The following is a 55,802-nucleotide window of genomic DNA, read 5'->3' on the forward strand; positions in this document are numbered from 1 at the left end:
GCCGTGGCCGGCCCGGTCGACGCTGTCGGACACGTGGGTGCCGGAGACGTGAGTGTCGCGGACGTGGGCGTCGGTGACGCGGGTGTCGGAACGCGGCAGTTCGTCGGGACCGCAGGCAGGACTCGACACGGGTGTCCCGGGACTGTCGGCCAGCGTGTGCCCCCTGCCGTGGGGGAGGAACACCACGTCTCCCGTGCCGAGTCGGACGGGCTCGGCGTCCCCGGCCAGCAGCCAGCAGGCCCCCCGCAGGATCACCTGGAAGCCCGCCGACCCGGGGACGGAGGCGAACTCCTGTCCCCAGGGGGCGTGCCACCGCACGTGCGCCGACCGGGGCCTGCCCGTTCGCGTCACCGCGACCACATCGCTGAGTACGTCCATGCGTGGAGCGTACGGGTACCTGGGAGACGTACGCGTATGAACGAGGCGCTCTCACACATGGATCGTCTTCATCCGTGGTCGTAGATTCGCGGCATGACGACGATGAAGACCGCACGTATCCATGAGTTCGGCGACGCGTCCGTGATCCGCCACGACGTTGTTCCACGCCCTGCGCCCGCCTTCGGCGAAGTGCTCGTCCGCGTCGCCGCGACCTCGTTCAACCCCACCGAGGCCGCGTTGCGCGCCGGAATGCTGCAGGCGTTCCTGCCTGTGGACCTGCCCTACACGCTCGGCTGGGACGCCGCCGGCACCGTGGCCGAGATCGGCGCGGGGGTGCGGGGCTTCGCCGTCGGCGACCGGGTGGTGGGTCGGCTCGACGGCGGAGGAGCCGCGCAGTACGTACGGGCCCCCGCCGCTCTGCTGGTCGCGGTGCCCGACACCGTCCCCCTCGCGCACGCCGCGGCTCTTCCCGTGGCCGGACTGACGGCGTGGCAGGCGGTGTTCGAGCACGGGAAGGCGGCCGCGGGAGAGCGGGTGCTGGTCAACGGCGCGGGCGGCGGCGTCGGAGGATTCGTGACGCAGCTCGCGAAGCACGCGGGAGCCGAGGTGATCGCCACGGCCGCCGCACGCAGCGCCGAGGCGGTCCGGCGCCAGGGGGCGGACCAGGTGATCGACTACACCGCGGGACCGCTGAGCGCCTCGCTCGACGACCCCGTGGACCTGCTGCTGAACCTGGTCGCGCTGAGCCCCGAGGACGCCGCGGCTCTGGTGCCGCTGGTGCGGCCGGGCGGGCGTGTCGTCTCGATCGCGACACCGGTCGAGCCGGACGCCGCTGCTGGGGTGACAGCGATGCACATGGTCGCCCGGAACGACGTGTCGCATCTGGAAGCACTGGTGGGCCTCGTCGAGGCGGGCTCGGTCACCATCGACATCAGCGCGTCACGCCCGCTGACCGAGCTCGCGGACGTCCACCGTCTCAGCGAGGCCGGCCGGATCCGGGGCAAGGTCATCCTGGTTCCTTGAGAGCCAAGGGGCTCAATGCGCCGCGGCGCCGCTCTCGGCGTGACGGGCGGCGATCTCGTACGGAGACTCGCCATCGCCATCGCCATCGCCATCGGAGTCGGATGCGGAGGCTGAGGCGGGAAAGACGCCCCTCGCAGCCTCTCGCCGCGCTTGTTCCATCAGCCCGCGGAACTCCTCCTCGGTCATCTCCTTCACCTCCCGGCCCTCCGCTCGCTGTTGTCCTCACTCTTGATTCGTTGCCGCCGCCGCGACGGATGGGAGGACGCGACACCTCTCCGAGATCGGCGGTTCGCGCCCCGACGGTCAGGACCCGGTCCACCCCTCACACCGAACACCGTTGCGCTCCTACGCCTTGGTGCTGATGGGGATGATGCCGAGGGGTTCGGTGGTCGGCTGGGCGGAGCCGCCCGCGGGTTCGACGGTGATGCCGACGGCGACCGCGTCTCCCAAGGGGCCGTCGAGGACGCGTGCGGCCCGGTTGCCGGTGTCGTCGAGGAGGCCCGCCGGACGCAGGTCGCCGGCCTCACCGGCGTACCAGAGTTCGTACACCCTGCTACTCGGCAGGGCCGGGAGGTCGCGGGCCGTGAACGCGGCCTTGGCCTGCGCGCGGGAGACGACGACCGCCGCCTCGGCTCCGTCGGAGAGCTCACCGGTGTGGACGGTGGCGTCGGGGGCGGTGAGGACGTCCGCGAAGGCTCCGCCCGTCGTCCGGGCCTGCTCCTGGGCCTGGGCCGCCTGGGCGCGTGCCTCGTCGGCCTCCTGGCGTTCCCGTACGGCGACGGCACCGAGCGCGGCCGCCGCCGCGATGCTCGCGGCGAGCGCGAGACGCAAGCCGTTCCGGCGGAGGGATCCGCCACGGGGGCGGGCGGTGTGATGCCGGCGGTCCTGCGGAGTCCGGGACACCTGTTCCATGACACGCGCACGCAGCTGCTCGGGTACCGGCGCGGTCTCGGCGGAGGCGAGCCGGGCGGCTGTCCTCTCGAACGCGGTGACGTCCCGGCGGCAGATCTCGCAGCCGGCGAGGTGATTCTCGAAGGCGGCTTCCTCCGCGGGTGACAGAGCGTGCAGAACGTATGCCGCGGCATTGAGATGGGGATCCTCCGGCGTCGTCATGATCCGGCCTCCAGACAGGCGCGCAGCTCTTCGAGGCCTTTGCGCATGCGGGACTTCACCGTTCCCTCCGGGGTGGACAGCGAGCGCGCCACCTCGAGACAGGTCATCCCCTGGTAGTAGGCGAGCACCAGCGGCACTCGCCGGAGCCGGGCCAGGGCCGCCAGGCAGCGGTGGACACGGCGCCGCTCGTCGAGGCCCTCGACGGTCTCGGCGACCTCGTCGAAGGCCCGGTCCGCCGACAGCATCCCGGCACGCACCTCGCGGTCCTTGCTCGCCTGGACGGAACGGACCCGGTCCACGGCGCGCCGATGGGCGAGGGTGAGCACCCATGTCTTCGCCGTGCCGAGGTCGGGCCGGAATCGGTCCGCCGTCCGCCACACCTCGATCATGACGTCCTGCGTCACCTCCTCGGCCTGGCCCACGTCCCGCAGGATCCGGCAGGCCAGCCCCATCACCGGCTGGGCCAGCGCGTCGTAGACGCCGGCGAACGCGTCCCGGTCACCGTTCGCCGCCCGGAGCAGGAGCGTGTCGAGGTGGGCGTTCGGCTCGCGTGAGTGAGGCAATGGTCTTCCCTTGTCGCGCCTCTGGTGGTCGGTCGCGCGGGTGTGCGGCGCCGGGTCGCCCTGCTCGGAGTGGCCCGTCCTGTCCGACTCTGCCGCCTGCGGCGGGGTCGTGCCGGGTGGCCGCGCCAGCCGGGTGAGTCCGGAACGGGGGCCGGGGGCCTTCACGGCGGCCCTCGGCGGTCGTGCGCCGGGGTCTGGACCCGCAGTGCGACATGCACGGTCTTGCCGCCGAGACGAGGGACCACCCTGACGGATTCGCCGAGGTGGCGCATGATCTCCAGGCCGAAGCCGCCTCGCTGGTCTCCGGCCGGGGGCCGGTGGACGTCGGGCATCTCCTCGCTGTGGTCGGTGACCGCGATGTCCAAGGACTCGCCGTCCCGGGCGAGCGTCAGGACGCAAGGGCCGCGGGTGTGGCGGACGGCATTGGTGACGAGCTCGGACACGACCAGGACGGCGTCGGCCGTTCGGGCGCAGTCGGCCGCTTCCAGCCAGCGGACCGCGATGCGACGGGCGACGGCCGGACTCCGCAGGCCCCAGGGCAGGTCCACGACAAGGCGTGTCGCGCTGGGCGCTGAGGGTGATGCGGTGATGGTCATGACCGCTCCCTGGAGACGGGGACTTCCTGTGTGAGGGATTCGTAGCCGTCCCGAGCACGGATGACGGATCGACGGCGAGAGCCTCCCGGGCTCCGTCGCACACGATTTACGGCGCTTCTTCATCCGCCGGCGGTCCGGCTCCGAATCCCTGGTGACCCCGCACGGCGAGTCGGCCGTTCGAACCGCACGGCACGGCTCGACGTGCTCACGGAAGTCGACCAATCGAGGGAGGTGTGTCTGATGACCGCGTCCATGCGCGCCCGTCGTCTGGTGGCAAGCGCCGCAGCGGCGGGACTGCTGGCCGGCGGCGCCGCGCTCGGCATGTCCGGCACGGCGACCGCGGCACCCGCGCCCGCATCCGTCGCGACCGTTGTGGCCGGTGACGGTCACGACCACCACGACCGTCACGACCGGTGCGAGTGGAAGAAGGGGCACTGGGAGAAGAAGTGGGTGAAGGGCCACTGGGAGAAGAAGTGGACCTACCACAAGACGTGGCACCCCGGCCATCATGACAAGCACGGTGACTGGCACAAGGGCTCCTGGAGCCACGACCGCCAGTACAAGTGGGTCTATGTCCCCGCCCACTGGGATCACCACTGGGTGAAGGGCCACTGGGACTGCCACCACCGGTGACCACAGGTGACCGGTTCATCCCGCATCCCTGCCGCTGAGGGCCAGGCCTCGTGCCTGGCCCTCGGTGGTGACGGACACGGTGGAGCGGTCTACGCGCGTCGTCATTCTTTTCGGACTATGAGAAAGCACCAGGCCCTCCTGGTGCAGTTGGAGAAGCTTCCACAATCTTCGAGCAGGGGGAGCCATGAGTCCCTTGCCGGGAGAGACTTCCGGACGCACTGTCCAAAGAAATCAAGAGGAACGATCCGTGCGACCAAGACTCTCCGGCGCGGCCGCCTCCGCGGCCGTACTCGGACTACTGGGCTCCTTCGTCACCGCCTGCGGCTCGTCCGGGAGCGGCGACGGGACGACATTGCGCTTGGTGGCGGCCGAGTACGGCAACAGCCCGGAGACCAGCTCCCAGGTGTACTGGGACCGACTGACCGCCGATTTCGTCGCCGCCCACCCGGGCAAGAAGGTCGAGGTCACGCTCTACCCGTGGGCCGACGTCGACCGTGAGGTCACCCGGCTCGTCAACGAAGGCAATGCCCCGGACGTGGCGCTGATGGGCGCGTACTCCGACTTCGCAGCGCAGGGCCGGCTTTACGCCGCCGACGAGTTGCTGCCGGTGAGGGTGGAGTCGAATTTCCTGCCACCGCTCGTGGAAGCGGGTTCGGTCGACAACACGCTCTACGGCTTGCCCTTTGTGGCGAGCAGTCGGCTTCTCTTCTACAACGAGGAGCTCTTCGAAAAGGCGGGAGCGAAGCCGCCGAAGACCTGGACCGATCTGGAAGAGGCGGCCCAGGCGCTGAAGAAGGAGAACGTGCTCTACCCGTACGCTCTGCCCTTCGGCCCCGAAGAGGCCCATGCCGAAGCCCTGATCTGGGAACTGAGCAACGGTGGCGGGTACGCCGGTGAAACCGGCGGATACGACATCGCGTCCGATCAGAACACGCAGACGTTCCGCTGGATCAAGAACAACCTTGTCGAGCCCGGTTTGACCGGTCCGGTCCCGCCGGCCAAGCTCGACCGCAAGGACGCCTTCGCCGCCTTCCTGCGAGGTGAGGTCGGCATGCTCAACGGCTACCCCTCGCTTCTCCACGAGGCAAGGGCGAAGGGCATGAAGGTCGGCACCTTGAGAATGCCGGTGTCGGACACGCTGAAAGACGGTCAACCCATGGCGTCGGCAGGTGTCGCCGACTGGATGATGGCGTTCAAGCGCGACGGCAACCGCGAACTGGTGGGGAACTTTCTGGAATTCGTCTACGAGGACAAGAACCTCAGCGCGTTCGCCAGCCGCTACCACCTGCTGCCCTCGACGGTGACCGCGAGCCTGGCGTCGAAGGACGCGGCGGACCCCAGCAACGAGCAGTTCCTGGACGCCCTGAGCGTGGCCGAGCTCTATCCGGTCAACGAACCGTCCTGGCTGCAGGTGAGCAACACCATCAAGCGGAACATCGGCCAGGCCGTCGCGCCGTCCGCCGATCCGAAGGCCGTCCTCGACGGCATCGCCGACGAGGTCCAGAAGATAGTGGACCAGCCGTAGCCGCGTGATCGACGTGACCGGACCGGCTACCGTCCGGACCGAGGCCTCGCGTCAGCTGCTCAGCGCGTCGCCGTAGCGTTCGGTGCTGCCCGCTGCCTGCCGGTGGTGGGCGGCTGGTGGCTGGGGATGGTCTGTCGGTGAGCCGTGTGGCGGGCATCAAGGGAATGCGGAGACTGATTCGTCTGGTGGCTCGTCCCGGGGGACGGGGCCGACCGGAGGGGGACGCGGGGGACCGATCGGTCTGGGCGCGGGGGCGGGTGTCCGCCGCCTTCGCCGTGCTGACGGCCGGGTTGGTGGTGTTCCACCGGGCGGTGCCCAACTCCGTGGGCCGGTTGGGCAGCCTGCTCGAAGTGTTCCTGCCTTGGCTCGGCCTGGCCGTCGTGGTCCTGCTCGGCGTGGCCCTGTCGCGCCGTTCGGTCACCGCGCTGGTGGCCCTGCTGCTGCCGGCGGCGGCCTGGACGTACCTCTTCGGCGGGCTGCTCCTGCCCGGTGGGAAGCCTGGCGCGTACGACCTGGTGGTGGTCCAGCACAACGTCAGCGACGAGAACCCCGACCCTGCGGGCACGGCCCGTGCCCTTCTCGACGCCGAGCCCGATCTGATCGCGCTGCAGGAGCTGGTGCCCCCGGCGCTGCCGGTCTACGAGAGGACTCTCGCCCCGGCTTACCCGTACCACGCGGTCCGGGGCACCGTCGGCCTGTGGTCGAAGCATCCGCTGACCGGCGTCCGGCTGCTCGATGTCAGACCGCGGGGAGTCACCGGGCCCTGGAGCCGCGGGCTGCGAGCCGTGGTCCACACCCCGCGTGGGGAGGCCGCGGCGTACGTCGCGCACCTGCCCTCGGTCCGGGTGCGGGCGAGCGGCCTCGCGTCTTCGTGGCGCGACGAGAGCGCCGGCCTGCTGGGCAAGGCCGTCGCGGCTGAGGAAGTCAGAGCGGTGATCCTGTTGGGTGACCTCAACGGCACGGTCGACGACCGCGGGCTGGCGCCGCTGACCTCACGGATGAACGTGGCCGAGCGGGGCTTCGCCTTCAGCTTTCCCGCCGCGTTCCCGCTGGCCCGGATCGACCAGGTCATGGCCCGCTCGGCGACCGTCGGCCACATCCGCACCCTGCCCGCCACCGGCAGCGACCATCTGCCGGTCGCCGCCGGGATCACGCTGCACTGAGGGGACGGTCCGGTCCCGGCACTCGTACGCCGGTCCCGGGTCGTTCGCGCACAGCGGGCAACCGCCGGGGGAGTGGGCCGCGGCCGTGACGGCGCGGGACCGGCCGGGCCTCGGCCGACATGCCGCCCGCTTCGGCCGGACGGCCCAACCATCGGGCCGGGTGAGCGGGGTCCGTCGCGTCGATGAATCGGCTGCCGACCGGCAGGGTCTATCTCTTGACGGAGACAACCGACGCATCGGGAGTAAGCCATGGGCCTCATCACCATCGAGCTGTTCGCGACCCTCGACCTCGTCGGGCAGGCGCCCGGCGGTCCCGACGAGGACCCGGTGGGATTCCCGTTCGGCGGCTGGCAGGCGCCCCTGATCGACGAGGTCGCCGGGGCGCAGATCGGTGCCGCGTACGAGGGCACGGACGCCCTCCTGCTCGGCCGGCGGACCTACGACATCTTCGCCGCCTACTGGCCCCACCAGAGCGGCGGCGAGGACGGCGAGATCGCCACGCTGTTCAACGCTGTCCCGAAGTACGTGGCGTCGCGCGGCAGGCCCGACCTCTCGTGGGCGGGCTCCACGCAGCTCGGTCCGAACCTCGTCGACGCGGTGCGTGAGCTCCGTGACCGGCATGAGGACGTGAAGGTCGTCGGGAGTCTGAACTTCGTGCAGACCCTGCTGCGCGAGAAGCTCTTCGACCGCATCGATCTCTGGCTGCACCCGGTCGTGCTCGGCGTCGGGAAGAAGGTGTTCGACGACGGCGCGGTGCCCACCAACGTCACGCTCCTCGCGCCGCCCGTCGCCGGCCCGACGGGGACCGTGTTCCTGCGCTACGGGATCGCCGACGGCACTCCCTCGACGGGGGACATGAGCCTGCCCGGCCGCGGTCTCGGAAGCGACGACTGAGGCTCCGCCCGGCCGGGGCCGCGGAGGCGACCGGCGGCGATCGTCAGCGGCCCTGCCCGGCTGCGGGGTGGGCGCCCGGCGGAGTCATCGCCCCGGCGTCACCGAGTCCCGCCGGGGCGAGGACGGCGGCAGCCAGGTGCTCACGGAACCATCTGTGGCCCGGGTCGCTGGAGTTGCGGGGATGCCAAGCCATCCCGAGATCCAGGGGCGCCAGGTCGAGCGGGATGGCGAACGTCCGCAGTCCCAGGGCGGAGACGGTGTCGGGGAGCCAGTCGGCCAGGCTGAGCGCGACGAGGTCGGTGTCCCGGGCGAGCATCATCGCGCTCGTGTGGCTGGGTACCACGATCGCGGTCCGCCGCCGCAGTCCGAGCTCCGCCAACGCGTGATCGATGGGCCCGAGGCGCTTGCCGAGCCGCGAGATGCCGATGTGGTCGGCCGCGGCGAACCGGCGCGCGTCGATCGGTCCGTCGAAGAGAGGATGATCCTGGCGGGCGATGCCGACAGGCGTCATCCGCGTGAGCCGTCGGGTTCGGATCTCCGGGTCCAGGTGCCCGAGGACGCCGAGTTCGACGTCCACCCAGCCTTGTCGCAGCCCGGGACCGCCCTCGAGCGCCTCGGGGAGGAAGACGACGTCCACCTGAGGGGCCTCCGCGTGAATCCGCTCGGTCAGGTGCGCGGCCAGGCCCACCAGGAGCAGGTCGGCGGCCTGCACCGTGAACGTGCGGTGGAGGCGTGCGGCGTCGAAACCGGGGCCGGGCCGCAGGACGCTGTCGCAGCCGCGCAGCAACGCGCCCACCTCCTCGCGGAGTTCCAGGGCGCGCGGGGTCGGGACCATTCCCTGGCCGGCCCGGACGAGCAACGGGTCGCCGACCGCACGGCGGAGCCGTGCCAGGGTGCGGCTGACCGCCGCAGGCGAGGTACCGAGGCGCTCCGCCGCTCGGGTCACGCTGTTGTCCTGGAGCAAGGCGTCCAGGACGCGCAGCAGGTTGAGATCCATCAATCGCTCCTGAACTGCAACTTTGCATCTGAGGCAATGATCGGATGCTGATCTTTGCATTGTTGTGGCACTCGGTGGCGCCGAGAGTGGAGACGTCCGCGGAAGCCCGCGGCCTCCCTCCCTCCGCCCTCCCAAGGAGCCGCTGTGCATCAGTCCCCCCGTACCGGTCGAGAAGGCGATGTCCTGGCCGTCGTCAGCCAGAGCGGGCCGACCGTCTCGTTCTTCGACGCCGCGTCCGACCGCCACCTCGGCCACGTACAAGTTCCGTCCGAGCCGCACGAGTTGTGCTTCGACGCGACGCACCGGCTGCTGTGGTGCACTCTCACGTACCACTCGGGCTACTACCACGCGAACGGCGGCCGGCGCACCGACCTGGCCGTGATCGACCCCGACACCCGCCGGATCGTCGAGATCATCGACATCGGCCCCGAACACGGGCCGCACGGGCTGGCGCTGGACCCGGCGCGCGGCCGGATCTACGTCAGCGTGGAGGGCGCCGAGAACCGGCCCGGCGGTGTCGTGGTGATCGACACGGCGACCCGCCGACCTGTGGGCAGGATCGACACCGACGCGCCCGGTCCGCACTGGTTCGCCATCGACCCGGCGGGCAGGACGGGGTACGCCACCAACAAGGAGGCGCCGTTCGTGTCGGTCGTCGACCTCGAACAGGGCGCCCTCACCTCGAAGATCGAGGTACCGGGCAGCGAGGGTCTCGCCGTCTCCGCCGACGGCACGCACGCCTTCGTCGCCGCGCCCTACGGCGACTTCTCGGCCACCGCCGAAGCGCGGCCGACCACGGGAATCCGGATCGTCGACGCTCGCACCGCGTCCGTCGTGGACACCCTGCCCACGGAGGACATCGTCCTGCCGGTGCACCTGACCTCGACCGGGAGGCTGCTCGTGGGCGAAGTGCGCACGGCACCCGATCCGGAGTCGCGACTCGGACGCCACGCGCCGGGCCGCCTCACCGTGTTCGCCGCCGACACCCGCAAGCAGGTGGGTGAACTCGCGGTCGGACTCTTCCCGCTCACCATCACCTCGTCGCCCGACGGCCGGCTCGCCTATGTCGCCTGCGCCGTCTCCTCCACCGTCGACGTCGTCGACCTGGAGACGCTGGATCGCCTGGCCCGGCTGGACATCGCCAAGCTCGGCGAGGCCGGCGCGCACGGCCTCGCGTATGTCCCACGCCCGGTCTGATCGCCGTACGGGGCGGAGGCGGACGTCCTCGCCTTCCGCCCCGGCCGCGAGGCCAGGGCCACGACGCGCCACCGGCACCCACCCGAGGGCAGCGTTCTCCCGCGTGTCAGCGGGCGGTGCCCCGCTCCAGAAGTGCCATCAACGCGCGGGCCGCCGGACTGGTGGCCTGCGGCGGTGGCAACAGGGCCACGGTCTCGTAGACCGCCTCGCCGGTGCCGGCGAGAGGGATGGCGTGCAGGGAGTCCCGCTTGTGCCGGAAATGCCGCGGTACGGCGGCGACACCGAGGTCCTCCTCCACCAGATCCAGGAGGCTGTGCACGTCGTTCACCTCCAGGGTCACGGTGCGCGGCACGCCCGCGGCGGTGAAGGTGGCGTCCGTGGCCCGACGCGGTCCCCAGCCGGGGTGGAAGTCGACGAAGTCCTCCTCCGCGAGGTCGCGCAGCGCGAGGACCGGCCCGGCCGCGGTGAGCGGGTGCTCTGGATGGCACAGGAGCGTCATCGGCTCGGCGGCCAGTGGCACCGAGCGCAGCAGGTCCGAGTCCGCCCGGGTGCGGTAGGCGAAGGCCAGGTCGAGGCGGCCGGCGGCGACGTCCTCGGCCAGCGCGATCCCACCCTCCTGCCGGAGCCGGATCTCCACCTCGGGGTGCCGCCGTCTGAACGCCGCCAGGAGTCCCGCCACGTGCACCCCCGCGACGCACTGCTCCGCCCCGAGGCGGAGCGTCCCGCGCACCACGCCCTGCACGGCAGCGACCGCCTCGTGGGCGGCCCGCACCTGCGCGAGGACGCGCTCCGCCTCGACCAGCAGCGCGCGCCCGGCCTCCGTCAGCGTCACCCTGCGGGTGCTCCGTACGAACAGGGGCGCCCTCAGGTCCCGCTCCAGGGCACGGATCGACGCCGAGAGACCGGACTGGGAGACCATGAGCCGCTCCGCGGCCCGCGTGAAGTGCCGGTCCTCGGCGACGGCGACGAAGTGCTGGAGATGCCGCAGTTCCATGATTCAGAAGCCTACGCGCTGAATCCCATCGGATTCTCCTGTTGGATTCATGCCCGTGGGGCAGGGGAGATTGGTGGCGGCACGACAGTCCCCTGCCGCCCCCGTGCACCGGGGGTCGCCCCCACGCCATGGAGTCGCGTTGTACACCGCACATGCCGATCGCTATGCCGACATGCCCTACCGGCGCACCGGGCGCAGCGGCCTGAAGCTCCCCGCCCTCTCCCTGGGGCTGTGGCACAACTTCGGCCCGGACCGCCCGGCGGAGACCCAGCGCGCCATCCTTCGCCGCGCCTTCGACCTCGGAATCACCCACTTCGACCTGGCGAACAACTACGGACCCCCGCCCGGCTCGGCGGAGTCCGCCCTCGGCGACTTCCTGCGGACGGACTTCGCGCCCTACCGGGACGAACTGGTCGTCTCCACCAAGGCCGGATACCTGATGTGGCCCGGCCCGTACGGCGAGTGGGGCTCCCGCAAGTACCTGCTGTCGTCGCTCGACCAGAGCCTGAGCCGACTCGGACTCGACCACGTCGACATCTTCTACTCCCACCGTTTCGACCCGGAGACGCCCCTGGAGGAGACCATGGGCGCCCTGCACTCCGCGGTCCAGCAGGGCAAGGCGCTGTACGTCGGCGTCTCCAACTACTCCGCCGAACAGACCCGCGAGGCTGCCCGCGTGCTCGCCGATCTCGGCACACCGCTCACCCTTCACCAGCCCCGCTACTCGATGCTCGACCGACGCCCGGAGGACGAGGGCCTGCTCGACGCCCTCGACGACCTGCGGATCGGCTCGATCGCCTACTCCCCGCTGGAACAGGGCCTGCTCACCGGCCGCTACCTGAACGGCATCCCCGAAGACTCCCGGGCCGCGAGCGACAGCCCCTTCCTGAACCGGGACGCCGTCACCGAGGACCTGGTGACCCGGTTGCGCGCCCTGAACGACATCGCCGCGTCGCGCGGTCAGACCCTGGCCCAGCTCGCCCTCGCCTGGGTGCTGCGCGGTGGTCGCGTCACCTCGGCCCTGGTGGGCGCGAGCAGTGCGCGCCAGCTCGAGGACAGCGTGGCCGCCCTCCACCACCTCGACTTCGACAGCGAGGAGCTGGCGAGGATCGACGCGCTGGTCCGTCCCTGAAGCGCGCGAGCACCGTTCCCCGACCGCGTCGGCGTCCGAGCGAATGCCGAGTGAATGCGGCGGCCCGGGCGGCGGCTTCTAGGATCTTCGGCATGGCGACACGACTCGTGCAGATCAACATGAAGGCCCAGGACGACGCTGCGCTCGGCCGGTTCTGGGCGGAGGCACTCGGGTGGGGGGTCGAAAGCGAGGGGCCCGGCGTGACGAACCTCGAACCCGTCGGGTTCGCCTACCCCGACCCCGTGGCCGTCTGCATCGACATCATCGCCCGCCCGGAACCCAAGACGGTGAAGAACCGGGTGCACCTCGACCTGGCCACCACATCGAGGGCCCATCAGACGGAGCTGGTCGCGCGTCTGAGGGATCTCGGCGCGACGCACGCCGACGTGGGTCAGGGTGACGTCCCCTGGACGGTCATGGCCGATCCGGAGGGCAACGAGTTCTGCGTCCTGGAGCCCCGTCCGATCTACCGGGACACCGGGCCGGTCGCCGCGGTGGTGGTCGACTGCACCGACCCACGGGAGATGGCCCGGTTCTGGGACCAGGCGATGGACTGGACGCCGCACGAGGTCGCCGACGACCACGCGTCCCTGCGATCCGCCCAAGGCGTCGGACCCTACCTGGAGTTCGTCCGTACCCCCGACACCAAGAGCGTGTGGAACCGCGTCCACCTCGACATCCGCCCCTACCCCGGTGACGACCCGGCGGCAGAGGAAGCCCGACTGCGCGCCCTGGGCGCCACCGATCCGGGTATCGACCAGTCCGCGATCTCCTGGACGGTTCTGGTCGACCCGGAGGGCAACGAGTTCTGCCTGCTCGCTCCTCGCTGACCGGGGTCCTCGGCTCCGTCCCGCACTAGCGGGCTGACCTCACGTGCCGGCAGCGGTCGGAACCACTCCGCTCCTGCGCCAAGCCCCGTATCCGGCCACCGCGCGCCGCTGCCGTCGGGCGCGGATGTGACCCCCACGCCATGGGAGGGTAAAACCAGAGCATCACACCCACGATCGAACGGACCCGCGAATTGAGCAGCCTTCCCGGATCGCGCCTGCCGGGCAGAACCTGGACCGTCCGGCTCACCGGACACCCGGACCACTCCGCCACCGTGGCCTGCAGCACCGCCGCGTGCCGGATGCCCCCACGCTCCAGGGACATCAACGCCCTGCGCCGCTTCGCGCAGCAGCACGTCCAGGCCCACGCACGTTCCGCCACCCCGCGCCCCAACGCCACCTGCGCCTGTGGAGCGGCCGACTGCCGCCACCACACCACCAGAACGACATGCACGGGCCGAACCCTGCTGGTTCTCATCCACAACCGGGTCGTGGGTGATGTGTGGACCCTGACCGAGGTCTGCCAGGCCTGCGCTCCCCACATCGTCAACGCCACGCTCCTTCCGGGCGCCGCCACGCCGCCCGGCGTCACGGTTCCCGCGGCCTCCAAGCCCGCGCCTCCGGCGCCCGTTCAGGCCACCTTCTCCTCCCCCCAGGCGACCGACGCGGACGACGTCTCCGCCGCGCGCCGCAGCCAGCGCCCCCCGCGCGCCCGCCGGAGCCGAGGCGCGGAGAACCGCCGCGGCCGGTGACACCACACGCCCGGGTGCCCGGTCCGCGCCGTGGAGCCGGGTCCCGACTGCCCTTCCTCGGCCGCGACGGCGAGCGCGGCGAGGCTGCCTCCGCCTCCAGGAGCGCAGGCGACCACCGAGGCAGGGGCGAGGGGTGGTGGACAGCCATCGGATGCGTGACAGATTTAACTGTCGGAACCCAGTCTCGACAGCTATGCTTGTCGCATGAGTGATGTGCGTGCAGTGCCGACCCCCGACAGGAACGACGAGAACTTCTGGACCGCCGCCTCGGCCCTGGTGGAGCCGCCCTGGAGCGAGCCCGCCCAGGACGACACGTTCACCATGGACGAGAGCGTCCACGATGCCGCGCGCGCCCTGGCCGAACGGATCTCGACCCGTGTACTGGCCTACCGAGCCGCCGACAAGCCCCTCGACCCCGTGCTCATGGCATCGCCCGATGTGCAGCTGGCGCTTCTGCGCGCCCTCTACGAGGCCAAGCAGTCCGTCGAACGGCTGGCGGAGAGCGCCGCCACCGTGGCCGGCCGCAGTGGAGCGAACTACGCCCAGCTCGGTGCCGCCTGGGGCGGCATCAAGCGTCAGTCGGCCCGTCTCAAGTGGCCCCACGCCGTGGTGAGGCAACCCGCCAGCGAGTCCATCCCGTTCCACTACGCGGGTGGTACCGCCGTGGTCCACCACGACGCGGACGCCGACGCCTGGTGGTACACCGCCACCGCCGCGGACGGACAGGACACGGAGTCCGAGCCCGTCCACCGTACGTATGCCGAGGCGATCGCCGGAGCGACCGAGTACCTCCTCGCGCACTCACTGCCCGGCCGGAAGACCCCCGCCTGAGACTCGCCCGTGCGGGGGTCCCCGCCGACGCGTCAGCTGTCCGTACGGGCGGGTCGGCGGGTCTCCCGCCGGTCGCGGAGAGCGAGTCGGCGCCGGCGGTCGCTGCGTTCGCGGACCCGTCGGTCGAGTTCTTCCATCAGCCGGTGGCCGCGGTGCTCGGGGTCGAGTTCGTCGAGGATCCGGTCGATCTCGGTGAGCAGTGCTCCGTACAGCTGCCAGCGGCCGGGGTTGGCGAGGGCGAGGGCGAGGAGCCGGTCGGCCGCGTGGTCTCGGCAGGCCCTGGCCGCCCGCAGCTCGCCCGCGAGCCGGGTCTCCGCGGCCTCGGCGCCCTCGCTGCCCTGGGTGGTGACCAGAACGGCGAAGCTGACGAGGGCGTCGGCGGTGTACTGGGCGGTCTCCCGGATGGCGAGGGCGGCCGGCTCGGGCAGCAGCCGGTGCCCGTTCCGGTGCTTCGCGAGGTCGGTGAGGGTGCGGGCGAGGACACGCAGGACGACGGCGCAGATCTCCAGGGTGTCGAGGCCGGTACGCAGCACGACCCGGTGCAGCAGGCCCTCCTTGACGCGCGGGTTGAGCCGCAGGCTGTCCTCGGCGGTGCGCAGGGCCCCGTCGACGTCGGCCACGTCGTTGTCGAGGCGCCGGGCCTCGTGCAGCCGGGTGGCGGCCTGCTCGACGGGGGGTGCTCCGGTGAACTCGTCGGCCACGTCCAGGAGCAGCAGCCGCATCCGGCGCGCGAGGTCCTCGATGGAGTCGCCCGCGGTGTCGACCCAGACGGGCGGGGCCAGCACCAGATTGAAGAGCATGCCGACGACGGCGCCGATGAGGGTCTCCAGGACACGGTCCCAGGCGGTGTCGGACACCTGGGTGACGCCGAGGACGAGCATGGCGCTGATGGCGACCTCGGGAATGAACTCCTCGACCCTGACGAGCCGGCCGACGAGCAGCGAGGCCAGGATGACGAGGGCGAGGCTCCACCAGGAGAGGCCGACGACGGCGCTGAACGCGATGGCGATCAGAACGCCGACGACGACCGAGTTCACCCGGCGCAGGCTGGTGGTCACGGTGGAGTAGAGCGTGACCTGGACGACGAGGAGGGCGGTGAGGGGTGCGGTGAGCGGAGCCGGCTCACTGCTGAGCTGGAGGGCGACGACGTAGCTGAGCGTGGCGGCCGCCGCGGACCGCACGGTCTGAACGGCGAAGGTGTCGCGCCGGAGGCGCGCGAACAGCCCGCCTTCCCGGTCGTGCCGTCCTCGGCCTCCTGCCACGCCCCACCTCGTCCCGTCGCCGCCCCGCAAGGCCCTCTGGACAACCCGCCTGCCCGGGCGGCCCCGGGCTCAAGCGCGGGTACGCCCGGGCGGGCGAGGGATCACCACCGCTTCGGGGACGGACAGCCCCGACGGGGACGGCGTGCGTGACGGTGCCCGCGGAGCGCGTGACGGTGCCCGCGGAGCGCGTGACGGTGCCCGCGGAGCGCGTGAGGATGCCCGCGGAGCGCGTGGGGATGCCCCGGCGGCCGGCCTCAGGCCGGCTTGCGCCACACGGAGATGTGCTTCGTGGAGTCCTGCCTGAACGGCGCCCCGTCCCAGTCCCCGACGCGACGTTCCCTCTCGAGCCCGGCGATGCGTGCCATCAGGTCGAGCTCCGCCGGCCAGGCGTAGCGGTGCCGGGAGTTGTCGCGGCGGTAGCTGCCGTCGTCGCCGTCGCGGGTGAAGTGGTGCGAGACGAGGATCTGCTCGACGAGGTCGAAGGTGTCGAAACCGACGTGCTGCTCAGAGACGTCGAACGGCACCGCGACCTGGCCGGGCGGCAGGAACCGCAGCGGCGGCACGCCCAGCTCGATGACGAACCGGCCGCCGGGCCTCAGATGACGCGCGGCGTTGCGGAAGCACTCGATCTGCTCGTCCTGCGTGAGCAGGTTCGTGATGGTGTTGTAGACGAGATAGACCAGGGCGAACTCGCCGGGAACGACGGTGGTGGCCATGTCCCCGATGACGACCGGGAGCGTCTCCTCGTCGACCTTCCGCCGCAGCACCGCCGCCATGTGCTCGGACAGTTCGATGCCCGCGACCGGGACGCCGCGTTCCCGGAGCGGGACGCCCACGCGTCCGGTCCCGATGGCGAACTCCAGTGCCCGGCCGTCTCCGGCGAGCTCGGCGAGGAAGGCGAGAGTCGGTCCGAGGGCAGCGGCCGAGGACATCTCGGTCTCCTCGGCGTCGTAGCGGTCGGCGGTCGCACGGGTCCACAGCTCACTGCTCGTCACGGGCGGCCACTCTGCCGGGTGCCGAGGGGCGCTGTCGACGCGTTTTCCTGCCACCGACACCGACACCGACACCGACACCGATTCGCCCGCCCCCGGGTCCTGCCCACCGGGCACGGGAAGCCGGCAGCTCGGCCGGATCAGGGCGCCGACGGCGGCCGACGCGGCCGAAGGCGAGTGGTGCTCGCCGGTGGGTCACGTTCCGGGCGAGCCGCCGGATCCGGGGCTCGTCACGCCGCTGGAACCGGCGAGGAGAAGCACGGGCAGGTCGGCGAAGGAGTCGAGGACGTGGTGCGGGGTCCCGGAAGCGGATCGGTGGGTCTCGGGGGAGTACTTGCCCGTCCTCACCAGGACACCGGTGAGGCCTGACCGTTGGGCTGCCAGCACGTCCGACTCGATGTCGTCGCCGATCATCAGCGCTTCGGATGCGTCGACGCCCACGTGGGCGAGGGCGCTCGCGAAGAACGCCCGGGCAGGCTTGCCCGTCACCTCCGCCTCCGTACGGGAGGCCTTCTCAAGGCCTTCGAGGAAGGCTCCGGTGTCGAGGTCGAGACCGCCCTCGGTACGCCAGTACAGGTTGCGGTGCATGGACACCAGCCGGGCACCGCGCTGCAGTTGCCGGAAGACCCGGTTCAGCGTCTCGTAGCCGAACTCGGGGCCCGCGCCGCCGAGCACGACCACGTCCGCGTCCCCCTCGTCGATCAACGTGACTCCGGGCAGGTCGTCGCGTACGTCGCCGCTGTTGAGCAGGAGGCAGCGGGCGCCGGGGAAGTGCTCGCGCAGATGGGCCGCCGTCGCGGCCGGGGCGGTCAGGACGTCCTCGGCCCCGACGGGGAAGCCGAGGGCGGCCAGGCGCACGGCGATGGCGGCACGTGTGCGGGAGGTGTTGTTGGTGACCAGGGCGAGGCGAAGGCCGGCGGCGCGCAGCCGTTCCATGGCCGCGACCGTTCCGGGCAGTGGCTTCCAGGAGACGGTGAGGACGCCGTCGATGTCGATCAGGACCGCGCGGATTCGCTCCATGGAGCCGACGGTAGCCCTCACCGCGATGGTGGGCGGGCGGCGCGCCCGGGCACGCCGTGGAGCCGAGCCGGTGACAGGGTGCCGCCAGGGGAGCCCGGTCCGGCACCACGCGCGCGGCACCGGCGCGGACAGCGCGGGAACGTCCGGGTCGCCGCGGTCGTCCCGGTGGCGGGTCAGGCGAGGACGTTGACGGCTCGGGCGACCACGAGCCCGAGGATCAGCAGGGAGACGAGCGACTGGACGCCCATGGCGATCTTGGCCCAGGGGGCCAGCGGCATGACGTCGGTGGGGCTGAAGGCGGTGGCGTTGGTGAGCGCGAGGTAGAGGTAGTCGATGAAGCGGGGCCGCCAGTCGGCGCTGCTCAGCCGGGGCTCGAGGTGTTGGGGGAAGGCGAGCGCCGGCGTGGAGGGCATGCGGTGGGCGCGGGCGGCCGGCCCACCGCTGTCGAGTTCGAAGTACAGCAGGGAGAAGGCGAGGACGGTACAGGCCCACACCGTGCCGCCGGTCTGCAGCAGGCTGGTGGCGGAGCTGGTCTCCTTCCCGGCATGGAGGATGTCGTCGACCAGCTGAACGGTCGACCAGACGGCACTGAGGGCCAGAACTCCCACCAGGGCGATCGACAGGCTTCGCAGGGCGGCCGAGCGCCGGTCGATGCGGCCCGGGTCGCCGGCGATGAGCGCCAGCAGGAGCAGTCCCTCGACGGCGGGGATGAACCAGCGAGGCGCCAGCCGGAGGTCGTCGGGGAGCAGGACGGTCAACCCCATGGCGGCGACGACGGCCGCCGCCATCGGCCATCGGGGCTCGCCGACGGTCTCGGGCGGTCTCGGGCTTTCGATGGGCTCCGGGGTGCGTCCGGTCACGATGGCGGCCCTTACGGTCGGGTACGGAGTGCGTGGAGCTGTCCTGCCATCGGAAGGTATAGCTGGCCGACGGCCGGGCGCCGGATCTCACACGCGGTGCACGACCGCATGCGCTGCGCAGGACGCACCGTGTTCTGCGCTGGACCTTCCCTGTCCTTCACGGGACCTGCCTTGTTCTGCCGTCGGCTGCTCCTCTGCCGTCGGCTCCTGCCGTGCCGTCGGCCGGGCCCCTTCCGCCCGTGGCCGGGACGACCCGGGGCCGTGGCGTGCGCGGCGCACTCCGGCATAGGAGCCTGGTGGTGTGGTGAAGCCAACGAAGGCGGCGACCGGCCCGTACCGGCGGAGCTGGCTGCGCGGGGCCCCGCCGCCCCGCTGGGTGCGGGTCCTGCCCGTGCTGCTGCTCGTGGGGGTCGGAGCGGCCTCCCTCACCGACTCCGTTCCGGTGGACATCGGCTTCCTGCTCGGCGCGGTGCCTCCGCTGGCCGTCCTGGCCTACGGACCGTTGGCCACGGCCTTCCTCGGCGCTGCGACCATCGGGCTGCTCACCATTCCCGCCTTCCACCTGGACCAGCCAGGCAACACCGACCTCTTCACCCTCGGCTTCGTCGCCACCCTGAGCGTCTTCGTCTCCTTCGTCCGCGGGCGCCGGGACGAGCAGCTCGACCTGGAACGCACCGTCGCCGAGACGGCCCAGCGGGCCATCGTCCCGGACGTACGGCGGCGGGTCGGGCCCGTGCGCTGCGCGAGCCTGTACCGCGCCGCCGAGCGCGGCACGCTGGTGGGAGGCGACTTCTTCGACGTACGGCCCGGCCCTCACGGGGTGCGGGCGGTCCTCGGCGACGTACAGGGGCACGGTCTCTCGGCCGTCGCGACGGTCGCCTCCGTCCTGGGGGCGTTCCGCGAGGCCGTGCTGGACGACGTGGACGCGGAGTCGATCGCGGCGCGCCTGGACCGCAGACTCGTGGTCGACTCGGCGCGGACGGAGCACGCGGAACTCTTCGCCACGGCCGTTCTCCTGGACTTCGCGCCGCGCGGGCGGGAGGTCCGTGTCCTGGCCTGCGGCCATCCACCGCCGGTCCTGCTGCGCGACGGAGCCGTGAGCACCCTGGACCTCGACCCCGGACCACCCCTGGGCCTGGGCCTCGCCGACGTCATGCCCGGAACCGCCGCGACGGTGTCGCTGCTGCCCGGGGACCGGCTGCTCCTGGCGTCGGACGGTGTCCTGGAGACACGGGACGCCTCCGGCGCCTTCTACCCCTTCGTCGAGCGTCTGGGCCGGATGACCGGTGTCGGCCTTGACGAGCTGCCCGACGAGATCTGGGCCGACCTGAGTCGCTTCGCCCCCAGGATCCAGGACGACGTCACCCTCCTGATCCTCACCTTGGACACTGCGGACCGGGCTGACACCGCGGGGCCGGGCTGACTCCTCCGGGCCGGGCTGACGCGACAGCGCCCCGGCGCCGAGGCCCCGCGGGGAAGAGGCTCGGGCCCCGTCCGCAGGCCTCGCACGGTCCCACAGCGCGGCCAGGGCACCCGCCCCGTCGTCCGTCGTGACCCGCTCCAGGACCAGCAGCCGCGCCTGCGGAGCGAGTACCGCCCGTATCCGCCTCCGTCGGGTGAATCGCGTTCTCCCCTGGGGGCACAGGCGCTCCGTCACTGCGTACTCCTCGCGCCACAGCTGGAACATCGACAGGGCCCAGATCGTCCCCGCCATGCGCTCCGAGGGGCGGGTGAGCCGGGCGGCCAGCAGTCACTCGACCGCCAGCTGAGCAGTCCCGCGACCCGCCGCGAGAGATGCGACTCAGCCGGACCGGGGGAGTAGAGGCGGGGCCGGCCCACGGTGTCGACCGGCGCGAGCCTCTCGGCGTATCGCAAGCCAGTGCTCGCCCGGGTCCGCCACGGCCCTTCCCCCGGCGTCGCCCGACGCCGCCCGGCGTCGGCGTCGACGGCGAAAGCGGTCCTCCGAGTCCGTCGGACCGTGCCAGGCCTACGCGGTGAGCGCGCCCGGGTCGGCCTCGGGCTGGCCAAGCCGCCACAGCAGGGTGGGCAGCAGCACAGGCAAGCCCCCTGCCCGGCGCCTGTCCAGCGGCTCGGACGGCGGGTCGGACGGCGGGTCGGACCTGCGGTCCGGCTCCGGACGCGGTGTGCCCGGGACGCTCGTGGCACCCGGAACACCCGGGAGCACGCCAGGGACGTCCCGGTCCGGTGACCCCGGCCCTGGGCCGCCGCGCCCCGGCCGGCGCGCGCCGGAGCAGCCGCGGCGCGTGCCCGCGTTCGCACACCGCGGTCGTGCCCGGCGGGAGCAGCCGTACGTTCTCGAACAGGGTGCCCCCGTACGCGTCGAGGCCGGGCGTCCGCAGCGCGTGGGCGGGGTCGGGAGCAGTGCGAGCAGCGCCGGCATGTCGGTGGCTAAGGACAGCGCCTCGCGGGTGGCCAGTGGTGGTAGAGCGGGACCGTACTCGCGTCGTCGGGGGCGAGCACCAGGACCGGTGTCGATCGCGTGTCGACGACCGCCGTCGCGTACGCGCCCCGCAGCCGCTCGGCGAAGTGACGCGTCCCGGCCGTCTCGAAGGCGGCCCGCAGCACCGTGGCGTGGTGCCGTTCCGCGACCGGGCGGCCGCGGGACTCGACGCGGCTCAGCAGTGGCAGCCGGACTTCGACGGCACCGGCGGGCACCGCGGTCACGCCGTCGCGGCCGTCGACCCGCCCGCAGGCGAGCACCCAGCCCCGCCCGCACAGCACACGGGTGTCGGTCTCCCCGCACGGCCCGGCGCCGGTCCAGCCGGTGCCGAACCGGCCCAGTATCCGCGACACGATGATCACGACATTCCGCGCGAGTGGTTCCGGTCGATACCGTCGCCCGGGCCGGGGCCCGGACGACACCCCCACACGGTCTGCCGCCCACCGTCCCGTCGACACGGGACGCGGGCCCGGTCCTGCTCCCACCCGGCTCCCGGGACTCATCGCGCCCCTCCGACCCCCGACGTCCCGGTCGCCCGCTCGAAGTGCGCCAAGCACGGGGTCGGTCGGAGTGGCCGGCGGAGGGAGAGCCGCACCGGGCGATCGCGTCTTCGGGGACCGAGCGCGGGAGAGGCCGCGCGGACGGCGCGCCGGAGCCGTGGGGCCGGCCTTCCGCCGCGTCACGGCCCGCCGCCCCGCCCTGATCGGCCGCACCGCTCACTCGATCGGTCCGTTCCCCGTCGCCCTGGCCCTCCCCGCCGATGAGAGTGGGCGCAGGGGGCCTGACCGAGCCATTGGAGAGGACCGGATCCCGTGGTGAGCATCGCCGTCGATCTGAACCGCTGCCAGGGGTACGCGCAGTGCGCGTTCCTCGCTCCCGAGATCTTCACCATGCACGGCGACGAGGCGCTGCTCTACGACCCGGATCCCGACGAGGCACAGCGCGAGAAGCTGGCCCAGGCCGCCGCGGCCTGCCCGGTGCAGGCCATCCTCGTCGATGCCGTGGACGAGCCGGCCGAGGCGGTGCCCGGTGCTCGGTGACGGAGTCCTGGAGCAGCTCAAACGCGAGGGCCGCATCGTCGTCGTCGGTGCCTCGCTGGCAGGTCTGCGGGCAGCCGAGACCCTGCGCGCCAAGGGTTTCGCGGGGTCTCTGACGATGATCGGCGACGAGCCCCACGAACCGTACGACCGGCCCCCGCTGTCCAAGGGGGTGCTGCTCGGCAGGGCACACGCCGACCGCACAGCCTTGCCCCGGCTCCGATCCGTGGACGCGACCTGGCGGCTCGGCGTTCCCGCCTCCGGCCTGGACATGGCCGCGAGGAGGGTGCGACTGGCCGACGGCGACGAGGTGCCGTACGACCGGCTGCTGATCGCCACCGGCGTCCGGGCGCGGCCGTGGCCGCGCGCCGAGGAGGCGGAACTCGACGGCGTCTTCGTGCTGCGGACCCGCGAGGAGGGTGCAGCACTCGCCAGGCGGCTCGACGAGGGACCCGAACGGGTCCTGGTCATCGGGGGAGGCTTCGCCGGCTCGGAGGTCGCCTCCGCCTGCCGCGAACGCGGCCTCCCCGTCACCGTCGCCGAACGAGGCGCCGCGCCCCTCGTCGGCGCGCTCGGCGGGGTGGTCGCCGCGGCGGCGGCCGACCTCCAGCGCGAGCACGGTGTGGACCTGCGGTGCGGGGTCATGGTGACCGCCCTCGAGGGCGACGCATCGGGACGGGTGCGCGCCGCGCACCTGTCCGACGGCTCCACCGTGGAGACCGACGTGGTGGTCGTCTCGCTCGGCGCCCTCCGCAACACCGAGTGGCTGCAGGGTTCCGGGCTCGGCGCCGGGCCGCGCGGCATCGCCTGCGATGCCGGCTGCCGGGCCTTCGACATCCGCGGCATCGTCACCGACGACATCTACGCCGCGGGCGACGTCGCCCGCTGCCCCCATCCCCTCTTCGGGTACCAGTTCCTGTCCCTTGAACACTGGGGCAACGCCGTCGCCCAGGCCGGGATCGCGGCACACAACATGCTCAGCGAGAGCGTCGACCGACTGCCGCACATGGACGTGCCGGCCTTCTGGTCCTCCCAGTTCGGCGTCAACATCAAGTCGGTCGGAGTCCCGTCGATGGCGACGGAGATCCTGATCGCGCAGGGCTCGCTCGACAGCCGCAGGTTCGTCGGCGTCTACGGATACCAGGGGCGCGTCATCGGCGCCGTCTCCTTCGACCACGGCCGGTGGCTGCCGTTCTACCAGGAACTCATCGAGCGCACCGCGCCGTTCCCGCCGCAGTTCCCCACGGTCGACCGGCACGCGGACGGACAACGGCCGATGGACGCGGACTTCCCCGACCCTTCGGTCCCCAGCCACGGCCCCACCGTGACCCTCAGCGGATACTCGCCGGCCGACCGCCGGATGACGTTCACCCCCGCGCACTGACCCGAACGGCCACAAGGACCTGACATGACGCAAACCCTGCTGCACCAGATCCTGGACTACGCCAACCGGGCCGACCCGTACCCGATCTACGAAGAGCTGCGGAAGACGCCGGTCCACCACGAGACCGACGGGCTGTACGTGATCAGCACCTACTACGAGATCCGCAGCCTTCTGCACGATCCCCGGATCAGCTCCGACGCCCGCAACCAGGCGTCCGGCAGCGCCGACCCGCTGGCGGAGTCGTCCCCGGAGGAGAGCGCCCTGCCGCCGAGCTTCCTACGGCTCGACCCGCCGGAGCACGACCGGATGCGACGCATGACGAACCGGCACTTCGGCCCGCCGCACTCCCCGCACCGGGTCGACGGAATGCGCCCGGAGCTCCACGACATCGTCACCGGCCTCATCGACGGCCTCGGGGACCCGGGCCGGATCGACCTGGTGGAGGAGTTCTCGTACCCGTTCCCGGTGACGGTGATCTGCAGACTGCTCGGAGTGCCGCGCGAGGACGAGGCGCGCTTCCACACCTGGGCGGACACCCTCGCCGCCAGCCTGGACCCCGACCCGGACGCCGATCCCGCCGAGCGCGGCACGGGCGCGGCGCACGAGGCCCGGATGCAGCTGGGCATGTACCTCGCCGGCCTGATCGAGGAGCGCCGCAAGAACCCCGGGGACGACATGCTCTCCCAGCTGGCGACGGCGAAGGGTCCGGACGGCCCGATGGCCACGATGGAACTGCTGAGCACCGCGGCGCTGCTCCTGATCGCGGGTCACGAGACGACGGTCAACCTCATCACCAATGGCATGCTGACCCTGATGCGCCATCCCGACGTCCTCCAGCGGCTGCGCACCGAACCACGACTGGCCGTGCCCGTCGTCGAGGAACTGCTCCGCTTCGAGCCGCCGGTGCAGCTGCTCCCGGGCCGCACCACCCTCGCCGACATCGAGGTCCGGGGCGTCACCATCCCCAAGGGTTCCACCCTCTGGCTGCTCCTGGCGTCCGGCAACCGTGACCCGCAACGGTTCGAGAACCCCGACCTCTTCGACCCGGACCGCCCGGACATCCAGCACCTCGGCCTGGGCAGCGGCATCCACAGCTGCTTCGGCGCACCGCTCGCCCGGCTGGAAGCCCAACTCGCCCTGTCGGAACTGGCCCGGAGACTGGAGAACCCCCGCCTCCTCGACGACCCGCCCCAGTATCGGCAGAACGCCGTCCTGCGCGGGCCGCGCCACCTGCGGATCGCCTGCGACGGGATCCGGCCCTAGGACGGCAGAGGCGCACGGCCCCACCCCTCCCCGCCTTCCCCTGCTCGCTTTCCCCTTCCCGCCTTTCACACGAAAACCGAGCGTCGGCTCGGCCCGGTGGACTACGCTTCGTGACCATGACTACCGGGACGGCCTCGCGCCACACACGGATCGGTGACCCGGTGCTCCTCTGAGCACCGAACGGGCCGATGCGAGCCCGAGGTTCGAGCAAGGCCCCGCCGCTGCGGCTGCCGCCGCGCGGGCGCCGCCTCCGTCGTGTTGATGACAGGTTCCACACATCAACCACGACAGGAGGATCCATGCCCATCAAGATGCTGCGCATCGCCACCGCCGACGGCGAGGCCGACGCGTTCGCCGCACTCCCCGACGACGGCGAGCGGTACCCGGGCGTGCTCATGTACGCCGACGGCTTCGGCATTCGCCCGGTCCTCGAGGAGATGGCCCGCGAGCTGGCCGCGCACGGGTACTACGTGCTCGTCCCCAACCTCTTCTACCGGCACGGCCCGGCACCGGTGGTCGAGCTGCCCGAGTTCATCGGAGCAGAGGCCCGGCCGGCGATCTTCGCCGAGCTGATGCCGCTGATCGAGGCGCACACCATCGAACGCGTCCTGAGCGACGCCGACGCCTACCTCGGGTTCCTCACCGCCCAGCCCGAGGTCCACCCGGGCCCCGTCGCGGTGACGGGGTACTGCATCGGGGGCCTTCTGGCGATGCGGACCGCCGCGGCCCACCCGGACCGGGTGGCGGCCGTCGCCGCCTTCCACGGGCCCGTCGGCGCCGACGGGCCCGACCTCTTCGGGAAGATCACCGCCAAGGTCCATCTCGGCCACGCCGAAGGCGATCTGACACCCGAGGGCCTCGTCGCGCTCAACCGGTCCCTGGACGCCGCCGGTGTCGACCACACCTCCGAGATCTACCCCGGCACCGTCCACGGCTTCACCATGGCCGACACAGACACCTACAGCGGCTCAGGACTGCAGCGGCACTGGGACCGTCTGCTCCCTCTACTGGGCCGCGCCCTGGCCGACGGCTGAGGACCCTGCGCGACCGCTGCCCTTGAGCCGAACGGCCCCGCTCCGACAGGGCGGAACGGCCCCGCTCCGGCAGGACCGGCCGGCGCCGGGCGAGGCCGGAGCCGTGCGCGCGGGCGGGCAGGGGAGACGTATCACCTGGGCAGGTGCCCGCCCCACCGCGTCGGGCGGGACGGGTCCCGCGGCTCAACCCGCGGGCCGCGTCCCGCCCGTTCCGCGCAGGTCCACTCCCCGGCTGTGGTCGTTCGGAGCCACGGCGATCTGCCGGGATGTCATGTGCCGTCTCCGGCCGCACTGTTCGGTGTCCCGGCCGGCCGTGGGGTGCCCCACCGGGTGACCTCGCGCCGTGCCCGAGCAGCGGCTGGCGCTTTCGGGCCACCGGACGATTTCTCGGCGCTTTTCGCACGGAGTCCTCTTTCCCGTGGTGAGGTGCCACTTCGACAGCCGTATTCCGCTTTGGGCAGGGGAGCGTCTTCCGGCCAACATCGTGATGTTTCAGCTCTCCGGACAACCGGACGTCCGATGCCTTCCTCTCATAGCTCGGGTGCACCGAGCGCCCCGCACGCGTGAGCCCCGGGGCGGAGACGTCCCGCCGGGCCGCCGCCGATCTGCTTCCGCACAGCTCCGGAGGACGAGAGAACGATGAGTACGACGCGCACCAACCGGCTACGACGGCCGATGCTCGTGGGGACCACGGCTGTCGCCGCCGTGGCAGTGACAGCCGGCTTCATGGCCGCCGCGCCGGACCGGGCGACGGCCGCGACGGGTCCCAAGCTGAGCCTCGTCGCGGCGACCGGCTCGGTCACTCTCACCTCGTGGAAGGAGGAGCCGGGCGTCTACCTGGACCTGGGCACGTACCTCACCGCCGAGGGAACGCCGCTGGAGCTGAAGGTGACCCGGAAGTCCTACAAGGACCCGGTGACCGTCACCCAGACCGTGTTCGAGGGCGGCAAGAGCAAGGCCAAGACGCTGCCCCTGGGCACCGTGAAGGACTTCTCCGGACTGCCGGGCTTCGCCGAGATCACCATCACGGACAAGAACGGCAAGGTGGTCGCCAACCGGGCGGAGAGCTTCTGCCCGAACAACGCCAGCGGACGGATCCGCCCCGACGCGCCGGCCACCTCCAAGTATCCGGAGAGCTGCCCCACCAACCCCTTCACCCTCGGCTCCGTATGGGGCGTCGAGAAGGGGTGGGCCGCCAACACCTACGGCGGCTCCTACACCGAGCCCGTGAAGCTCGCCGCGGGCACGTACACGGCCAAGGTCAGGGTCGCCAAGAAGTACCGGGACCTCTTCGGCATCGCCGACAAGCCCGCCTCGGTGAAGCTCACCGTCGAGGAACGCAGCTGGGAGAACGGCCGGTCGGCCGCCGCCGGGGAACACGCCGGACACGGCTCCGCGCACCAGGCCCCCTCCGCCCACGCCGGGCACGGAGCGGGACACGCTCCGACCCCCGCCCAGGCAGGCGCACCGCAGACCAGCGGCGCGGGCCCCTCGTACAACGTGGGCCACGGGCCGCTGAAGGCCGCGCCCCCGGCCCTGCCGTGGGCGCTGAAGGTGCAGCAGGCCGGGCGCGCCGGCTTCCAGGCCGCCGGGGACACCCCCGGGCAGACCGACGGCTCGCGCAAGGCCTCTGCCCTCACCCCGCGGTCCGCGCGCCCCACCGGGGCCCCGTCCGTCCCGAACGTGCCCAAGCCCGACCTGCGGTCCCTGCCGGCCTACGGCATCACCATCAGTGACGGCGGCGCCCAGGACATCCCCGGCAAGGACTACCTCGCCTTCAGCGCGAACGTCTGGAACGCCGGCCCGGCCCAGCTCGTCGTGGACGGCTTCCGCTCGCCCGGCAAGGCCAAGATGGACGCCTACCAGTACTTCTACGACGCCCAGGGCAAGCAGGTCGGCTACACGCCCACCGGCACCATGGAGTGGGACCCGCGCCCCGGCCACGTGCACTGGCACTTCACCGACTTCGCCAGCTACCGGCTGCTGAAGGCCGACCAGAAGGAAGCGGTCCGCAGCGGCAAGGAGGCCTTCTGCCTCGCCAACACCGACGCCGTCGACTACACGGTGAAGAACGCCAACTGGCACCCGAACAACACCGACCTGTCCACCGCCTGCGGCCAGGAGAACTCCATCTCCGTCCGCGAGGTACTGGACGTCGGCTCCGGTGACACCTACACCCAGGACCTGCCGGGCCAGTCCTTCGACATCACGGACCTGCCCAACGGCACCTACTACATCCAGGTCCTCGCCAACCCCGCCAAGCGGCTGAAGGAGACCAACCTCGACAACAACAGCGCCCTGCGCAAGGTCGTTCTCGGCGGCACCCCCGGGCGGCGGACCGTCACCGTCCCGGCCCACGACCTCGTGAACGCGAACTGATCACAGGTCGCTCCCCGCACTACCCGCCGAGCCGGCCCATCGGGCCGGCTCGGTCGTCATCCGGAACACCACTCCGGTCTCGCACAACCCCGGATCGGCGGCCAGGACTCAGCAGTTCTCGCTGATCACGCTCTCCAGGTCCGACAGTGCCACGCGGTCGTCCTCGATCTTCTTCTCCAGCTGTGCCAAGGCCTGCTCGAGGGCACTGATCTGTGCCTGGTCCGGGTTCGCCTCCGCCTTCAACTCGGTGATCCTCTTCCTGAACTCCTCCGCGCGCTCCTCGCTCTTGTCGATGCTCTTCGCCTGCTCCTTGGCCACGCGCTTCATCATCTGGCAGCCGGACTCCGCAGCCGGTGGAGGGTTCATCCCGCGCTCCTTCGTCGATGCGGCCCGCCGTCGGGGCCACTGGCGGCCAGTATCGAAGCCTCGGCCCGCCCGAACCCGGCGAAGTAGCCCGTCCGGACCAGCGTCCGCCGGCCCCGTCGGCGGGTGGCGGCCGACGAGGCCGCTGTGACCGGGACGGCCCGACGGCCGGGGCCCGGCGCAGTCGTCTGCGCCGGGCCCTGACGCCGCACGTCGGAGGAGATATGCGGTCGACGGACGGAAGCCGCTGGAGCACCATGCGGAGCAGCGGTCGACGATGTGGAGCACGATGATCACCCAGGGTGTGACGGTAGAAACGCGATGCGATGCCTGCGGTGGGGTGCTGACTCGCGACGTCGGCCAGTTCATCGATCGCGGACGCCTGTGGTGGGGGACTGAAGGGGCCTGCCGGTCATGCCCTCTCGCATGGTGCGAGGAGGACAGCGGCGGCGAGACTCCGGAAGAGATACGCCAGGCACTCCTGTCCGAACACGGACCTGCCCGGCTCTGGCTGATCGCGCCCGAGACAAGTCCGGTGGCCGTCCTGCGAGCCCTGCGCGAGGTACACGGCGTGACGCTCGCGCAGGCGAAGGCCTTGGCGGATGACTTGAAGACGACTGGGCTGACGGGAACCTTGGTCGAGATGGAACTCGTCGCCGCCAGGCTGCGGCAGCGCTCCGTCATGGCGGCGGTGGAGGCGGAGCCGTGATCGGGACGCGGTCACCTCAGGGCGGTGGGCAACCACGAGGGCTTCCTCGCGGGCCCGCAGCGGTGTGCCACCCCCGCCCTGCCATGGTCCGGGCCTGTCCTCTACGCGACGACGCCCGCGGCCGCCCCCTTGCGGGCGGTCACGGGCGTCGTCGTGTGCGGGCGAACCGCCGGGCAATGCCGACGGATGCCCGGCGCTACCAGCGGTACCAGCGTCCGCCACCGCCGCTGGGACGGGCCACGAAGCCGATCAGCCACAGGACCAGCACGGCGATGGCGACCCACCAGAGAACCTTCAGTGCGAATCCCGCGCCGAAGAGGAGCAGGACCAGAAGCAGGACGAGAAGCAGGGGAACCATGGATATCAACCTCCGAGGGTTCGCGTGCCCCCGCTTTCGCCCCGTACACCCATGCGTGCACGAAGTCGTCGGACGGCTCCCGTCCACGCGGCCACGCGGGCCAGGGAACACCACAGGTGAGAGGGGAACGCGGCGCGGGGGTGGTGGGCGCTGCACGAACGCCACGGAAGCGACTCCTCCGCGGGCCGTCGCTCTCCTCCGCGAACCTCACGACGTGCGTCGCGTACGTGGATGAGTAAGCGGTCGTGTCCCGCCCTGCCGCAGCCCGCGCAGACGGGCACCGATCACTCGACCGGCCGGTACCGTCGCCCGTCGCCCGTCGCCCGTCGCCCGTCGCCCGTCGCCCGTCGCCCGTCGCCCGTCACCCGTCACCGAGTCCCGTCATCGGACGGCGTCGCCCGCTCGCTGTTCTCGTCCACCGCCGTGTCGACGTGCATCGCGGCCTCCTCGGCGGGCGCGGATCCGTCGTCCAGACCCACGTCCCGGGCGACGGCGTGGTCATCGCGACCTGGCGGTGTGTCGACCGGTGCGAGGCGTCCGGCCCGGGTGGCGCCCGCCTGTTCGTCGACGGGTTCCCCGGCGCCTCCCGGGAGGTCCCCGATGCCGTCGTCCTCCGGCGGAGGCTCCCCCGGAGCGTCGGGCATCTCCTGGGCGAGACGCTCGTCGAGTGATTCGCCCTCCTGCTGTTCCCGTTGGGTGGTGCCGTGCCGGGTGACGCCTCGGGGGCGCTCGGGCGGGGAGTAGCCGGGAACCGCCAGGTCGTCGATCGCATCCGTCATGAGCGCGTTGTCGGGGTCGAGATCAGCCGAGTGGCCGGCGGCGTCGGAAGGGGCGGGCTGATACACGTCGTCACCGCGGGCGTCGTTCTGTTCCGGCTGGTCACTGCCGCTGTTCGCGTGGGACTCGTTGCGTGCCATGGCTCGTTCCTTCAGTGGGGTGGGCGGGTGGGCGTCCTGGCCGTGGCCGGGCCGCCCGGTGGCGAGGACGATCGCGTACACGAGGGGAAACAGGGCGCACGCGACGACCAGCGACCAGATGACCACCATGGGCCCTGCCGCTCGGCCGTGCAGCGCGGGCAGCACCTTCTCGCGGCAGGCGGTGAGGACGTTCTCGTGCTCCTGCCTGATCTGCCCGACGTACACCCTGGGCGTTGGCCCACCGAGGGAAGCGGTCGGAGACGGCCAGGCGGGTGAAACCCGCGTCCGCCGCCAGGCGCGCCCGGCGCCTGCCGACCGCCGGCGCCGTGCCCCGGAGGAGACGGGGCTGCCGGGGCTGGTCGACCTGTCGCGCACACCGGCGCCGACCCGGCAGGGGCGGTCCTGTGGAGGGTGCGTACGAACACGTCCGCGACCATCAGCCGGTCCGACGGGATCGCCGTCGACGGGTGACGGCCGGAGTGACGTCGGACCGGACCATCGTGCCGCCGACGTGCTGCCAGGCCCGGACCACGCCCGAAAGGGAGGGCCGTCGTTCGACCGAGTCGTCCGACGCCGCTCCGGGGACCCGCTCGGCGTGTGCACGCGACAGCGGACCGCGAGTGTGTAGCGTCCGAGTGGAGTCGGCCTCCTGCCGCACAGCGACGCTGACGTGGCCTCGGCCGGTCGCGAGATACAGGAGGCTGGTGTGACGGGTGGGCGGATCGTGCTGGCCGAGATCCTGGCGGCGGCGGAGAAGGCCGCACCGGCGGACTCGCTCGATGTCGTGGCGCGCGATCTGCTCGACCGGTTCGGTGCCCGGTACGTGTCGTTCCTGTGTGTCGACCTCGACCTCGACCTCGTCGGCAGGCGCCTGTTGCGCGTCCACGACACCGCGGCCGCACACCAGGAGGAGCGAGCGGCGCAGGTTCAGCTCTCCGGCACCGGGGTGTACGACGAGGTCCTGCGCGGTCAACGACTGGTGCTGGTCCCGGAAGGCGAGCAGGGGCAGCGGGTGCTCGCCCCGGTGACGCACCGCGGCGACATCATCGGAGTCCTGGAGGTGTCCCTCGACAGCGCACCCCTGGACATGCTGGAGCAGGTCGAGGTGGCCGCCCGCGCCCTGGCCTACGTCATCGTCACCGACCGCCGGTTCACCGACCTCTATCACTGGGGAAACCGCACCGCGTCGGTCAGTCTCTCCGCGGAGATCCAGCGCCAGCTCCTGCCGTCGGCCTCCTGCTGCGAAGCCCTCCAGTTCACGCTGGCCGGCGCCCTGGTCCCGGCCTTCGACATCGCCGGCGACACGTACGACTACAGCGTCGACGCCCGCACGCTCCACCTCTCCGTCACCGACGCCATGGGCCACGACGTGAGCGCCTCCCTCATGGCCACCCTGCTCGTCAACGCCTCTCGCGGAGCCCGCCGAGCCGGGGAGGACCTGGCCGAACAGGCCCGCCAGACGCACCAGGCCCTCCTCCACCACGGCCGCCACTCCCTCGCGACCGGCCAGCTGCTGCGCATCGCCCTCGATGGATCCAGCAGCCGGCTCGTCAACGCCGGCCACCCATGGCCACTGCGGCTGCGTGACGGGGTGGTCGAGGAACTGAAGCTGAGGGTCAACCTCCCGTTCGGCATCGCGGAGCAGGGCGCCTACCAGGTGCAGGACGTCGACCTGCGCCCCGGTGACCGCCTGCTGCTCTACACCGATGGGATGCAGGAACGAGACGCACGGACGGTCGACCTCCGCGCCCTGTTGGGCGAGACCGCGTCCGAGCATCCACGCGAGGTCGTACGCACCCTCGTCGGGGCGGTCTCCGACGCCTACGGAGGCGGGCCTCCGAAGGACGACGCGACCGTCCTGTGCCTGGACTGGCGCGGCCCCTGGGGAGGACGGGAGACGGGTCCCGGGGCCGCGCAGCCCTGAGGAGGCGGCCTGCGCCGGATCCGGTACTCCCGACGGAGGCGGGCAGACCGCTCCGCTCTGCGATCGGGGCATGGCGCGGGCCGGTGTCTGGGGCGTTGGGGTGGCCCGGGCTCGGCCGGGCGGCGTGGTTCCCGCATCGTTCGGTGCTGCTTCCTATGGTCGGGGCAGGTGCGGCAGCGGGCCGGCCGCTCAGATCTGATGGGGAGCCATGGCACGTACGACGACAGGGTCCGGAGCGGTGACGTTCGCGCCTTTCAAGAGGCGCGCCTCGCGCCGATGGGCCCGTCGGCTCGCCGCCGCGGCGGGTCTCGTGGCACTGTGCACGCTGCCCACGACGACGGCGGGCGCGACCCCGTCGCCGGAAGACCGACCCTCCGCACACGCACCCCTGTACGTGTCCGACTACGGCAACAACCGGGTCGTCGCCCTGCCCGCGAGGGGCGGCGACCAGACGACCCTGCCCTTCGAGGGCCTCGTACGGCCGACCGGCATGGTCGGGGACGAGACGGGCCGCCTCTACGTGTCGGACACCGGCAACAACCGTGTGGTCGTGATGGCAGCGGACAGGAGCGGCCAGTCCACCGTCCCCACCGACGGCCTGTCGCGCCCCCTGGGGCTCGCCCTGGACCGGGCGGGGAGTCTCTACGTCGCCGACAGCTTCAACGACCGGGTCGTGAAGGTGTCCCTGGCCGACGGCACCCAGACCACCGTACCGACCACGGGGCTGCTGCACCCCTGGGGGCTGGCGCTGGACGCCGCCGGGAACCTGTACGTCTCCGATTTCGTCAACGACCGCGTCGTCAAGGTGGCCGGCGACGGGAGCGGCCAGTCCACGGTCCCCACCGTCGGTCTCTCCCAGCCGACCGGACTGGCACTCAGCGCCGCGGGGGATCTCTACATCGCCGACAGCGGCAACAACCGCGTGGTGAAGGTCGCGGCGGGCGGCGGCCAGACCACCGTCCCCACCAGCGGCCTCAGCGACCCGCTCGGGCTCGCGCTCGACGGCTGCGGCGGCCTCTACATCGCCGACGGTTTCAACAAACGGGTGGTACGCGTGCCGGAGACCGGCGGCGGCCAGACCACCCTCCCGGCCAACGGCCTGAACACGCCGACGGGCCTGGCCTTCCTGCCTACGGACACTCGCCGCTGAGGCGGGCGTGCGTCGGCCTGCGTCGGTCTGCGCGACCCCGAACCTGAGGGCGTGCCCGATTCGGCCGGGTCCGCAGGACCATCGCAGTGGCGGGGTCCGGCTCGTCGTCGGTGACGTGCGATCCGCGAGGCGTCGGGCCGTGACGCGAACGGCGACTAGGTCGTTGGGGCCGGCCGACCGTGGTCAGCGCAAGGACGGGTTCGCGCCGCCCGGGGACGGCGGGCCGCCGCCCGCCGTCGTCGCTGTGCGAAAGCCACAGTTGCCACTGCTGGAGGAAGGGGTGTTGGCCGAGCGGGCGGCTACCCGGTAGCGGTGGCAGTAGGAGTCGTGACACAGGTAGGAGCCGCCCCGCACGACCCGTCGGGTTCCCTTCTCGGGGCCGCGGGGGTCCTGACGTGGAGACCGCGTGTAGGAGTCGGCGGCGAACCAGTCGGCGCACCACTCCCAGACGTTGCCGCTCACCTCGTACAGGCCGAAGTCGTTCGGGGGGTACGAGCGGACCGGAGCGGTGGCCAGCCATCCGTCGGCCCCGGTGTTGGCGTAGGGGAACGGCCCCTGCCAGATGTTGCACTGCCACCGGCCGTCCGGGGTCGGTTCATCGCCCCAGGAGAAGCGCCTGCTCTCGTGTCCGCCGCGGGCGGCGTACTCCCATTCGGCCTCGGTCGGCAGCCGCCGCCCCGCCCACGCGCAGTAGGCCGTCGCGTCGTCCCAGGACACGTGGACCACGGGGTGGTCCGGATCGGCGTCGGACAGCGGGCCGTGCGGGTGGCGCCAGTCGGCGCCCCGGACCCGGAGCCACCACGGCACGGAGGGATCGGCGCCGAGGATGTCGCTCCGCTCGGCTGCGGCGGCGAGGTGGAAGACGGCCGAGTTCCCCTCACGCTCGGCCACGGTGACGTACCCGGTGGCTTCCGTGAACGCCGCGTACATGGCGACGGTCACCGTCGTGACGTCGATCGAGAAGGAGGCGATCCGGACTTCGTGGACCGGGCCTTCCCCGTCGTCGGGGTAGCCCTCCCCGAAGGCGTCACCCATGAGGAAGCGCCCACCTGGCAGCCGCTTCTCGTCGTGGGCGGGTGGCGCCGGAGTCGGGGCCAGGGCCTGAGCCGGCGCCTGGGCCGGAGCCGGAGCCGGAGCCGGAGCCGGAGCCGGAGCCGGAGCCGGGGCGATCGGACCCGCCTGATGTGAACTTTCGGCTTCAGGCATGCAACAACGCATTGACGAGCCCCTGTCTCAAGGATATGAATGGCCGCACATAGGAAACATTGCACATAGGAGCTGGGTCTGTGAAGTTGGAGTACGTCCTCCTCTCCTTGCTGGCGCAACGGCCCCACAGCGGCTACGACCTGCGCAAGTGGCTGGACACCGAAGGGCAGTTCCTGTGGTCGCGGGCGCACCACAGCCAGATCTACCGGGCGCTCCGCGCCATGGAGTCGGCCGGCTGGGTGGCCCACCAGGTCGATCCGCGCGAAGGCCGGCCGGACGCCAAGGTGTACCGGATGACCGAGGCGGGGCGGGAGGCCCTCCTCGCCTGGGTGCGCAGCCCGTACGAGCCGACCAGCCGTTTCCAGGAGGTCGACTTCGTCGCCCGGTTCTCGATCACCGTCCCCCTGGACCGCGAAGCCGCCGTACGGCTCGTGCGCACCGAACTCGACTACCGGCGCGAGCAGATCGCCCGCAACCGTGACCGGGATCGCGTGCTCCATTTCGAGGACCCCATCCCCGAACTCGACCAGGAGCTCACCCGTCAGGTTCACGAGGAACTGCACCGGCTCGGAGCCCGGGCCGTCGACCGGTGGGTGGAGTGGCTTGAGCGCATGGAGCTGCGCCTGACCGAAGGGAAGCCCATCCGATGAGGGCGATCATGGTGATGTTCGACAGCCTCAACCGGCGGATGCTGCCGCCGTACGGTGGCGACTGGACACACGCCCCGAACTTCGCCCGGCTCGCCGAACGGACGGTGACCTTCGACAACGCGTACGCGGGGTCGATGCCGTGCATGCCGGCCCGCCGCGAACTGCACACCGGACGCTACAACTTCCTGCACCGCAGCTGGGGACCGCTGGAACCCTTCGACGACTCGATGCCCGAGCTGCTGAAGCAGAACGGGGTGTACACGCATCTGGTCAGCGACCATCCGCACTACTGGGAGGACGGGGGCGCCACCTACCACGGCCGGTACAACTCCTGGGAGTTCTTCCGAGGCCAGGAGGGCGACCCGTGGAAGGGACAGGTGGCCGACCCGGAGATCCCCGAGGACCTCAAGCGGATGCGCTCGGCCGTGTACCGCCAGGACTGGGTGAACCGGCCCCACATGGCCACCGAGGACCGGCACCCCCAGACGCTCACCTTCGACGCCGGTCTCGAGTTCATCCGCACCAACCACGCCGAGGACCGCTGGTTCGTACAGATCGAGACCTTCGATCCGCATGAACCGTTCTTCAGCCACCAGCGGTACAAGGACCTCTACCCGCACGCCTACGAAGGACCGCACTTCGACTGGCCCGACTACAAGCGGGTGGTCGAGACGGACGACCAGGTCGCGCACGCCGGGTTCGAGTACGCCGCCCTGCTCTCCATGTGCGACCACTCGCTGGGCCGGGTCCTCGACGCCATGGACGCGTACGGCCTCTGGGACGACACCTTGCTGATCGTCAACACCGACCACGGCCTGCTGCTCGGCGAGAAGGGCTGGTGGGGCAAGTCCGTCCAGCCCTGGTACAACGAGCTCGTCCATCTGCCCCTGTTCGCCTGGGATCCACGCTCCGGCGGCGCGGGCCGGCGGTGCGACACCCTCGTACAGACCATCGACCTGGCCCCCACCCTCCTCGAGTACTTCGGCGTCGAGCGCCCGGCCGACATGCAGGGCGCGCCCCTGTCCGTCGCGGCGGACACGGACGTGCGCGAGGCCGGCCTGTTCGGCATCCACGGCGGGCACGTGAACATCACCGACGGCCGGTACGTCTACATGCGCGCGCCCGTCGGCGCCTCCAACGCCCCGCTGGAGGAACACACGCTGATGCCGACGCACATGCGGGGCCGCTTCACGCCCGCGGAGCTGGCGGACGTGGAACTCGCAGAACCCTTCGGCTTCACCAAGGGCGTCCGCACCCTGCGGATGCCGGGCCGCACCTTCGTCAACCCGTACCACCACGGCAGCCTGCTGTTCGACCTGCACGACGACCCCGAGCAGCTCGCTCCCCTCGTCGACGACGAGGTGGAGCTGCGGCTCGCGACACTGCTCGTGGAACTCATGCGGAGCACCGAAGCCCCGGCCAGCCAGTACGAACGGCTCGGGTTGCCCGCCGAGGGCGCGGTGACCGACGCGCACCTGCTCGTACGGGCCCAGCGTGGCCAGGCCGAGAGCGCGGCCGTGCCGCTGCCGCGCATCGAGGACTACCCGCAGGGACGGCTGTCCCTGCGCACACCCGTCGCGACGCTCCTCGGCGACCCGGTGGCAGGGGACATCCTCAAGCGGCACCTGCCCGGGATCGCCGACTCCGAACTCCTGCAGTTCCTGGGGCCGACCCCGCTGATCGACATCGCCGCGATGGCGGGCGGCATGCTGCCCGCCGAGAAGCTCCGGCTGGTCGCCGAAGAACTCGCGAAGCTCTGACGCGCCGACCGGTCGGGATGGCCGGTCGGAATGGCCGGACCGGACCGGTCGGGATGACCGGCTCGGATGACCGGCTCGGATGACCGGTCCGGAACACCGGTCCGGAAGACCGGGATCGCACGTCGGTACACAAGGCCGGTGACGGGGCTGCAACCCCGTCACCGGCTGACACCCCTCTCTCACAACTCCTGCGAAGAACGATGCGAAGAAAAGAGGTGGCGTGATGCCCGAGCTTATCGAGGATCCCTCCAGAACCACGAAGGACCCGACCGGCACCACGGTGAAGGGCCGCTGGCGGCAGCTCTCCCTGCTCGGCGGCGCCTTGCTCGTCGACAACACCGAGGCAAGCCTGATCAGCGGTCTGTTCCCGGTGATCCGGCAGGCGCTCGGCGTCTCGCTCGGCGCGCTGGGCATCCTGACCGCCGCCGGAAAGACAGTCGGCGTACTGGCCGGGCCGCTGTGGGTGTGGGTCGCCCAGCGCTGGTCCCGCAAGGGCGTCCTCGTCCTGGCCACCGGATTCTGGGGAGCCTTCGGCATCGCTGCAGGATTCGCCCAGAACTTCACCCAGCTGCTCGTCCTGTGCACCGTTCTCGCGGCCGGCTACGCGGCCGCCGGACCGATCGCCACCGACGTCGTCGGGGACCTCTTCGACAGCAGGACCCGGGGCCGCGCCTTCGGCATGCTGTACGGCGGCCTCGCGCTGGCCTCCTCGGTCTTCGCCGCCCTGAAGGGGCAGCTCGCGGGGGTCGAGGACGGTTGGCGATGGGGCCTGTGGACGATCGGGGCGATCAACGTCCTGTTCGGCATCGCCCTGTGGATCTGGCTGCGCGACCCGGGGCGCGGAGCGTCCGAGCACCAGCTCGCCGACCTCGAACGCACGGTGCGCGAGACACAGACCAGGGTGACCCGCCGGCAGGTCGCGGCCCTGTTCCGCATTCCCAGCTTCGTGATCCTCCTCGGCTCCCGGCTGCTGTCGGGACATCTCCTGGTCGGCACGTTCGGCGTGATCTTCCTCGTCGACGCGTACGGCTTCTCCGTACAGGTGGCGTCCCTCGTCCTCCTCCCGATGGGGATCGGATACTTCGCCGGCACGCTGCTGGGCGGCTTCCTCGCCGACTGGTCCTCCCGGCGCAGCCCGCGTCACGGCCTGGTCGCCGTCCTCCAGGCCGCCCAGTTCACCTTCGGGCTCGTCGCGTACTTCGGCACCCAGGTCGACTACGGGGGCATCGGGCTGTTCGCCCTCTTCTTCGCTCTCATGGGCCTGACCCAGGGCGTCAACCCCGGTGTCAACCGGCCCATGGTCATGGCCATCACGCCGCCCGAACTCCGCGGCGCCGCTTTCGCGATCTACATCACCGTCTTCGAAGCCATCGCCTGGGCCGCGTTCAGCCTCGGCGCAGGCTTCCTGGGCGACGCGGTGGGCCTGCGGGTGGTCTTCCTCTGGGTCCTCGTCATCCTGATGGCGGTCAACGGAGCCTTTCTCACCCTCCTGTACCGGACGTACGCCAGGGACGTCACCCGCGTCCAGCGCGAACTCGACCGGCGACGGGCCGAAGCCCTCGCGGGGGGAGGGGCGGAGCGAGGAGCCTGAGAGTGCGAGGCGCCTGAAACCGACGTGTCAGGCGAGTGTTCCTGCAGGGGCGGGGAGGTAGGGGGTGATGTTGCGCCAGGCGCGGTCGACGTACTCCTCCTTCTCGCCGACGGGGGCGACGTAGTGCAGCGCGCTCTCGGCGGCATCGTGGCCCTGGAGGCGGGTGATGATCCAGGCGGCGAGGTACTGCGAGGCCAGGCAGCCGCCGGCGGTGGCGATGTTGTCCTTGGCGTAGAAGGGCTGGTTGAGCACCTCGACGCCGGCGGCGACGACCCAGGGCTTGGTGGTGAGGTCGGTGCAGGCGGGGACGTTGTCGAGCAGACCGAGCCTGGCCAGCACGAGCGCGCCGGAACACTGCGCCGCGATGAGTTGGCGCGAGGGGTCCAGGCCGCGCAGGACCTTCATGATTGCCGGGTCTTCGACCACCTCGCGGGTGGCGATGCCGCTGCCGACGATGACGGCGTCCGTGGCGCACGCCTCCTCGAGGGTGGACATCTGCTCGATGACGACCCCGTTCATCGAGGTCACCCTGGGGCTGGGGGTGGCGATGGTGACGCGCCAGCCGTCGGTCTTGACGCGGTTGAGGACACCGAGCGCGATCAGGGAGTCGAGCTCGTTGTAGCCCTCGAAGGTGAGGATGGCGATGTGCACGGCGGGCGTCCTTCCGGGTGGGTGGCTCTGACCGTAGGGACTCGCGAACAGGACAGTCAAAGAATTGTCATGGATACAATTCGGCGCATGGCAGCCCCGCGCTACAAGCACCTGGTCGACGGCCTCGCATCCGACATCCGGTCGGGGCGGCTGGCCGCCGGTGCGCGACTGCCGACCCACCGTGCTCTCGCCGCCCGCGAGGGCATCGCCGTGGTGACAGCGACGCGGGTGTACGCGGAGCTGGAGGCGATGGGTCTGGTGAGCCGCGAACAGGGCCGCGGCACCTTCGTACGCGACATCACGGTTCCCGCCGGTCATGGCATCGACCAGCAGGTCGTCGCCACGGACGCGGTCGACCTCAGCTTCAACTATCCCTCCCTGCCTGGCCAGGCCGACCTCCTGCGGCAGGCCCTGCGGGAGGTGGCCGCCTCCGGCGATCTCGACTCGCTGCTCCGCTACCAGCCCCATCGAGGGCGTCCCCAGGACAGGGCCTCGATCGCGCGGCACCTGGCGCGCCGAGGCATCACCACGGACGCGGACCGGATCGTCATCGCGGGCGGTGCTCAGCACGGCCTGGCCATCACCGTCATGGCCACGCTCAACGCCGGCGACGTCGTCGCGGTCGACGCACTGACCTATCCGGGGTTCAAAGTGCTCGCGCATGCCTTTCAACTCGACCTGGAGCCCGTTCCCGTCACCGCCGGCGGTCCGGATCTCGATGCCCTGGAGAAGCTGTGCGCGACCCGCCCCGTGCGCGCGATCTACACGATGCCCACCCTGCACAACCCTCTGGGCTGGGTCCTGCCGGAGGCCGACCGCGCCCGCCTGATCAAGATCGCCCGGCAGTACGGCCCCCTCGTCATCGAAGACGCCTCGTACGCCTACCTGGCTGAGGAGCCGCCACCGCCGCTGGCCGCGACCGCGCCGGACATCACCGTCTACGTCTCGGGACTCTCCAAGAGCGTCGCCACCGGCCTGCGCGTCGGCTTCGTCGTCGCCCCGCCGCCCCTGCTGCCGGCGCTCGAACGCGCGATCCGGGCCACCACCTGGAACACCCCGGCCCTCACCACCTCCATCGCCTGCCGCTGGCTCGACGACGGAACGGTCGACCACCTGGAGGCGCAGAAGCGAGGCGACGCCCAGGCGCGCCAGGCTCTCGCCGGACGAGAGCTGGCAGGCCTACCCCTCGTCAGCCACCCCTCGTCCTACTTCACCTGGCTGCCGCTGCCCGACGACGCACGGGCCGACCGTCTGACGGCCACCCTCGCCCGTCAGCACATCTCGGTGTCCACGGCGGAGCCGTACGCCACCTCGCCCCACCCACCACAGGCACTTCGCCTCGCGCTGGGCTCCACCGACCTGGACCGCCTCCGGACGACGCTGCGCACCGTGCGACAGGTCGTCCTCGAAGACGCCTGCACCTGATTCACGCGTGATCTGTGGAGGCCGCCCTCTCCCCGGACCCGCGATCGCGATCGCGGACACCAGCCGTCAGCCGTCAGCCGCCAGCCGGCGGGCTGCGTCAGTGGCTGTCGAACAGGGCGACGGTGTCGGCGTCGGTGAAGCGAGGGGACTCGGCTTCCGCGAGCATCAAGGCGGCGATGCCCGCGCGGGGCGTCATGGGAGGCATCATGCGCGGCGCGTAGTCGGCGGCTCTGACGAGCCGTCCGTTGCCCTGGTAGGGCTTGTTGTTCAGCGGTCCCGCGTGGACGGTGGTGCCGCCGGCGTCGCGCACGGCGCGGCCGGCGGCATCCTTGGCGTCCCACTCGTGACGCAGGACGCGCTTGAGCAGCGCGCCGTTGAAGGCACCGAGTGCTCCCCGTGTGGCTCCCATGCCGAGGGAGGAGAGCCAGATGACACGCGGTGCGGCGTCGGCGATCTGGCGGGCGCCTTCGGTGAGCACGGTCGGGTCCTGCTTCTTGGTGATGCCCAGGCCGCTGATGACGACGTCGGCCTCCGCGACGGCGTTCGCGACACTTCCCGGGAGGGTGACGTCAGCCTGCACGACACGCAGGTTCCCCGAGGCCGGGATCTCGACCCGTTCCGGTCGACGGGCGAGGGCGATGACATCGTGGCCACGCTCCAGGGCGCGTGCAACCACCAGGCGGCCGGTCTGGCCGGTGGAACCGAGTACGGCGATCTTCACAACAGACTCCACGAGTTCGGCAGGGATGAAGCGGGGCCGTGGCCGGAAGGCCCGGACCGAGGGGAGGCCGGGTCAGCTCAGGCCGGTCAGCACGTCGACGGTCTGCGTGTGGATGCCGGGGGCCGAGGCGAGGAAGTCCTCGCTGGCCAGGGTCCACGGCTCACCGCGGGTGTCCGTGACCTGGCCGCCGGCTTCGGCGACCAGCAGGGCGCCGGGCAGGAGCCCGGAGCGCACGTCGGAGAACTGCCAGAAGGCGTCCATCCGGCCGGCGGCGACGTGGATGAGCTGCATGGTCGCAGGCACCGAAACGCGGACGACCAGGGAGGCGAACAGCATCGCGGTCACCGAGGCGCCCATCCGCCGCAGCGCCCCCGCCGTCTCACCGGGCTTGGCCTGACCCGTGCCCACCAGGGCCGCCTTGAGGTCGGTCTTGGGGGAGATCCGCAACCGCTCTCCGTTGAGGAACGCACCCTGCCCCCGTACGGCGGTGTAGAGGTCACCGGTCAGCGGGACGTGGACCACCGCCAGCACGGGGATGTTGTCGCGTACCAGAGCGGCGGTCACCGACCACTCGCCCATGCCGTGGATGTGGTTGATGTTGCCCTCGGCGGTGTCCACGACCCACCACTCGCCCTCCGGCAGGACACCGCCGGCCAGTTCGTCCTCCGCCCACTGCGAACCCGGGCGCGCCGCGAGCAGCGGCTCCTTGACGACGGCGAGGATCGCCTCGTCGTTGGCGTGGATGTCACGGACGATCTCTTCGAGATCACCGGGGCGCGCCTCGGTGTCGAAGCGCTTGAGCAGGTGCCGGCTGCCGCGCTTCACCGCGGCGACAGCACTCTGCAGGACGGTCTCGAGGTCGGTGGCGGGGAGGCCGTGCGCGGTGAGGGACACACTCATCGAAAGCTCCTCAGCGAGGTGGAATGTCGCGACCTTGTGGTTGCTCGCTTTCGAAGTTACGAGCTGGCATCATTAACTTCAAATGCAAGCTAGCTAAGGCTGGATTAACCCAGATGCAACTGGATTTGAATCTGCTGATCGCCCTCGACGCACTGCTGGAGGAGGGCAGTGTCACGGCCGCCGCAAGCCGCCTGCACGTATCGGTCCCCGCCATGAGCCGCACGCTGGGCCGCATCCGAAGGGCCACCGGCGATCAGATCCTGGTGCGCACCGGCCGCACCATGACGCCCACGCCCCGAGCGCTGGCCCTGCGGGCATCGGTGCACGACCTCGTGCAGCAGGCCCACCGACTGCTCTCCCCGCACACCGAGGTCGATCCGGCCTCGCTGACGCGCACCTTCATCCTGAAGTGGCACGACGCATTGGCCGCCGCAGCCGGCCCCGCACTGCAGCGGTCGACGCGGGCGGAGGCCCCCGGCACCCGTCTGCGCTTCCTCGCCGAGGCCAGCAGCGACATCCAGGATCCGCGGCGCGGGGACATCGATCTGGAAGCCGGATCCAGCAAGCCCTCCACTCCCGAGATCCGGCACGAGATCGTCGGCCACGACCGGCTGATCCTCGCCCTGCGGCCTGAACACCCGCTGGCACAGGGCGAGATGACGCTGGCCGACTACGCGGCGGCCGAACACGTCACGGTCTCGCGGCGCGGGCGGCTGTGGGACCCCATCGACGACGAACTGAAGGCTCGCGGCCTGCGCCGTCAGGTCGTCGCCGCCGCCCCCACCCATGCCACCGCCCTGCGGTTCATCAGCCACGACGACCTGCTCGTGGCCGTCCCCGAATCCGTCAGCCGCCCTGACCTGGACGCTCTCGGCCTGCACACCCGGCCCCTGCCACTGGACATGCCCGGCATCCCGATCTGTCTCGCCTGGCATCAGCGCTACGACAACGACCCCGCACACGCCTGGCTCCGCGAGCATGCTCGTACGGCGCTACGCCGCGCATGCGGCGCGTCAGCCTCCGTGCCAGGTGCCGAGAATCTCCCGCCGCATGCCGAACCGGCACCGGCCGCGTCCTGAGCGCCCTCTTCTATGCGGATTCCGTATGGGAGTCGGTAGGGTTGCGGCTGTGATGGGTACGGAGGAGGTTCTGAGGCTCACGGTCGCGGCGTTGATGGCGCTGGCGGGGGAGCGGCAGAACGATCTGGCTGTGGCGTTGGGGCAGTCGCAGGCGCAGGTGTCCCGGAAGCAGGGCGGCCGGGCGCACTGGTCGTTGGAGGATGTCGACCTCCTTGCCGCGCACTACGGCATGCATGTGCTCGATCTGTTGGCAGGGCCCACGCATGCGGCCGGTGTGTTGCACGGCTCCCTCGACAGTCTCCGGCCGACCGGAACGCCGAAGCACCGGCAGGGAGCGCAGCCGTCTCCGCTCCCTGCGGGTGCTTCGGCGGCCGCTGCCGTCGAGGACGGGGCTGCCGACGTGCAGGCCGTCCTGGTGCCCGCTGTCGCGGCGCAGCCCTGTGTACTGTGCGGGCAGCCGACCCCGGACGAACTCGAGGGCTTCCCGCAGCACTTGAGCGCCGAGGAGTGCGCGGCGGCCGTGGCTGCCGCCGGCGCCCCCAGGCCCGTCGCTGCCCCGGTGCAGGACTCTCCCGAGTCCGCACCTGCTTCCGAGCCCCTGCCTGCGCACGCCTCGGATTCCGGGGGCGCGCTCCTTCCTGAGCCCGAGGGCGATCTCCCGGCGCCGGCCGACTCCGCGCCGACAGCGCCGGCCGCCGCCGGGCTGAGGCGCGGCGCGCCCGCGTATGCTGCCGCGTCGCTGGTCGAGGAGATCTCCGATCGCGTCCACGAGGTGCTTGCGGCGGCAGACTCCGGCGACATGGAGGCCGCCCAGGTCGAGCTGATCAAGATGGCCATTCCGGACGTGATGAGGCTTCTGAAATCGTCGCGGGTGGGCGGCCGGTACGAGCATTCGGAATTCCCCCCGACGCAGGACGTTCTGCGGAAGCGGTCCCAGAAGGGGGCGGACGAGATCTGGGAGGGCCGCCCGAAGTGGCGGAATGCCGGGCTCCTCGCGGCGGCGAAACGAGGCGAGAGCATCGAGGTGACCGCCCTCGACATGAATGCCGCCTATCTGTCCGCGCTGAAGTGCTGGCTGCCGATCGGGCAACTGAAGGAGGACACCAGCGGCGTCCATGACCGCAAGAAGGCCGGTGTCCACCTCATCACTCCTGCCGACTGGGACCACACCGACCTCCCCAACCCCTTGGGCAATCGAGTGGAGCCGGGGGAGTTGTGGGTCAGTGAGTCGACACTGCGTCTGCTGCTCGACTGCGCCCGCCAAGGCCTCAGCGACGCCCCGGTGATCCACCGCTCCCTGGTGTCCGGGGCGACGGAAGCCCTGCTGGAAAAGCTCCGTCGCGCGCTCGCCGAATCCCGCAGAACCGCTCTCGCGGAGGGCGATGAATTGACAGTGGCGTATGTGAAGGCCATGTACTCTAAATTCGTGTCGACCATCGGTGAATCGTCCGCGAACCGTGAACTGCGTCGCCCGGACTGGATGCACATCATCAGGGCCAAGGCATTCGCCAACCTGTGGATGAAAGCCCACAAGGCGCACAAGGCCGGTCTTCAGGTCGTTGAGATCTCCGGCACCGACGAACTTCACGTCGTCGGCGACTGGCGCCCCGTCTTTCCCGAGGGCCGCGATCTGAACCAGGTCAAGGAGAAGGCGACCTACATCCTCGGAGGTAAGCGCTGATGGCCGGCTCGCCGGACCTGTGGTCCCGCTGGGGAGAATTCGGCAAGTTCAACTCCCGGGGAATGAAGGGCGGTGAAGCACTGATCCTCGAGCTGAACCGGATCGTCTATTCTTCCGGCATCTCCTCCCCTCTCAGCTCCAAGCGAGGCCTCAACGCCCGCCTGCGCTACCTCGACAGCCCCGCGGGCCGCGCCGCGCTGAAGGACCAAGGCGTCACCGCCCGTACCCTGCGCTCCTGGATGCGGGGCAAGTCCGTTCCCACCGCGGCGAACCGGGAGCGCATCGACAGCGCGTACTGGCACCGCCGGCGCGAGAACCTGATCCGCTCCGGCTGGCTCACACGCCACCTCGACAACAAGGGCCGCGGTCGCCGCATGGAGATCTACCCCGTCGACCAGAGTCATGTACCCGCCGAACGATCCCGCCCCACCCTCCAGCAGCGGTCCATCACCGTCCGCTACATCTGGGGCGACCTCGTCGACGCCTGGGCCGCCCAAGACGCCGGCACCGTCGACGAGATCTGGGACGACGTCATCAGCGACCTCGACTCCGACTACAACGCCTACGCCCATGTCTCCTCGGTCGGCATCGGCGCCTGACTCCTTGCCGTTTGGCCCATGTCCTGGGGCTGGGAAGGGCGGCAGGGCCCTGGGGGCGACGCGTTCGCCGCGTCGATCGCCGTCACCCCTGCCGGTCGGCTGCTGTGCATGACCTCGGAGTACGGGCTCGGCCACGGGGCCGGAGCCGTTCCCGCCCCGTATCGCGCCCGCGCCTTCCCTCTCAACCGCTACGGCCTGTACGCGTGGAGCGCCGACGCGGTGCCGCGCGCCCGGCTGTCCACTGCCGAGAAGCCGTTCAAGGCCCTTGTCCACTCCCAGGGCCGTCCGGTCGACGATGGGTGGAGAAGGGCGGCCCGCCCGCCTGCGCCAGGAGGAGCGGGTCGCCTGGATGTACTGACGGGGGGTCTCAGTTGCGGGCGTTGAGCCCTGCGACGATGGAGGCCGGCGTGTGGCCGCTGCTGTCGGATGTCCGGTGGAAGTCGACCGAGACGAAGTTCGGGTCGCGGCCGCCGGCCGCCGGTCGGCACTGCTGGTCGATGCGGTCCCGCAGTTTGGCCCCGTTGTCGAGAGCGGCGTTGATGAGCGTCGGCACGTTCCGGTGGTGGCTCATGGTGAAGAGCCGCCGGAAGCCCGGCTCCTGGCGGTCCAGCGGCACGTCGGACCACCGGCTGACGCAGGAGAGGTCGTTGCCGAGGTCGCCGAGGCTCCAGAAGTTGCTGACGGTCCAGGCCTTGTCGTACATGACGCCCAGGTGCTCACGGTCGGGCTCGTCGCTGAAGATCAGCAGGCGCTTCCCGGAGCCGACGAGGTCGGTCATCCTCGGCCACCCCTGCTGGCGCACGTTCCACGCCTCGGGCCGGAAGAGCAGCTGGTCGAGGCCGCGTACCCGGCTGAGCGAGTTCCCCAACTGCTGGGCGCTGACGTAGTCCTCCAGGAAGAGGGTCACCACCTCCTGGGGGTTCGCTGCGAGGAAGTCCACCACGGTCTGCATGCTGCTCTGGAAGGACTGCCGGGGCAGCGCGTACGTGACCCCGGCGAAGGTCTTGCACTCGCCATGACAGAGGTAGACGTCGCTCGGGTAGCAGTCGCTGCCGAAGCTGATGACGCAGAGCCACGTGCTGCGCTCGTACCAGTGGGTGTCCAGGCTCAGGCCGCGGACGCCGTTGTCGAGCTGGTGGCGGATGGACTCGGACTGGGCCACCGAACTCCAGCGGGAGTCCTCGTAGTTGGTGAAGGCGTTGTGGGTGCCGAGGAAGGTGACCTGGTCGAGCCGCCGGTCGCCCCAGCGCGCCTGGGCCTGGGCCACGGCGGAGCCGTTCGCCGTCGCGGCTGCCGCGACAGCGGCGACGGATCGGGCGGGCGGGGGCGGGGCGGCACTGGCCAGTGCCGGTGTCCCGAGAAGACTCAGCAGAAGGAGGAGGACGAAGAGGAACCGGGTGCGTCGCCACGGGGACCTGGTCTCGACCGAGTGTGGTCCGAACCGCGGGGCCGCGCCGAGATGGATCCCCCGAGATGTCATGTTCATGGTCGGCATGCAGGGGAGCGTAGCGCGCCGGTGGTCGATTCAGCCTTGACTGGGTGGATATGTTTGATATGGCGCGGTCTTTCGTCCCACCGCCATCGACGAGGAGCGGAGCAGTGCGTCCCGCCGACCCCCGGGGAGTCGCCTTCCGCGCTCCGTCGGCTCGACGCTACTGAACTACCAGTCAGTCATATCCATGGTGTACCCCCTCGTATCGACAGGCGCAAGACTCCGGACACACCCTGCGCCGGGCAGGGTGTCAGGGGCGGGCGCTAGGGTGCGTGGCCGTGGACGCTACTGATCTTGACCCTCGGTCCTGGGCGCGGTCCGGCCGCATTCCGCCGGAGCTGGTCTCGCGGCTGATCGAACGCGGCCACAGCGAGGTGGTCGAGGTGCAGGCCGCACGGGGGGAACGGTTCTGCGCGCTGGCGTGGGCGCGGTTCCTGGGTGGGCAGGGCCGGCAGGCCGACGCGTTGGAGGTGCTCGCCCCGTACCTGGCGACCGGCTGGTGGACTGCCGTGGTGGCCGCGGCCGAGCTGCTGGAGGGCTGGGGCCGCGTGGACGAGGCGATCGAGATCACCCGGGTCCGCATGGAGGCCGGTCACCCGATGGCGCTGGAGTCCTACACGCGCCTGCTCGCCCGGCAGGGCCGCGCCGGAGAGGCGTTCACCCTGTTGCGCCCGCATTTCGGCGAGTCGTCCCTCGCCGAGGCGCTCGTCGACGTGGCAGCCGCCGCCGGCCGTGACGAGGAGGTCGCCGAGCTGCTCACCGCCCGGACCGGGCACCAGTGTTCCGACTTCCCGTGGTGCTGCCGGGGCCTGGACCGTGACACGGCGATCGGGCTGCTCGCCACGATCCGCGAGCGTCAGGGCCGTACCGACGAGGCGATCGCCCTGCTGCGCGCCGACGGGACCACGCTGCTCAACCGCGAGCGACTGGCCGCGCTGCTGGCACGGCACGGCCGGCTCGACGAGCTTCGGGCAGCTGCGGCGACCGGTGACCCGAGGTACGCCGTGCAGCGGCTCGCGATGTGGTGGGAGGAGCGCGGCGACGTGGAGGAGGCGATCGCCGCGTACGGGCAGGCGGACGGACCGGCGGCCGACGACCCCGACGCGGCTTTCGAGTTCGCGCGGCTCCTGGTCCGGCACGGCCGGGGGAACGAGGCGATCGACGTGATGCGTCTGCAGGCCGAAGTCCGCAACGGGGACGACTGGATCCTCCACACCCTGTCCGACCTGTGCCTTGCTCAGGGCAGCCCCGAGAGCGGCCTGGCACACCTCGACGCCCTGGCCGCCGCACGTGGGGGCGAGGAGGAGTGGGACCTGTACCGGATACGGCTACCGCTGATCGCCGCCCGCGACGGCGTCGACGAAGCGATCTCCCGGGCCCGCTCCCACCCTGAGGGCGCCACCTCGTACTCCGCGCCGGACATCGCCGAGCTGCTCGCCGGTGCCGGCCGGACCGAGGAGGCCGTCGCCGTCCTCGAACGGCACGCCTCCGCGAACAGCCACGACCTGGCCACCCACCTCATCGACCTCGGCCGCGTCGAAGACGCCCTCGCCGTCCTCCAACGGCGCACCAGGTAGCGGAAGTCACGGCAGGCCTGAACAAGCCGTATCCGTATCCGTATCCGTATCCGTATCCGTATCCGCCGGCGCGTCGATGCCGCACGACGCCTGGGTCCGCTGATCCGGATCCGTCCTGTGGAGGAAGGGCTGCCGTGAGGGGGAGGAGCCCTGCCCACGTGCTCACGCCAGGGCTTGCCCCTGACCCACGGGTCAGGGCTTAGCGTCCGGCCATGAACACCACTCATCGCCTTGTACGCCTGCTCCGTCACCCCGACGGATTGCCGACCGGGGACGACTTCACCCTGGTACAGGCCCCCGTTCCCAAGCTCCAGGACGGCCAGGTACTCGTCCGCAACACCCACTTCCTTGTCTTTCCGGGCTTGCGCACCCTCATCGGAAGCGAGACCCGTGATGTGCCGCTGCCGCCGCTGCGTCCCGGCGACACCCTGTTCGGGCCCGCGATCGGCGAGGTGGTCGACGGTCCGCTGAAGAAGGGCGGGCTGGTTCTTCACCTTCAGGGCTGGCGTGAGTACGCGACGCCCGACGCCGACGAGTGCAGGCCGTTGGAGGGCGTCCTGCCCGACCCGGTGGCCCACCTCGCCCAGGGCTCCGCGGCCTACGGTGCGCTGACCCGACTCGCCGAAGTACGAGAAGGGGACACCGTGTTCGTGACCGGCGCCGCCGGCGCCGTGGGCACCCTGGCGGGCCAGATCGCCCGGTTGTTGGGTGCCGCCCGAGTGATCGGCAGCACCGGCTCACCGGACAAGGCGAGGCGACTTGAGCGGGAACTCGGATACGACGCCGTCGTGCTGCGCGAAGCGGCCCCGATCGGCACACAGCTCACCGAGGCGGCGCCGGACGGCATCGACGTCGTCCTGGACACCGTGGGCGGCGAACAGTTGACGGCCGCAGTCCACGCGGCGAACCGAGGCGCCCGGTTCGCCCTCGTGGGCGCACTGGCGGGGCAGCTGTCCCCGGACCGAGCGGGCGGGAGCGCACCGGCTGTGCTCGACACGTACCGCTTGCTGACCAGGGGCATCACGATCGCCGGCTACAGCGGTGTGGACCATCCGGATGTCGAGGCCGAGTGGGAGGCCCGCTTCGGGGACTGGCTGCGGGCGGGCGACATCCGATTCCCGTACACCGCGGTCAGCGGAATGGAGCACGCTCCGGAGGCGTTGCCCCGACTGATCGCCGGCCGCTCCTTCGGCGCGGCAATCGTGGAGTTGTAGGACACGGGGAGCGGGCATGCGGATCGGCGAAGCGGCGGCGGCAGCCGGCACCACCCCACGCGCTCTGCGCCTGTACGAGGCCCGCGGCCTGCTCCGGCCCCCGCCGCGTACCCCGTCCGGTCAACGCGAGTACGACTCCGCCGATGTGGCACGCGTGCGCGTCATCCGCGACCTGCTGGCCCTGGGCCTCACCCTGGAGGACCTGCGCCGTCGCGCCCACCGACTGGACCTCCTCGTTCAGAACCCCGCAAGCGCCTGTGACGGCCGACCCGGCGAGTTCCACGGTGTCGTGGCCGATCGCCTGGCAACCCTGGACGCCGAGATCGCACGCCTCACCCACCTGCGGCAGAGCCTCGCCGCCGCCGCAGGTGGGGTGGAGGGCGTGAAGAAGTAGCGGCCGTGGTGACCGAGAACGGGGCAGGCGGGTGCCCCCGTCTGCGGCGCCCGGAAACGACGTGGCCGACCCGCCCGCACCTGCCTACTCTGGTGCTCCTGGGAGCCGGAGGAGGCACGGAATGGGGAAGCGCAGGACACCCCAGGAGAAGAAGCGGCTGAGCTACGTCAAAGACCATCGGAACAACTACGGCGAGAACGACAAGAGCTCACGCAAGAGCATCCGGCGGAACAAACGGTTCCCCAACAGTGCCAACCGCCGTCACGCACAGACCGCGCTGACGACACTCCTGGGCTCACCCGACGATGTCCGCGCCGACACCGTCGAGGAGCGCGTGAACGGCCGGCGCCCGAAGCGCTGGCAGAAGTTCCCCGACGCGCCGCTGGGTGCCGTCGTCGACGGCACCCTCCGGCACCGCGCGAAACCGGGCACCGCCGGGGCCGACAGTGCCGCTGCCCGCCTGCGCAGCCTGCGGATTCGATTCGACTGGACGGCTCCCTCCGACAACCCGCTTCTGCCGCCCTTCGCGGTGCGCAGAGTCCGCTCATCGCGGGGCATCGACGACGCAACGGGCTGCGGGTGACGCCGGTGTCGGAGGGCCACGGCCCATCACAGCCGACCATGTGCCTTGAACGTCGTTTCACTCCGTGAGTCGTCCAGCCCGACCGCTCGGGGTGGACGATCGGTCGAACGTGACCGGAATCCTCGGCAGTGACTGTCGGTCAGGACCGCGGGGCGCGCGGCTCCAGCCGGAAGTCGAAGCCGAGCGTGCCCGGGTCGAGTGCGGTCGCGCCGCCGTCGACGGTGAGCACCGCACCGTTCACGAACGAGGCGGCGGGCGACAGCAGCCAGGCGATGGCCTCCGCGACCTCTCGCGGCTCGCCGGGCCGCCCGGCGGGCAGGACCCGGGTCACCTCTTCGTACGCCGCTTCCAGACCGTTCCCGCTCGGACCGTTGCCGCCCAGACCGTCCCCGCCCAGGCCTGCCTCGTCGGCGAACCGGGCCATCCGGCGGTCGGCCATGTCGGTGCGCACCCAGCTCGGGCACACGGTGTTGGCGCGCAGTCCCGCGCCCCCGTAGTCGACCGCGAGCGAGCGGCACAGCTGGAGCAGCGCCGCCTTGGAGGTGGCGTAGGCGGCGTTCCCGACGCCGTTGCGCAGGGCGGACACCGAGGCCACCGCGACCACCGCGCCGCGGGCGTCGAGCAGGTGCGGGAGCGCGGCGCGCAGCAGCAGGAAGGGACCGGTGAGGTTGGTCCGCATCACCTCGTCCCAGTCCTCCAGGGCCACCTCTCCCACCCCGCCGCCCCGCCCGATGCCGGCGTTGAGCACCAGGCCGTCGAGTCGCCCGTACGTGCCGACCACCGTCTCGACGAGCGAGGCCACTGCGGCGGGGTCACCGATGTCCGACGGTACGGGCAGGGCGCCGGTCTCCTCGGCGACCAGCCGCAGCGGCTCGGGGCGGCGCCCGGACACCGCCACCTTGTGCCCCGCCCCGGCCAGGAGCTGCGCGGTCGCCGCACCGATCCCCGTTCCGCCCCCGGTCACCAGGTACACGCGCTCGTCCGCCATGTCCGCCGCCTCTCCCGTTGTCTCGTCCGCCGTCCCGCCTCCCGATGATCTTAGGCACGCGACGCTCCAGGGCCGGGCCGGCCGGTGCCCCGCACCGAGGATTCGGCATCACCGCCGCCCCGGTGGTGACGCCGCGTCAGCCCAGCGCGCGGTCGAGGTTGAAGGCCGCGCTGATGAGCGACAGGTGGGTGAAGGCCTGGGGGAAGTTGCCCAGCTGTTCCCCGGTCGGGCCGATCTCCTCTGCGAACAGACCGAGGTGGTTGGCGTAGGTGAGCATCTTCTCGAAGGCGAGTCTGGCCTCCTCCAGCCGGCCCGCGCGGGCCAGCGCCTCCACGTACCAGAAGGAACAGATCGAGAAGGTGCCCTCCGGGCCGTGCAGGCCGTCCGGGCTGGCGGTCGGGTCGTAGCGGTAGACCAGTGAGTCGGAGACCAGGTCGCGAGTACACGAAGTTCCGCCTGCCCGCCCTGGTCTCCCACACCCCCTCGTCGGGCTGGTCCCAGTGCTCGCACAGCCAGTCCACCACGGCGCCGACCTCGTCCCAGCGGTCACTGCTGATCGGCTGCCCCCACTTGTCGTAGAGGTAGATCGAGTCGATCAGCGCACCGTAGATGTCGAGTTGGAGCTGGCCGGTGGCGGCGTTGCCCACCCGGACCGGTGCGGAGCCGAGGTATCCCTCCAGGTGCGCAAGCTCCCGTTCGGGCAGGTCGGTGCGACCGTCGATGCCGTACATGATCTGCAAAGGACCCCCGTCCCCCGTGCCCCGCAGGATGCCCCGCTCGGAGATGAACCCCATGAACGCCTCGGCCTCCGAGGTGAACCCCAGGCGCAGCATCGCGTAGACGCAGAAGGCGGCGTCGCGGACCCAGACATAGCGGTAGTCCCAGTTGCGCTCGCCGCCGATCTGCTCGGGCAGGCTGGTGGTCGGCGCGGCGACGATCGCCCCGGTCGGCGCGTAGGTGAGCAGCTTCAGGACCAGCGCGGAGCGGTTCACCATCTCCCGCCACCGCCCGTGGTAGCGCGAGCCCGCCAGCCAGTGGCGCCAGAACCGGACGGTCGCCTCGGCCTGCTCCTGTGCTTCGGCACGCGGGCACGACCGGGGCAGGACGTCGTCGACGATCTGGTCGAGGGCGAACACGTTGGACTCGCCCTCGAGGAGCTTGAAGTGGGACCACACGTCCAGGCCGTCGCTCTCCAGGGGCGCGGTGGAGGTCAGCGCGAGCGTCAGGGACGGGGAGCGGAACACCGCCGTGCGGCCCTCCAGGTCCGTGGTGTGCGCTTCGGCGCCGTAGCCGAAGCGGGGGGCGATCCGCGCGCTGAAGGGGAGGGTTCCGCGGACGCAGACCACCCGCCGGATCAGCCGGTGCCGGGCGGCCTCGCGCGACCCGTCGACCACGGGCATGAAGTCCTGGATCTCCGCCACCCCGTCCGCGGCGAAGAACCGCGTGATCAGCACGTTCGTGTCGGGGAAGTAGAACTGCCTGGTGCGGGTCGGGACCTCGGCGGCCAACTCGAACGACCCGCCCCGGTCGGCGTCGAGGATGGAGCCGAACACGCTGGGCGCGTCGAAGCGCGGGCAGCAGTACCAGTCGATGGTGCCGTTCGCGCCGACCAGGGCGGCCGTACGGAGATCGCCGATCAGGCCGTGCTCGGAGATCGGGAGGTAACGGCCGCCGTCCACCTGGGCGAAACCAGTCGCGTCGAATGCCATTCCGGCCTCCCTGCCGCTGTGGCCCGGGCCTGGAGACGATTCCTTGTCCTTGCCTTCATGCTAGACCCGCTCGTCGACCCTGCCCTGTGCGATGCGGGGCGCGCGGATCGGTGCTACTGGCGGGTACCCGCTCATGGAGTCCGCCATGAGCACCACACCCGAGACCGTGCCGGTCCTGTTCGGCGGCCTTTGGATGCGGCCTGGGACCCGGCCTCGGACCCGGTCTGGGGCTCGGTCTAAGTCCCGGTCTCGGCCTCGGACCCGGAACCCGGCCTCGGCCCCTGTCTCGGAACGCGGTCTCGGCCCCGGACCGGCCGGGACGGCCGCGTCACGAGCCGTGACGCGGGCCCTCCTGAGGCCGTCAGAGCCGGACGGTCCAGCTGACCGTGGACCTCATCGTCCGGGCGATGCCGCGGTCCCGCACCGAGGGCGTGCGGTCCTCCGCCGTGAGGGACAGCGTGTGCTTCCGGAGGACGAGCAGCCGCAGGGCCAGATCGGACACCCGTACGTGGGTGCGGCCCGCGAGGGACTTCATCTCCCGTCCGTCCAGGTACCAGCGGATCGTGAGCTGACGCCCGTCCGCCCCCGTCAGCCGGGGTACGAGGGCCTTGGCGGTGTCGCCCGCGCGGAGGGTGCGATCGGTGGCCGTGACGGGGGAGGCGATGCGCGCCTCGCGGTAGAACCCGGCGATCATCGCCTCCACTCCGGGGAGGTTGAAGGGCTTGCCGAGGGAGCGCATCAGGGAGTCCTCGGTGGGGCGTCGCAGCCCGGTGACGTAGTAGCCGCCGCCCTCGTACGCGCCGACGGTGCCGCCGTCGGGAGACCGTTCACCGAGCCAGCGGTGCCACTTGGTGCCCCGGTCGGCCATGTCGTCGGCGGTGAGGGTGGTGATGTTGGACTCGCCGGGCTCGGGGCCCAGGTACCGCTCGTAGCCGGGATAGTCGGGGTAGAAGTACTCGTCGGCGAGCTTGCCGAGCGAGTGGCCGGTCTCGTGGATCGCGACCTGGCCGGACTTCTCGTTGCTCGCCGAGGCCGTGGATATGCCCTCGTAGCCCAGGGTCTCGCTCGGCTCGTTGTAGCCCGCGCCGCCGTACTTGGCGCTGTTGGCGAGGACGAGCACCAGGTCGGCCTCCGGCGCCTTCGCGACGTATCCGTCGACCTTGGCCTGGTCGATGCAGAGCAGCCGCTCGATCCCGTCGCACCAGAAGTACGAGCCGAGGGCCGTGTCCCGGACGGTGTCGGGAGAGGGGTCGCCGGAGACTCCGGTCTCGTTCGAGACGGCGTCGACGGTCCACACGTTGAACAGGTTGCGGTAGGTGGTGTACGGCTCGACGGCCGTCAGCTCGGCCCATTTCCGCTGGGCGTCGGCGTGGAAGCGGGGCAGTTCGGCGACGGTGTAGCCGTCTCCGACGACGACAATGTCGAGCCGGTCGGCGGTGGGGCCGTTGTCCACCATCCTGGCCACCTCGCCATCGGCGGCCACCTCGGTCGCCGTCAGACGGGGGGCCGTCCGGTTCCGGCCCTCCGGCGGCACCTGCGTGTGGCCGGAGCCGGCGGACGTCCCGTTCTCCGGTCCCGGTATCTCGACCTCGACTCCGGCCGTGGGAGGCGCCGTCGGGTCCGCGGCGGCGCTGCCGGGTGCGGCGGCGAGTACGGCCGTGAGGGCGACGGCCACTCCGACCGCCATGGCTCCCCGTCGTGCTGAACGCATGAAATCAGCCCCTTGCCAGGCGAGTTAAGTGCATCAGTAAATGTGCTGAACGAGTCGCTTAACCTAGGGGGAGGGTGAGGGCGTGCGCAATGCCTACTGCTTCTGGATACTGGGCAGTTCACGAACCAGGGGGTCCACAT

The 55,802-nt window shown here is 71.4% G+C and carries 53 protein-coding genes and 1 pseudogene (2 of these 54 only partly in view); 31 read left to right on the forward strand and 23 right to left on the reverse strand.

Translation table 11 applies throughout. From position 1 onward, the window contains the following. Positions 1-378, reverse strand: the 5' end (the start) of a protein-coding gene (locus ACFQ79_RS05755) for an AraC family transcriptional regulator (protein WP_383579565.1). 627 nt of this gene lie to the left of the window's left edge; only the first 378 of its 1,005 coding nucleotides appear in the window; it begins with the start codon at positions 376-378; the stop codon falls past the left edge of the window. A 93-nt stretch (positions 379-471) separates the two neighbouring features. Between ACFQ79_RS05755 and ACFQ79_RS05760 the strand changes: the two genes are divergently transcribed. Continuing rightward, positions 472-1,401, forward strand: coding sequence for an NADP-dependent oxidoreductase (locus ACFQ79_RS05760; RefSeq protein ID WP_383579566.1), 930 nt, complete (start codon positions 472-474; stop codon positions 1,399-1,401). Positions 1,402-1,413: 12 nt separating this feature from the next. On the opposite strand, the gene ACFQ79_RS05765 is transcribed toward ACFQ79_RS05760, so the two are convergent. The 4 genes from ACFQ79_RS05765 to ACFQ79_RS05780 form a co-directional block, all read right to left on the reverse strand. Further along, positions 1,414-1,587, reverse strand: coding sequence for a hypothetical protein (locus ACFQ79_RS05765; RefSeq protein WP_383579567.1), 174 nt, complete (start codon positions 1,585-1,587; stop codon positions 1,414-1,416). Between the two features lie 159 nt (positions 1,588-1,746). Continuing rightward, a complete protein-coding gene (locus tag ACFQ79_RS05770) occupies positions 1,747-2,514 on the reverse strand; it encodes an anti-sigma factor domain-containing protein (protein ID WP_383579568.1) in 768 nt (255 codons plus the stop codon). Then, entirely contained in the window at positions 2,511-3,077 is a 567-nt protein-coding gene (gene sigK / locus ACFQ79_RS05775) for an ECF RNA polymerase sigma factor SigK (protein ID WP_383579569.1), read from the reverse strand. The genes ACFQ79_RS05770 and sigK overlap by 4 nt, the downstream gene beginning before the upstream one ends. A 161-nt stretch (positions 3,078-3,238) precedes the next feature. After that, positions 3,239-3,673, reverse strand: coding sequence for an ATP-binding protein (locus tag ACFQ79_RS05780; protein ID WP_383579570.1), 435 nt, complete (start codon positions 3,671-3,673; stop codon positions 3,239-3,241). A gap of 240 nt (positions 3,674-3,913) precedes the next feature. On the opposite strand from ACFQ79_RS05780, the gene ACFQ79_RS05785 reads away from it, so the two are divergent. From ACFQ79_RS05785 to ACFQ79_RS05800, 4 genes are all read left to right on the forward strand, one after another. Next, a complete protein-coding gene (locus ACFQ79_RS05785; RefSeq protein ID WP_383579571.1) occupies positions 3,914-4,306 on the forward strand; it encodes a hypothetical protein in 393 nt (130 codons plus the stop codon). 361 nt (positions 4,307-4,667) lie between these two features. After that, positions 4,668-5,831: an extracellular solute-binding protein gene (locus ACFQ79_RS05790; protein WP_383579572.1), complete on the forward strand. Its 1,164-nt coding sequence runs from the start codon at positions 4,668-4,670 to the stop codon at positions 5,829-5,831. Between the two features lie 257 nt (positions 5,832-6,088). Continuing rightward, entirely contained in the window at positions 6,089-6,994 is a 906-nt protein-coding gene (locus ACFQ79_RS05795) for an endonuclease/exonuclease/phosphatase family protein (RefSeq protein WP_383579573.1), read from the forward strand. 249 nt (positions 6,995-7,243) lie between these two features. Continuing rightward, positions 7,244-7,888, forward strand: a complete 645-nt coding sequence (locus ACFQ79_RS05800; protein ID WP_383579574.1) for a dihydrofolate reductase family protein — start codon at positions 7,244-7,246, stop codon at positions 7,886-7,888. Positions 7,889-7,931: 43 nt separating this feature from the next. Here the strand turns inward: ACFQ79_RS05800 and ACFQ79_RS05805 are convergent, their stop codons facing one another. After that, a complete protein-coding gene (locus tag ACFQ79_RS05805; protein WP_383579575.1) occupies positions 7,932-8,885 on the reverse strand; it encodes a LysR family transcriptional regulator in 954 nt (317 codons plus the stop codon). 144 nt (positions 8,886-9,029) lie between these two features. Here ACFQ79_RS05805 and ACFQ79_RS05810 point away from each other — a divergent pair, with 144 nt between their 5' ends. After that, a complete protein-coding gene (locus ACFQ79_RS05810) occupies positions 9,030-10,082 on the forward strand; it encodes a YncE family protein (protein ID WP_383579576.1) in 1,053 nt (350 codons plus the stop codon). Positions 10,083-10,188: 106 nt separating this feature from the next. On the opposite strand, the gene ACFQ79_RS05815 is transcribed toward ACFQ79_RS05810, so the two are convergent. Continuing rightward, entirely contained in the window at positions 10,189-11,076 is an 888-nt protein-coding gene (locus tag ACFQ79_RS05815) for a LysR family transcriptional regulator (protein ID WP_383579577.1), read from the reverse strand. A gap of 139 nt (positions 11,077-11,215) precedes the next feature. Here ACFQ79_RS05815 and mgrA point away from each other — a divergent pair, with 139 nt between their 5' ends. The 4 genes from mgrA (at position 11,216) to ACFQ79_RS05835 (ending at position 14,618) form a co-directional block, all read left to right on the forward strand. Beyond that, positions 11,216-12,208, forward strand: coding sequence for an L-glyceraldehyde 3-phosphate reductase (mgrA, locus tag ACFQ79_RS05820; RefSeq protein ID WP_383579578.1), 993 nt, complete (start codon positions 11,216-11,218; stop codon positions 12,206-12,208). Between the two features lie 92 nt (positions 12,209-12,300). Further along, the gene (locus ACFQ79_RS05825) at positions 12,301-13,038 is read left to right on the forward strand and encodes a VOC family protein (RefSeq protein ID WP_383579579.1); all 738 of its coding nucleotides are present in this window, start codon (positions 12,301-12,303) and stop codon (positions 13,036-13,038) included. A gap of 191 nt (positions 13,039-13,229) precedes the next feature. Further along, positions 13,230-13,787, forward strand: coding sequence for a hypothetical protein (locus tag ACFQ79_RS05830; RefSeq protein WP_383579580.1), 558 nt, complete (start codon positions 13,230-13,232; stop codon positions 13,785-13,787). A 204-nt stretch (positions 13,788-13,991) separates the two neighbouring features. Continuing rightward, entirely contained in the window at positions 13,992-14,618 is a 627-nt protein-coding gene (locus ACFQ79_RS05835; protein WP_383579581.1) for a hypothetical protein, read from the forward strand. 32 nt (positions 14,619-14,650) lie between these two features. Here the strand turns inward: ACFQ79_RS05835 and ACFQ79_RS05840 are convergent, their stop codons facing one another. From ACFQ79_RS05840 to ACFQ79_RS05855, 4 genes are all read right to left on the reverse strand, one after another. Further along, positions 14,651-15,880 (reverse strand): aromatic acid exporter family protein, encoded by a 1,230-nt coding sequence (locus ACFQ79_RS05840; protein WP_383579582.1) that lies wholly within the window; start codon positions 15,878-15,880, stop codon positions 14,651-14,653. Positions 15,881-16,134: 254 nt separating this feature from the next. Further along, entirely contained in the window at positions 16,135-16,875 is a 741-nt protein-coding gene (locus ACFQ79_RS05845; RefSeq protein ID WP_383579583.1) for a class I SAM-dependent DNA methyltransferase, read from the reverse strand. Between the two features lie 192 nt (positions 16,876-17,067). Then, positions 17,068-17,892, reverse strand: a complete 825-nt coding sequence (locus ACFQ79_RS05850) for a TIGR01458 family HAD-type hydrolase (protein WP_383579584.1) — start codon at positions 17,890-17,892, stop codon at positions 17,068-17,070. A gap of 173 nt (positions 17,893-18,065) precedes the next feature. Next, a complete protein-coding gene (locus tag ACFQ79_RS05855) occupies positions 18,066-18,752 on the reverse strand; it encodes a hypothetical protein (protein ID WP_383579585.1) in 687 nt (228 codons plus the stop codon). A gap of 301 nt (positions 18,753-19,053) precedes the next feature. On the opposite strand from ACFQ79_RS05855, the gene ACFQ79_RS05860 reads away from it, so the two are divergent. Beyond that, positions 19,054-20,175 (forward strand): PP2C family protein-serine/threonine phosphatase, encoded by a 1,122-nt coding sequence (locus ACFQ79_RS05860; protein ID WP_383579586.1) that lies wholly within the window; start codon positions 19,054-19,056, stop codon positions 20,173-20,175. 986 nt (positions 20,176-21,161) lie between these two features. Here the strand turns inward: ACFQ79_RS05860 and ACFQ79_RS05865 are convergent. Beyond that, complete coding sequence (locus ACFQ79_RS05865) at positions 21,162-21,566, reverse strand: hypothetical protein (protein ID WP_383579587.1); 405 nt, start codon at positions 21,564-21,566, stop codon at positions 21,162-21,164. Between the two features lie 462 nt (positions 21,567-22,028). On the opposite strand from ACFQ79_RS05865, the gene ACFQ79_RS05870 reads away from it, so the two are divergent. From ACFQ79_RS05870 to ACFQ79_RS05890, 5 genes are all read left to right on the forward strand, one after another. After that, entirely contained in the window at positions 22,029-22,253 is a 225-nt protein-coding gene (locus ACFQ79_RS05870) for a ferredoxin (RefSeq protein ID WP_229315109.1), read from the forward strand. After that, a complete protein-coding gene (locus ACFQ79_RS05875) occupies positions 22,210-23,634 on the forward strand; it encodes an NAD(P)/FAD-dependent oxidoreductase (protein ID WP_383579588.1) in 1,425 nt (474 codons plus the stop codon). Before ACFQ79_RS05870 ends, ACFQ79_RS05875 begins: the two co-directional genes overlap by 44 nt. A gap of 24 nt (positions 23,635-23,658) precedes the next feature. Then, the gene (locus ACFQ79_RS05880) at positions 23,659-24,897 is read left to right on the forward strand and encodes a cytochrome P450 (RefSeq protein ID WP_383579589.1); all 1,239 of its coding nucleotides are present in this window, start codon (positions 23,659-23,661) and stop codon (positions 24,895-24,897) included. Between the two features lie 299 nt (positions 24,898-25,196). After that, complete coding sequence (locus ACFQ79_RS05885; RefSeq protein ID WP_383579590.1) at positions 25,197-25,931, forward strand: dienelactone hydrolase family protein; 735 nt, start codon at positions 25,197-25,199, stop codon at positions 25,929-25,931. Positions 25,932-26,570: 639 nt separating this feature from the next. After that, on the forward strand, positions 26,571-28,310 hold the full coding sequence (locus ACFQ79_RS05890) for a lysyl oxidase family protein (RefSeq protein WP_383579591.1): 1,740 nt from the start codon (positions 26,571-26,573) through the stop codon (positions 28,308-28,310). A gap of 108 nt (positions 28,311-28,418) precedes the next feature. Here the strand turns inward: ACFQ79_RS05890 and ACFQ79_RS05895 are convergent, their stop codons facing one another. Next, positions 28,419-28,676, reverse strand: a complete 258-nt coding sequence (locus ACFQ79_RS05895) for a hypothetical protein (RefSeq protein ID WP_383579592.1) — start codon at positions 28,674-28,676, stop codon at positions 28,419-28,421. A gap of 286 nt (positions 28,677-28,962) precedes the next feature. On the opposite strand from ACFQ79_RS05895, the gene ACFQ79_RS05900 reads away from it, so the two are divergent. Beyond that, positions 28,963-29,382: a hypothetical protein gene (locus ACFQ79_RS05900; protein WP_383579593.1), complete on the forward strand. Its 420-nt coding sequence runs from the start codon at positions 28,963-28,965 to the stop codon at positions 29,380-29,382. A gap of 196 nt (positions 29,383-29,578) precedes the next feature. Here the strand turns inward: ACFQ79_RS05900 and ACFQ79_RS05905 are convergent, their stop codons facing one another. After that, on the reverse strand, positions 29,579-29,740 hold the full coding sequence (locus ACFQ79_RS05905) for a hydrophobic protein (protein WP_328485351.1): 162 nt from the start codon (positions 29,738-29,740) through the stop codon (positions 29,579-29,581). A 368-nt stretch (positions 29,741-30,108) separates the two neighbouring features. Beyond that, positions 30,109-30,882 (reverse strand): DUF5709 domain-containing protein, encoded by a 774-nt coding sequence (locus ACFQ79_RS05910; protein ID WP_383579594.1) that lies wholly within the window; start codon positions 30,880-30,882, stop codon positions 30,109-30,111. 481 nt (positions 30,883-31,363) lie between these two features. Between ACFQ79_RS05910 and ACFQ79_RS05915 the strand changes: the two genes are divergently transcribed. Together ACFQ79_RS05915 and ACFQ79_RS05920 are read left to right on the forward strand one after the other, a co-directional pair. After that, a complete protein-coding gene (locus tag ACFQ79_RS05915) occupies positions 31,364-32,581 on the forward strand; it encodes a PP2C family protein-serine/threonine phosphatase (RefSeq protein ID WP_383579595.1) in 1,218 nt (405 codons plus the stop codon). A 208-nt stretch (positions 32,582-32,789) separates the two neighbouring features. Further along, on the forward strand, positions 32,790-33,731 hold the full coding sequence (locus ACFQ79_RS05920) for an SMP-30/gluconolactonase/LRE family protein (RefSeq protein ID WP_383579596.1): 942 nt from the start codon (positions 32,790-32,792) through the stop codon (positions 33,729-33,731). A 183-nt stretch (positions 33,732-33,914) separates the two neighbouring features. On the opposite strand, the gene ACFQ79_RS05925 is transcribed toward ACFQ79_RS05920, so the two are convergent. Then, the gene (locus ACFQ79_RS05925) at positions 33,915-34,937 is read right to left on the reverse strand and encodes a formylglycine-generating enzyme family protein (RefSeq protein ID WP_383579597.1); all 1,023 of its coding nucleotides are present in this window, start codon (positions 34,935-34,937) and stop codon (positions 33,915-33,917) included. Positions 34,938-35,017: 80 nt separating this feature from the next. On the opposite strand from ACFQ79_RS05925, the gene ACFQ79_RS05930 reads away from it, so the two are divergent. From ACFQ79_RS05930 to ACFQ79_RS05940, 3 genes are all read left to right on the forward strand, one after another. Then, positions 35,018-35,587, forward strand: coding sequence for a PadR family transcriptional regulator (locus tag ACFQ79_RS05930; RefSeq protein WP_383579598.1), 570 nt, complete (start codon positions 35,018-35,020; stop codon positions 35,585-35,587). After that, positions 35,584-37,347 carry a sulfatase gene (locus ACFQ79_RS05935; protein ID WP_383579599.1) on the forward strand — a complete coding sequence of 588 codons (1,764 nt, stop codon included), beginning with the start codon at positions 35,584-35,586 and terminating at the stop codon, positions 37,345-37,347. Before ACFQ79_RS05930 ends, ACFQ79_RS05935 begins: the two co-directional genes overlap by 4 nt. A gap of 223 nt (positions 37,348-37,570) precedes the next feature. Further along, on the forward strand, positions 37,571-38,938 hold the full coding sequence (locus tag ACFQ79_RS05940) for an MFS transporter (protein WP_383579644.1): 1,368 nt from the start codon (positions 37,571-37,573) through the stop codon (positions 38,936-38,938). A gap of 27 nt (positions 38,939-38,965) precedes the next feature. Here ACFQ79_RS05940 and ACFQ79_RS05945 read toward each other — a convergent pair whose 3' ends face one another. After that, a complete protein-coding gene (locus ACFQ79_RS05945) occupies positions 38,966-39,589 on the reverse strand; it encodes a DJ-1/PfpI family protein (protein ID WP_383579600.1) in 624 nt (207 codons plus the stop codon). Positions 39,590-39,676: 87 nt separating this feature from the next. Between ACFQ79_RS05945 and ACFQ79_RS05950 the strand changes: the two genes are divergently transcribed. Further along, positions 39,677-41,014, forward strand: coding sequence for a PLP-dependent aminotransferase family protein (locus ACFQ79_RS05950; protein WP_383579601.1), 1,338 nt, complete (start codon positions 39,677-39,679; stop codon positions 41,012-41,014). 97 nt (positions 41,015-41,111) lie between these two features. On the opposite strand, the gene ACFQ79_RS05955 is transcribed toward ACFQ79_RS05950, so the two are convergent. After that, positions 41,112-41,735, reverse strand: a complete 624-nt coding sequence (locus tag ACFQ79_RS05955; protein ID WP_383579602.1) for an NAD(P)-dependent oxidoreductase — start codon at positions 41,733-41,735, stop codon at positions 41,112-41,114. 72 nt (positions 41,736-41,807) lie between these two features. Next, positions 41,808-42,635, reverse strand: a complete 828-nt coding sequence (locus tag ACFQ79_RS05960) for an inositol monophosphatase family protein (RefSeq protein WP_383579603.1) — start codon at positions 42,633-42,635, stop codon at positions 41,808-41,810. A 113-nt stretch (positions 42,636-42,748) separates the two neighbouring features. Here ACFQ79_RS05960 and ACFQ79_RS05965 point away from each other — a divergent pair, with 113 nt between their 5' ends. From ACFQ79_RS05965 to ACFQ79_RS05975, 3 genes are read left to right on the forward strand one after another with little or no spacing between them, the layout of a single operon-like run. Beyond that, entirely contained in the window at positions 42,749-43,714 is a 966-nt protein-coding gene (locus tag ACFQ79_RS05965) for a LysR family transcriptional regulator (RefSeq protein ID WP_383579604.1), read from the forward strand. Between the two features lie 52 nt (positions 43,715-43,766). Continuing rightward, positions 43,767-45,395, forward strand: coding sequence for an acyltransferase (locus ACFQ79_RS05970; RefSeq protein ID WP_383579645.1), 1,629 nt, complete (start codon positions 43,767-43,769; stop codon positions 45,393-45,395). Continuing rightward, the gene (locus ACFQ79_RS05975) at positions 45,395-45,994 is read left to right on the forward strand and encodes a hypothetical protein (RefSeq protein WP_383579605.1); all 600 of its coding nucleotides are present in this window, start codon (positions 45,395-45,397) and stop codon (positions 45,992-45,994) included. Before ACFQ79_RS05970 ends, ACFQ79_RS05975 begins: the two co-directional genes overlap by 1 nt. 367 nt (positions 45,995-46,361) lie before the next feature. Here the strand turns inward: ACFQ79_RS05975 and ACFQ79_RS05980 are convergent, their stop codons facing one another. After that, on the reverse strand, positions 46,362-47,489 hold the full coding sequence (locus ACFQ79_RS05980) for a PI-PLC domain-containing protein (RefSeq protein ID WP_383579606.1): 1,128 nt from the start codon (positions 47,487-47,489) through the stop codon (positions 46,362-46,364). 275 nt (positions 47,490-47,764) lie between these two features. Between ACFQ79_RS05980 and ACFQ79_RS05985 the strand changes: the two genes are divergently transcribed. From ACFQ79_RS05985 to ACFQ79_RS06000, 4 genes are all read left to right on the forward strand, one after another. Further along, on the forward strand, positions 47,765-49,063 hold the full coding sequence (locus tag ACFQ79_RS05985) for a tetratricopeptide repeat protein (protein WP_383579607.1): 1,299 nt from the start codon (positions 47,765-47,767) through the stop codon (positions 49,061-49,063). Between the two features lie 212 nt (positions 49,064-49,275). Next, entirely contained in the window at positions 49,276-50,277 is a 1,002-nt protein-coding gene (locus tag ACFQ79_RS05990; RefSeq protein WP_383579608.1) for an MDR family NADP-dependent oxidoreductase, read from the forward strand. A gap of 16 nt (positions 50,278-50,293) precedes the next feature. Next, on the forward strand, positions 50,294-50,671 hold the full coding sequence (locus ACFQ79_RS05995) for a MerR family transcriptional regulator (RefSeq protein WP_383579609.1): 378 nt from the start codon (positions 50,294-50,296) through the stop codon (positions 50,669-50,671). Between the two features lie 121 nt (positions 50,672-50,792). Further along, positions 50,793-51,254, forward strand: coding sequence for a hypothetical protein (locus ACFQ79_RS06000; RefSeq protein WP_383579610.1), 462 nt, complete (start codon positions 50,793-50,795; stop codon positions 51,252-51,254). 139 nt (positions 51,255-51,393) lie between these two features. Here the strand turns inward: ACFQ79_RS06000 and ACFQ79_RS06005 are convergent, their stop codons facing one another. The 3 genes and pseudogenes from ACFQ79_RS06005 to ACFQ79_RS06015 form a co-directional block, all read right to left on the reverse strand. Further along, positions 51,394-52,242, reverse strand: a complete 849-nt coding sequence (locus ACFQ79_RS06005) for an SDR family NAD(P)-dependent oxidoreductase (RefSeq protein ID WP_383579611.1) — start codon at positions 52,240-52,242, stop codon at positions 51,394-51,396. A 136-nt stretch (positions 52,243-52,378) separates the two neighbouring features. Further along, positions 52,379-53,951: pseudogene (locus ACFQ79_RS06010) on the reverse strand (glycoside hydrolase family 15 protein). Positions 53,952-54,312: 361 nt separating this feature from the next. After that, positions 54,313-55,662, reverse strand: a complete 1,350-nt coding sequence (locus ACFQ79_RS06015) for a M64 family metallopeptidase (protein WP_383579612.1) — start codon at positions 55,660-55,662, stop codon at positions 54,313-54,315. 138 nt (positions 55,663-55,800) lie between these two features. On the opposite strand from ACFQ79_RS06015, the gene ACFQ79_RS06020 reads away from it, so the two are divergent. Then, positions 55,801-55,802, forward strand: a 2-nt sliver of a protein-coding gene (locus tag ACFQ79_RS06020) for a helix-turn-helix domain-containing protein (protein ID WP_383579613.1). The gene runs 1,339 nt beyond the window's last position; just 2 of its 1,341 coding nucleotides fall inside the window; its start codon straddles the right edge of the window (only 2 of its three bases are visible, at positions 55,801-55,802); the stop codon falls past the right edge of the window.

Source organism: Streptomyces sp. NPDC056480, assembly GCF_042795405.1.
Taxonomy (GTDB): domain Bacteria; phylum Actinomycetota; class Actinomycetes; order Streptomycetales; family Streptomycetaceae; genus Streptomyces.

What these genes read in the sequence shown, in the direction of transcription:
- ACFQ79_RS05760 (WP_383579566.1), top strand. Translation starts at nt 472, where the DNA reads ATGACGACGATGAAGACCGCACGTATCCATGAGTTCGGCGACGCGTCC.
- ACFQ79_RS05765 (WP_383579567.1), bottom strand. Translation starts at nt 1,587, where the DNA reads ATGACCGAGGAGGAGTTCCGCGGGCTGATGGAACAAGCGCGGCGAGAG.
- ACFQ79_RS05770 (WP_383579568.1), bottom strand. Translation starts at nt 2,514, where the DNA reads ATGACGACGCCGGAGGATCCCCATCTCAATGCCGCGGCATACGTTCTG.
- ACFQ79_RS05780 (WP_383579570.1), bottom strand. Translation starts at nt 3,673, where the DNA reads ATGACCATCACCGCATCACCCTCAGCGCCCAGCGCGACACGCCTTGTC.
- ACFQ79_RS05785 (WP_383579571.1), top strand. Translation starts at nt 3,914, where the DNA reads ATGACCGCGTCCATGCGCGCCCGTCGTCTGGTGGCAAGCGCCGCAGCG.
- ACFQ79_RS05800 (WP_383579574.1), top strand. Translation starts at nt 7,244, where the DNA reads ATGGGCCTCATCACCATCGAGCTGTTCGCGACCCTCGACCTCGTCGGG.
- ACFQ79_RS05805 (WP_383579575.1), bottom strand. Translation starts at nt 8,885, where the DNA reads ATGGATCTCAACCTGCTGCGCGTCCTGGACGCCTTGCTCCAGGACAAC.
- ACFQ79_RS05815 (WP_383579577.1), bottom strand. Translation starts at nt 11,076, where the DNA reads ATGGAACTGCGGCATCTCCAGCACTTCGTCGCCGTCGCCGAGGACCGG.
- ACFQ79_RS05825 (WP_383579579.1), top strand. Translation starts at nt 12,301, where the DNA reads ATGGCGACACGACTCGTGCAGATCAACATGAAGGCCCAGGACGACGCT.
- ACFQ79_RS05835 (WP_383579581.1), top strand. Translation starts at nt 13,992, where the DNA reads ATGAGTGATGTGCGTGCAGTGCCGACCCCCGACAGGAACGACGAGAAC.
- ACFQ79_RS05850 (WP_383579584.1), bottom strand. Translation starts at nt 17,892, where the DNA reads ATGGAGCGAATCCGCGCGGTCCTGATCGACATCGACGGCGTCCTCACC.
- ACFQ79_RS05875 (WP_383579588.1), top strand. Translation starts at nt 22,210, where the DNA reads ATGCCGTGGACGAGCCGGCCGAGGCGGTGCCCGGTGCTCGGTGACGGA.
- ACFQ79_RS05880 (WP_383579589.1), top strand. Translation starts at nt 23,659, where the DNA reads ATGACGCAAACCCTGCTGCACCAGATCCTGGACTACGCCAACCGGGCC.
- ACFQ79_RS05885 (WP_383579590.1), top strand. Translation starts at nt 25,197, where the DNA reads ATGCCCATCAAGATGCTGCGCATCGCCACCGCCGACGGCGAGGCCGAC.
- ACFQ79_RS05890 (WP_383579591.1), top strand. Translation starts at nt 26,571, where the DNA reads ATGAGTACGACGCGCACCAACCGGCTACGACGGCCGATGCTCGTGGGG.
- ACFQ79_RS05895 (WP_383579592.1), bottom strand. Translation starts at nt 28,676, where the DNA reads ATGAACCCTCCACCGGCTGCGGAGTCCGGCTGCCAGATGATGAAGCGC.
- ACFQ79_RS05900 (WP_383579593.1), top strand. Translation starts at nt 28,963, where the DNA reads ATGATCACCCAGGGTGTGACGGTAGAAACGCGATGCGATGCCTGCGGT.
- ACFQ79_RS05905 (WP_328485351.1), bottom strand. Translation starts at nt 29,740, where the DNA reads ATGGTTCCCCTGCTTCTCGTCCTGCTTCTGGTCCTGCTCCTCTTCGGC.
- ACFQ79_RS05920 (WP_383579596.1), top strand. Translation starts at nt 32,790, where the DNA reads ATGGCACGTACGACGACAGGGTCCGGAGCGGTGACGTTCGCGCCTTTC.
- ACFQ79_RS05925 (WP_383579597.1), bottom strand. Translation starts at nt 34,937, where the DNA reads ATGCCTGAAGCCGAAAGTTCACATCAGGCGGGTCCGATCGCCCCGGCT.
- ACFQ79_RS05935 (WP_383579599.1), top strand. Translation starts at nt 35,584, where the DNA reads ATGAGGGCGATCATGGTGATGTTCGACAGCCTCAACCGGCGGATGCTG.
- ACFQ79_RS05940 (WP_383579644.1), top strand. Translation starts at nt 37,571, where the DNA reads ATGCCCGAGCTTATCGAGGATCCCTCCAGAACCACGAAGGACCCGACC.
- ACFQ79_RS05950 (WP_383579601.1), top strand. Translation starts at nt 39,677, where the DNA reads ATGGCAGCCCCGCGCTACAAGCACCTGGTCGACGGCCTCGCATCCGAC.
- ACFQ79_RS05960 (WP_383579603.1), bottom strand. Translation starts at nt 42,635, where the DNA reads ATGAGTGTGTCCCTCACCGCGCACGGCCTCCCCGCCACCGACCTCGAG.
- ACFQ79_RS05965 (WP_383579604.1), top strand. Translation starts at nt 42,749, where the DNA reads ATGCAACTGGATTTGAATCTGCTGATCGCCCTCGACGCACTGCTGGAG.
- ACFQ79_RS05970 (WP_383579645.1), top strand. Translation starts at nt 43,767, where the DNA reads ATGGGTACGGAGGAGGTTCTGAGGCTCACGGTCGCGGCGTTGATGGCG.
- ACFQ79_RS05975 (WP_383579605.1), top strand. Translation starts at nt 45,395, where the DNA reads ATGGCCGGCTCGCCGGACCTGTGGTCCCGCTGGGGAGAATTCGGCAAG.
- ACFQ79_RS05980 (WP_383579606.1), bottom strand. Translation starts at nt 47,489, where the DNA reads ATGCCGACCATGAACATGACATCTCGGGGGATCCATCTCGGCGCGGCC.
- ACFQ79_RS05990 (WP_383579608.1), top strand. Translation starts at nt 49,276, where the DNA reads ATGAACACCACTCATCGCCTTGTACGCCTGCTCCGTCACCCCGACGGA.
- ACFQ79_RS05995 (WP_383579609.1), top strand. Translation starts at nt 50,294, where the DNA reads ATGCGGATCGGCGAAGCGGCGGCGGCAGCCGGCACCACCCCACGCGCT.
- ACFQ79_RS06000 (WP_383579610.1), top strand. Translation starts at nt 50,793, where the DNA reads ATGGGGAAGCGCAGGACACCCCAGGAGAAGAAGCGGCTGAGCTACGTC.
- ACFQ79_RS06005 (WP_383579611.1), bottom strand. Translation starts at nt 52,242, where the DNA reads ATGGCGGACGAGCGCGTGTACCTGGTGACCGGGGGCGGAACGGGGATC.
- ACFQ79_RS06015 (WP_383579612.1), bottom strand. Translation starts at nt 55,662, where the DNA reads ATGCGTTCAGCACGACGGGGAGCCATGGCGGTCGGAGTGGCCGTCGCC.